This is a genomic window from Nocardia sp. NRRL WC-3656 (assembly GCF_000720265.1).
Lineage (GTDB): Bacteria > Actinomycetota > Actinomycetes > Mycobacteriales > Mycobacteriaceae > Nocardia > Nocardia nova.
In genome coordinates this window covers 56,280-106,451 of record NZ_JOJF01000022.1, presented here as the reverse complement: position 1 = coordinate 106,451, position 50,172 = coordinate 56,280, and the positions used below count along the sequence as shown (strand labels likewise).

41 protein-coding genes and 4 tRNA genes (1 of these 45 cut by a window edge) are annotated in these 50,172 nt (G+C 67.3%); 23 read left to right on the top strand and 22 right to left on the bottom strand.

Annotation, left to right across the window (positions count from 1 at the left end; genetic code table 11):
• Window positions 1–206 precede the first annotated feature (206 nt).
• A complete protein-coding gene (locus tag IG65_RS0125470) occupies window positions 207–1,088 on the bottom strand; it encodes an oxidoreductase (protein WP_030517480.1) in 882 nt (293 codons plus the stop codon).
• Window positions 1,089–1,251: 163 nt separating this feature from the next.
• Here IG65_RS0125470 and IG65_RS0125465 point away from each other — a divergent pair, with 163 nt between their 5' ends.
• A complete protein-coding gene (locus IG65_RS0125465) occupies window positions 1,252–2,904 on the top strand; it encodes a (2,3-dihydroxybenzoyl)adenylate synthase (RefSeq protein WP_051756844.1) in 1,653 nt (550 codons plus the stop codon).
• Window positions 2,905–2,979: 75 nt separating this feature from the next.
• Here the strand turns inward: IG65_RS0125465 and IG65_RS0125460 are convergent, their stop codons facing one another.
• Complete coding sequence (locus IG65_RS0125460) at window positions 2,980–4,359, bottom strand: salicylate synthase (RefSeq protein ID WP_369801588.1); 1,380 nt, start codon at window positions 4,357–4,359, stop codon at window positions 2,980–2,982.
• Window positions 4,360–4,535: 176 nt separating this feature from the next.
• Between IG65_RS0125460 and IG65_RS0125455 the strand changes: the two genes are divergently transcribed.
• Together IG65_RS0125455 and IG65_RS0125450 are read left to right on the top strand one after the other, a co-directional pair.
• Complete coding sequence (locus tag IG65_RS0125455; RefSeq protein ID WP_030517477.1) at window positions 4,536–6,914, top strand: glycerol-3-phosphate 1-O-acyltransferase; 2,379 nt, start codon at window positions 4,536–4,538, stop codon at window positions 6,912–6,914.
• Window positions 6,911–8,359, top strand: coding sequence for an HAD-IB family hydrolase (locus tag IG65_RS0125450; protein WP_030517476.1), 1,449 nt, complete (start codon window positions 6,911–6,913; stop codon window positions 8,357–8,359). Before IG65_RS0125455 ends, IG65_RS0125450 begins: the two co-directional genes overlap by 4 nt.
• Before the next feature lie 36 nt (window positions 8,360–8,395).
• On the opposite strand, the gene IG65_RS0125445 is transcribed toward IG65_RS0125450, so the two are convergent.
• Together IG65_RS0125445 and IG65_RS0125440 are read right to left on the bottom strand one after the other, a co-directional pair.
• Window positions 8,396–9,097 (bottom strand): polyprenol monophosphomannose synthase, encoded by a 702-nt coding sequence (locus IG65_RS0125445; RefSeq protein WP_036525684.1) that lies wholly within the window; start codon window positions 9,095–9,097, stop codon window positions 8,396–8,398.
• A 120-nt stretch (window positions 9,098–9,217) separates the two neighbouring features.
• Entirely contained in the window at window positions 9,218–9,397 is a 180-nt protein-coding gene (locus IG65_RS0125440) for a hypothetical protein (RefSeq protein WP_030517474.1), read from the bottom strand.
• A 198-nt stretch (window positions 9,398–9,595) separates the two neighbouring features.
• On the opposite strand from IG65_RS0125440, the gene IG65_RS0125435 reads away from it, so the two are divergent.
• The 9 genes from IG65_RS0125435 (at window position 9,596) to IG65_RS0125395 (ending at window position 18,442) form a co-directional block, all read left to right on the top strand.
• A complete protein-coding gene (locus tag IG65_RS0125435; protein ID WP_030517473.1) occupies window positions 9,596–10,408 on the top strand; it encodes an enoyl-CoA hydratase/isomerase family protein in 813 nt (270 codons plus the stop codon).
• 13 nt (window positions 10,409–10,421) lie between these two features.
• Window positions 10,422–11,156, top strand: a complete 735-nt coding sequence (locus tag IG65_RS0125430) for an SDR family NAD(P)-dependent oxidoreductase (protein WP_030517472.1) — start codon at window positions 10,422–10,424, stop codon at window positions 11,154–11,156.
• A gap of 26 nt (window positions 11,157–11,182) precedes the next feature.
• Window positions 11,183–12,826: a class I adenylate-forming enzyme family protein gene (locus tag IG65_RS0125425; protein ID WP_030517471.1), complete on the top strand. Its 1,644-nt coding sequence runs from the start codon at window positions 11,183–11,185 to the stop codon at window positions 12,824–12,826.
• Window positions 12,823–14,010 (top strand): acyl-CoA dehydrogenase, encoded by a 1,188-nt coding sequence (locus IG65_RS0125420; RefSeq protein WP_030517470.1) that lies wholly within the window; start codon window positions 12,823–12,825, stop codon window positions 14,008–14,010. The genes IG65_RS0125425 and IG65_RS0125420 overlap by 4 nt, the downstream gene beginning before the upstream one ends.
• A gap of 11 nt (window positions 14,011–14,021) precedes the next feature.
• A complete protein-coding gene (locus IG65_RS0125415; RefSeq protein WP_030517469.1) occupies window positions 14,022–15,170 on the top strand; it encodes an acyl-CoA dehydrogenase family protein in 1,149 nt (382 codons plus the stop codon).
• A gap of 73 nt (window positions 15,171–15,243) precedes the next feature.
• Entirely contained in the window at window positions 15,244–15,906 is a 663-nt protein-coding gene (locus tag IG65_RS0125410) for a TetR/AcrR family transcriptional regulator (protein WP_030517468.1), read from the top strand.
• A 6-nt stretch (window positions 15,907–15,912) separates the two neighbouring features.
• Window positions 15,913–16,656 carry an enoyl-CoA hydratase/isomerase family protein gene (locus IG65_RS0125405; RefSeq protein WP_030517467.1) on the top strand — a complete coding sequence of 248 codons (744 nt, stop codon included), beginning with the start codon at window positions 15,913–15,915 and terminating at the stop codon, window positions 16,654–16,656.
• Window positions 16,657–16,747: 91 nt separating this feature from the next.
• The gene (locus IG65_RS0125400; RefSeq protein WP_030517466.1) at window positions 16,748–17,626 is read left to right on the top strand and encodes a DUF1295 domain-containing protein; all 879 of its coding nucleotides are present in this window, start codon (window positions 16,748–16,750) and stop codon (window positions 17,624–17,626) included.
• Between the two features lie 129 nt (window positions 17,627–17,755).
• Window positions 17,756–18,442, top strand: a complete 687-nt coding sequence (locus IG65_RS0125395) for a DUF1345 domain-containing protein (RefSeq protein WP_030517465.1) — start codon at window positions 17,756–17,758, stop codon at window positions 18,440–18,442.
• Between the two features lie 38 nt (window positions 18,443–18,480).
• Here IG65_RS0125395 and IG65_RS0125390 read toward each other — a convergent pair whose 3' ends face one another.
• The 9 genes from IG65_RS0125390 to IG65_RS0125340 form a co-directional block, all read right to left on the bottom strand.
• Window positions 18,481–19,899, bottom strand: coding sequence for an NAD(P)/FAD-dependent oxidoreductase (locus tag IG65_RS0125390; protein WP_030517464.1), 1,419 nt, complete (start codon window positions 19,897–19,899; stop codon window positions 18,481–18,483).
• A complete protein-coding gene (locus IG65_RS0125385) occupies window positions 19,896–21,692 on the bottom strand; it encodes a DUF3556 domain-containing protein (RefSeq protein ID WP_036525658.1) in 1,797 nt (598 codons plus the stop codon). Before IG65_RS0125385 ends, IG65_RS0125390 begins: the two co-directional genes overlap by 4 nt.
• Before the next feature lie 27 nt (window positions 21,693–21,719).
• On the bottom strand, window positions 21,720–23,165 hold the full coding sequence (locus IG65_RS0125380) for a class I adenylate-forming enzyme family protein (RefSeq protein WP_030517462.1): 1,446 nt from the start codon (window positions 23,163–23,165) through the stop codon (window positions 21,720–21,722).
• Window positions 23,166–23,317: 152 nt separating this feature from the next.
• Window positions 23,318–24,589 (bottom strand): CdaR family transcriptional regulator, encoded by a 1,272-nt coding sequence (locus tag IG65_RS0125375; protein ID WP_030517461.1) that lies wholly within the window; start codon window positions 24,587–24,589, stop codon window positions 23,318–23,320.
• A 1,057-nt stretch (window positions 24,590–25,646) separates the two neighbouring features.
• The gene (locus tag IG65_RS0125365) at window positions 25,647–26,093 is read right to left on the bottom strand and encodes an SRPBCC family protein (RefSeq protein WP_231509412.1); all 447 of its coding nucleotides are present in this window, start codon (window positions 26,091–26,093) and stop codon (window positions 25,647–25,649) included.
• 981 nt (window positions 26,094–27,074) lie between these two features.
• Window positions 27,075–27,148 (bottom strand) — tRNA-Phe (locus IG65_RS0125355).
• Between the two features lie 32 nt (window positions 27,149–27,180).
• Window positions 27,181–27,254 (bottom strand) — tRNA-Asp (locus IG65_RS0125350).
• 28 nt (window positions 27,255–27,282) lie between these two features.
• Window positions 27,283–27,355 (bottom strand) — tRNA-Glu (locus IG65_RS0125345).
• A 91-nt stretch (window positions 27,356–27,446) separates the two neighbouring features.
• On the bottom strand, window positions 27,447–28,112 hold the full coding sequence (locus IG65_RS0125340; RefSeq protein WP_030517458.1) for a TetR/AcrR family transcriptional regulator: 666 nt from the start codon (window positions 28,110–28,112) through the stop codon (window positions 27,447–27,449).
• Window positions 28,113–29,019: 907 nt separating this feature from the next.
• On the opposite strand from IG65_RS0125340, the gene IG65_RS0125335 reads away from it, so the two are divergent.
• From IG65_RS0125335 to phoU, 5 genes are all read left to right on the top strand, one after another.
• A tRNA-Lys gene (locus IG65_RS0125335) sits at window positions 29,020–29,092 on the top strand.
• Between the two features lie 336 nt (window positions 29,093–29,428).
• Window positions 29,429–30,394, top strand: a complete 966-nt coding sequence (locus IG65_RS0125330; RefSeq protein WP_030517457.1) for an acyl-ACP desaturase — start codon at window positions 29,429–29,431, stop codon at window positions 30,392–30,394.
• A 142-nt stretch (window positions 30,395–30,536) separates the two neighbouring features.
• A complete protein-coding gene (gene dusB / locus IG65_RS0125325) occupies window positions 30,537–31,658 on the top strand; it encodes a tRNA dihydrouridine synthase DusB (RefSeq protein ID WP_197039913.1) in 1,122 nt (373 codons plus the stop codon).
• Window positions 31,659–31,834: 176 nt separating this feature from the next.
• The gene (locus IG65_RS35105; RefSeq protein WP_369801587.1) at window positions 31,835–34,384 is read left to right on the top strand and encodes an LCP family protein; all 2,550 of its coding nucleotides are present in this window, start codon (window positions 31,835–31,837) and stop codon (window positions 34,382–34,384) included.
• 98 nt (window positions 34,385–34,482) lie between these two features.
• Window positions 34,483–35,154 carry a phosphate signaling complex protein PhoU gene (gene phoU, locus IG65_RS0125315; protein WP_030517454.1) on the top strand — a complete coding sequence of 224 codons (672 nt, stop codon included), beginning with the start codon at window positions 34,483–34,485 and terminating at the stop codon, window positions 35,152–35,154.
• Between the two features lie 196 nt (window positions 35,155–35,350).
• Here the strand turns inward: phoU and IG65_RS0125310 are convergent, their stop codons facing one another.
• The 7 genes from IG65_RS0125310 to IG65_RS0125280 all read right to left on the bottom strand — a co-directional run bounded on the left by IG65_RS0125310 (window position 35,351) and on the right by IG65_RS0125280 (window position 43,348).
• Window positions 35,351–37,024 carry an MFS transporter gene (locus tag IG65_RS0125310; protein WP_081879755.1) on the bottom strand — a complete coding sequence of 558 codons (1,674 nt, stop codon included), beginning with the start codon at window positions 37,022–37,024 and terminating at the stop codon, window positions 35,351–35,353.
• Window positions 37,025–37,246: 222 nt separating this feature from the next.
• The gene (gene pstB / locus IG65_RS0125305) at window positions 37,247–38,023 is read right to left on the bottom strand and encodes a phosphate ABC transporter ATP-binding protein PstB (RefSeq protein WP_030517452.1); all 777 of its coding nucleotides are present in this window, start codon (window positions 38,021–38,023) and stop codon (window positions 37,247–37,249) included.
• A 19-nt stretch (window positions 38,024–38,042) separates the two neighbouring features.
• A complete protein-coding gene (pstA, locus tag IG65_RS0125300) occupies window positions 38,043–38,942 on the bottom strand; it encodes a phosphate ABC transporter permease PstA (RefSeq protein ID WP_030517451.1) in 900 nt (299 codons plus the stop codon).
• Window positions 38,942–39,913 carry a phosphate ABC transporter permease subunit PstC gene (gene pstC / locus IG65_RS0125295; protein WP_030517450.1) on the bottom strand — a complete coding sequence of 324 codons (972 nt, stop codon included), beginning with the start codon at window positions 39,911–39,913 and terminating at the stop codon, window positions 38,942–38,944. The genes pstA and pstC overlap by 1 nt, the downstream gene beginning before the upstream one ends.
• Window positions 39,914–40,019: 106 nt before the next feature.
• Window positions 40,020–41,132 carry a phosphate ABC transporter substrate-binding protein PstS gene (gene pstS / locus IG65_RS0125290; protein WP_030517449.1) on the bottom strand — a complete coding sequence of 371 codons (1,113 nt, stop codon included), beginning with the start codon at window positions 41,130–41,132 and terminating at the stop codon, window positions 40,020–40,022.
• 228 nt (window positions 41,133–41,360) lie between these two features.
• On the bottom strand, window positions 41,361–42,344 hold the full coding sequence (gene mshD / locus IG65_RS0125285) for a mycothiol synthase (protein WP_030517448.1): 984 nt from the start codon (window positions 42,342–42,344) through the stop codon (window positions 41,361–41,363).
• A 230-nt stretch (window positions 42,345–42,574) separates the two neighbouring features.
• Window positions 42,575–43,348, bottom strand: coding sequence for a response regulator transcription factor (locus tag IG65_RS0125280; RefSeq protein ID WP_030517447.1), 774 nt, complete (start codon window positions 43,346–43,348; stop codon window positions 42,575–42,577).
• A gap of 310 nt (window positions 43,349–43,658) precedes the next feature.
• Here IG65_RS0125280 and IG65_RS0125275 point away from each other — a divergent pair, with 310 nt between their 5' ends.
• The 6 genes from IG65_RS0125275 (at window position 43,659) to IG65_RS0125245 (ending at window position 47,897) form a co-directional block, all read left to right on the top strand.
• Window positions 43,659–44,465: an LmeA family phospholipid-binding protein gene (locus IG65_RS0125275; protein WP_030517446.1), complete on the top strand. Its 807-nt coding sequence runs from the start codon at window positions 43,659–43,661 to the stop codon at window positions 44,463–44,465.
• Window positions 44,462–44,908: a thioredoxin family protein gene (locus IG65_RS0125270; RefSeq protein ID WP_030517445.1), complete on the top strand. Its 447-nt coding sequence runs from the start codon at window positions 44,462–44,464 to the stop codon at window positions 44,906–44,908. The genes IG65_RS0125275 and IG65_RS0125270 overlap by 4 nt, the downstream gene beginning before the upstream one ends.
• Window positions 44,909–45,267: 359 nt before the next feature.
• On the top strand, window positions 45,268–45,753 hold the full coding sequence (locus IG65_RS0125265; RefSeq protein ID WP_030517444.1) for a DUF4395 domain-containing protein: 486 nt from the start codon (window positions 45,268–45,270) through the stop codon (window positions 45,751–45,753).
• Between the two features lie 64 nt (window positions 45,754–45,817).
• Window positions 45,818–46,651: a sulfurtransferase gene (locus tag IG65_RS0125260; protein ID WP_030517443.1), complete on the top strand. Its 834-nt coding sequence runs from the start codon at window positions 45,818–45,820 to the stop codon at window positions 46,649–46,651.
• A 6-nt stretch (window positions 46,652–46,657) separates the two neighbouring features.
• Window positions 46,658–46,963, top strand: coding sequence for a DUF1416 domain-containing protein (locus IG65_RS0125255; protein ID WP_030517442.1), 306 nt, complete (start codon window positions 46,658–46,660; stop codon window positions 46,961–46,963).
• Window positions 46,964–47,177: 214 nt separating this feature from the next.
• Window positions 47,178–47,897 carry an FABP family protein gene (locus IG65_RS0125245; protein ID WP_030517440.1) on the top strand — a complete coding sequence of 240 codons (720 nt, stop codon included), beginning with the start codon at window positions 47,178–47,180 and terminating at the stop codon, window positions 47,895–47,897.
• Window positions 47,898–48,253: 356 nt separating this feature from the next.
• Here IG65_RS0125245 and cydC read toward each other — a convergent pair whose 3' ends face one another.
• Window positions 48,254–49,972, bottom strand: a complete 1,719-nt coding sequence (cydC, locus tag IG65_RS0125240; RefSeq protein ID WP_197039914.1) for a thiol reductant ABC exporter subunit CydC — start codon at window positions 49,970–49,972, stop codon at window positions 48,254–48,256.
• A protein-coding gene (gene cydD, locus IG65_RS35100; RefSeq protein WP_063833766.1) for a thiol reductant ABC exporter subunit CydD crosses the window boundary here: on the bottom strand, window positions 49,969–50,172 show its end. 1,806 nt of this gene lie beyond the right edge of the window; 204 of the gene's 2,010 nt are visible here — the last part of the coding sequence; its start codon lies beyond the right edge, outside the window; the stop codon is at window positions 49,969–49,971. The genes cydC and cydD overlap by 4 nt, the downstream gene beginning before the upstream one ends.

Here is a 50,172-nt window from a genome sequence, read left to right as displayed (position 1 = left end):
CGACCACAAGACCTACCAGCCCGCCCCCGCAACCTGACCCCATCAGCAAACCCGGAAATCACCAGTAGGACTTGACAACCTCATTGAGATTCCTCCTGTACACAGTGAGCCGCACTTCGCGGCGTCGCTACACAGAGATGACGGCGCAGCACCCATCCGGTGTGACATCCGCGAAAGTGATGCCGGTCACATCGATTCGAAGTGGCTCAGCGGCGGGCGAACGAGTAGGTCACGTCGGTGAGTTGTTCGGACAGGTCCCAGAGGCGGCGGGCGGTGACCTCGTCGCGGGAGGCGGCCGAGGAGCCGCAGCGCTCGGGATAACCACGCAGGCCGCCGAGGTGGGTCGGGCCGTAGAACGCGCCGGGTTCGACCTTCGCGGTGGCGGCGTAAAGACTTGGTAGCGCGCCCATTTCGGCCGACTGAGCGAGAATCCGGTTGCCCAGGGCCATGATCGCGTCCAGGAACGACTCGGTATGCGATTGCAGTTCGGTGCTGGCGTAGCCGGGATGGGCCGCGACCGAGACCTTCGGCGAGCCGGCCGCGGACAGGCGGCGCTGGAGTTCGTAGGCAAACATCAGATTCGCCAGTTTCGACTGACCGTAGGCGCGCCAGCGCTCGTAGCGCCGATGCTGGTAGTTCGGATCGGCGAGGTCGATACGGCCGATCATATGGGCGCCGCTGGATACCGTGACGACGCGATCGGAGATCTTGTCGAGCAGCAGTCCGGTCAGCGCGAAATGGCCGAGATGGTTGGTGCCGAACTGCATTTCGAAGCCGTCGGCGGTGCGGCGCAGCGGCAGGGCCATCACGCCGGCGTTGTTGATCAGCACATCGGCGCCCTCGATCGTGCGCGCGAATTCGCGAATCGAGGACAGGTCGGCCAGGTCGAGCCTGCGCACCTGCACCCGTTCGCCGATGGTGTCGGCGACCGCCCGGGCCTTCACCTCGTCGCGGCAGGCCATGATCACCTGCGCACCGGCCTGCGCCAGGGCCCTGGTGGTGGCCGCGCCCAGTCCGCTGTTCGCGCCGGTCACGATGATCGTGCGACCGCTCTGGTCCGGAATATCGGAGATGTTCCAACCGCTCACCCGCACGAGTCTAGGCGGGCACCGGCCGCTCCGCGCTGTTGTCGCGAGCCGGGCCGTGGCGTTTCGGGCCGCCCGTGACGCGATACGACTCACCTAATATAGGGTTGCCTAACCTATCTAAGGCAGCTCGACACTGCGCAGCTCGACCCGTGAGGCGATACCCGTGACTTCGATATCCCCCGCCCAGCAGGACCTGCTCGACGGTTTCGTACCGTTTCCGGCCGAATTCGCCGAAAGTTATCGGGCCGCGGGCTACTGGCGCGGCGAACCGCTGGGCGAGTTGCTGCGCGACGCCGCCCGCGGCGGGCCCCGGCGTCCCGCCCTGCACACCGAGAGCGGACCGATCGACTATGCCGAACTCGATCGCCGCGCCGATCGCACGGCCCACGGGCTGCTCGCCTCCGGACTCGAGCCCGGCGACCGCGTGGTGGTTCAACTGCCCAATGTGACCGAATTCGTGGAGGTGCTGTTCGGGCTGCTGCGCGCCGGGATCGTGCCCGTACTGGCCCTGCCGGCGCATCGGCAGGCCGAGATCGAACATCTGACCCGGCTGTCGGGGGCCGCCGGCTACATCGTCGCCGACAAGGTCGGCGACTTCGACTACCGCGAACTGGCGGCCGCGGTGGCCGCGCGGGTGCCGTCGTTGCGCACGATCTTCGTACTCGGTGATGCAGGCGACTACGTCGATCTGAGAACGGTTGCGCGCGAAGGCGATTTGCTGCCGGAAGTCGATGCGTCCGGTATCGCGGTCATGCTCGTTTCCGGCGGCACTACCGGCCTGCCGAAACTCATCGCCCGCACCCACGACGACTACCACTACAACGCCCGCGCCGGCGCCGAGATCTGCGCACTGACCTCCGACGATGTGTACATGGCGACACTGCCCGCCGCACACAACTTTCCGCTCTCCTGCCCGGGCATTCTGGGCGCGGTCGCCGCGGGCGCGTCGGTCGTCATGCTGGCCGACCCGAGCCCGGAGAACGCGTTCGCGACCATCGAACGCCACGGCGTCACCGTGACGGCGGTGGTCCCGCCGTTGGCCCAATTGTGGTGTGCCGCGGTGGAATGGGAGGAGGCCGACCTGTCCAGCCTGCGGCTGCTGCAGGTCGGTGGCGCGAAATTGGCCGAGGTCAATGCCCGCGAGGTGACTCCGGCCCTGGGCGCGACCCTGCAGCAGGTGTTCGGCATGGCCGAGGGACTGATCAACTACACCCGCCTCGACGATGCCGAGGAAACGATTCTGATCTCCCAGGGCCGCCCAGTCTCCCCCGCCGACGAGGTCCGCGTGGTCGACGGCGAGGGTAACGACGTCACACCCGGTGAGGAGGGCGAACTGCTCACCCGTGGTCCGTACACCATTCGCGGCTATTACCGTGCGCCGGAACACAATTCCCGCGCCATCACCCCCGACGGCTACTACCGCAGCGGTGATCTGGTGCGGCAACTGCCGAGCGGGCATCTGATCGTCTCGGGCCGGATCAAGGATGTGATCAACCGCGGCGGCGAGAACGTCTCCTGCGACGAACTCGAGGAACACCTGCTGGCCCATCCCGCGGTCCGGCACGCGGCCGCGGTCGGACTGCCCGACGCGGCCCTCGGCGAAAAGGTCTGTGCCGTCCTGGTGATCGACGGCGAGATGCCGAGCCTGGTCGAGATCAAGGAATTCCTCACCGCTCGCGGCCTGGCGACCTACAAACTGCCCGACCTTCTCGAACAGGCCGACGCGCTGCCGTTCACCGCCGTCGGCAAGATCGACAAGAAGGTGCTGCGGGCCCGCTACGACACGCAGACCGCGACCGCACCGAACCGAACCTGACCGCCGTACCGAACTCTCGCCCCACGGCCCCTCCGGTACGAGAAAGCCCGGCGGGAAGTCACCGCCGGGCTCGTTCTATCGGGCTTCGACGACGTAAGGCGCTATGCTGCCCAGCTTTTCGCAGGTCTCGGTGAATTCGCGCTCCGGGCGCGACTGGGAGACGATGCCGGCTCCGGCACGCAGCCAGGCGCCCTCCGTGGTCTGGTAGATCGCCCGCAGCACCAGCGTGGCCTCCAGCGCACCGCCCGGCGAAACGGTCACCACCGCACCGGAATACAGGCCGCGGGCGTCGTGGTCGAGACGGAACACCGCGTCCACGCCGGTGCGCTTGGGGATACCGGAGGCGGTCACCGAGGGGAACAGCATTTCCAGCGCATCCCAGGCGCTCTTGCCCTCGGCGAGGGTGCCTCGCACGGTGGAGGCCAGATGTTGCACACTCCCGCGTTCGCGCACCGCCATGAAATCGGAGACGGCGGTGCTGCCCGGCTCGGCCACCGCGGCGATCTCGCCGAACGAGGTCTGCACCGAAATGGCGTGCTCGACGATTTCTTTCGGATCACCCACCAACTCTTCGCGCGCGGCCGCATCGGCCGTCTCGCCGCGTCCGAAGGCGCGGGTGCCGGCCAGCGGCTCGGTGGTCACGACCCGGTGGCGGTCGACCGAGGCCACCAGCTCGGGACTGAATCCGGCCGCCTCCAGGCCGCCCAGTCGCAACAGGAACGAGCGCGCGGGCGTGTTGCTGGCGCGCCCGAGCCGATAGGTCTGCGGAACGTCGACAGGGAAGGGCAGATCCACCTTTCGCGACAGGATCACCTTCTGATACCGCCCGGCCCCGATCTCGTCGACCGCCTCGGCGACCCGGCCGCGATAGTCGGTGGGATCGATGGTGACATCCACCGGCCGCGCCGACGCCGGAGGTGTCGCACTCGCCTGCGCGATCAGTTCGTGGATCTCCGCGGTCTCGCGGGGCGTCGCACCGGACACCCGCACGCCGGAGGCGTCGATGCGCACCTCGATGCGCGGAATCATCAGGTGCGCGAGGGTGGTTCGGGCCGGAACGTGCGCATCGGCGCCCAGCGCCCAGGCGCAGAATTCGAATCCGATCCAGCCATAGGCGTTGCGACCCCGCAGCGGCAGCGCGGCCAGCGCCGCGTCGATCACGGCGGCCGGGCGGCCCTGCCACGGCTCGACGGTGGCGCGGCCCTCCCATTCGACACGCAGTTCGCCGGAGTCCAATTCGATGCTGCCGATCGGATCGGCGGCGAACACCCAGCCGTCGGGCCCCTCGTAACCGACGTACTCGCCGAATCGGTCGGCCGCGGCGAGCGCCGCCATGGCGTCGGCGGGTGCGATCGCCGACGCCGTGCCCGTAACCTCCGTCCCCATTGCCAGCTGCCCCGTCGCCCCCGGATCGTCCCCGTAACCGTTTCGCACCCGCTCGTCCGTGGTCGACACCGTTCCTCCAAGGTTATGCTTACCTAACTACAAGAGGTGAGGTTAGCATTACCTGTCCTTTTCGGTATTGTGCCGGAGCACACATCGGAATCGCTTTGCGAGCGTCATGGTCAACTTCCTGCCGAATATGCCTCCGCGAGCTTGAATGGTGGAGCGCCGTCGAGGAGGGGCCCGCCATGATCGATCACGCTGCCGGCAATCCGGCTCCGAGTACTCCGAAGGATCTGCCGCGCTCGGCCGTCGCCCTGGTCGACGCGGTGTCGCCGGTGGAACGCGAATTGATCGGCGGCTGGCTCGCCGAGGGCGGGATCGCCGCCGAACTCGGAATCGACGCTCCCGTCACGCAGATCGACCTGGACGCCACCGCCATCGCCGCCCGGCTCGTCGGCCGCCGCGACGACCCGCTGGTGATCCCGATCCGGGTGCTGTGGCTGCCGCCCGAACGAGACGGCGTGCGGCGCATCACCTTCGCCGATCTGGCGCTGCTGAGCAATCCGCGCCGGCCGCACCGGCTGCTGCAGCGCCGGCTGGTGGACAAGGCGCCCGACCGGCATCTCATTCTCACCGGACAGCCCGCACGGCTCAGCGATCTGCGCGCGAACAACCCCGGGGCCGCCGAGAGTTCGGAACCGTTCGCGCGGGCGATCGTCCGTGCGGGCACGGTGGCGCTGGAACGCGCCGAACGATCGGTGATCGGCGACCGGTACAAGGTTCCGCGGATGGTGGTCGAGGAGATTCTCGACTCCCCAGACTTCCTGCGCCGCCTCGACACGATCGCCACCGAAACCGGAACCGAACCGCGCGAGGTGTACCGCCGGGCCGAGAAGGCGCTGCGCGAACTCGTGGCCGCGCAGAGCCGGCTGATCTCGGATCTGTTCACCCAGGCGATGCGGCCGGTGCACGCCTCGGCCTGGAAGATCGACTGCGACCGGTCGGGGCTCGCGGCGCTGCGGCGCCTCAATCGCAACTACCCGCTGGTGTTCCTGCCCTCGCATCGCTCCTATGTCGATGCCTTCGTCCTCGGTGACGCGCTGGCGCGCAACGACTTTCCTCCCAACCACGTGATCGGCGGCGCCAATCTCAGCTTCTGGCCGATGGGGCCGATCGCGCGCCGCACCGGCACCGTCTTCATTCGCCGCAGCTTCGGCGACGACGAGATCTACAAGGCCGTGGTCGAGGAGTACTTCGCCTATCTGCTCGCCAAACGCTTCAATCTGGAGTGGTACTTCGAGGGTGGGCGCACCCGTACGGGAAAGTTGCGCCCGCCCCGGTTCGGACTCCTGAACTACCTGGCCTCGGCCATCCGTTCGCGGCGCATCGACGATGTGATGCTGGTGCCGGTGTCGATCACCTACGAGCGGCTCAACGAATTGGGATCCATTGCGACCGAACAGGTCGGCGGCGTCAAGAAGCCCGAGGGACTGACCTGGCTGGCCCGCTACATCCGCAGCCAGCAACATTCCGCCGGGCGCGTCTACGTCCGTTTCGGCGCACCGCTCTCGGCGCGCGACCGGCTGGCCGCCTACGGCGATCCGATGCAGCCGATCGCGGACTCGCTCGCCCCGGATCCGGAGGAGGTGTCCGATCGGCAGCGCAAAGCCGTACAGCGCTTGGCCTTCGAGGTGGCTGTCGGCATCAACGCGGTCACTCCGGTCACGGTCAACGCGCTGGTGACCCTGGCCCTGCTCGGCGTGCACGAGCGCGCACTCACCCTCGGCGAGGTGCGCCAGACGCTGGAGCCGGTCCGCGGTTACATCGAGCGGCGCGCGCTGCCGACCGGCGAGTTGGATACGCTGCGCGACGATCAGGGTTTGGCGGCGATCCTGGAACAGCTGTCGCTGGCCAGAGTGGTGACGGTGTACCGGGGCGGGCTGGAACCGGTGTATTCGATCGAGGCCGGCGCCCATCTGGAAGCGGCGTTCTATCGCAACAGCGCCGTGCACTGGTTCGTGAACCGGGCGATTCTGGAATTGGCGATTCTGGAGGTGGCCGATGAACAGGCCGGCGCCGCACCCGGCATAGAGGTCATCTGGGATGCCGCCTACCGGCTGCGCGATCTGCTCAAATTCGAATTCTTCTTCCCTGACCGGATCGAATTCGCCGCCGCGATGAGCGCGGAATTGCTTCTGCTGGACCGCGATTGGGAGCAGCGCGGCAGCGCCGCGGAACTGGTCTGCGCGCTGGCCGATTCGGGATTCATCATGGCGCACCGCGTGGTGCGCTCGTTCTTCGATGCCCAGCTCGTGGTGGCCGAGCGCCTGGCCGCCGCCGATCCGGCCGCACCGCTGGACCGCAAACAGTTCATCGACGAATGCCTGGCCGTCGGACGCCAGATGCTGCTGCAGCAGCGACTGCACAGCACCGAATCGGTATCGTCCGAATTGTTCTCCAGCGCGGTGAAACTCGCCGAGAACTACGGTCTGCTCGATCCCGGCACCCCGGATCTCGCGCGGCGTCGCCGCGAGCTGGCCGACGAACTGCGCACCATCGGCGCTCGCATCTCCCGTGCGGCCGCTCTCGATCCGTCCAACCGCGCACCGCAGGGGACAGTGTGAACCTTTCCGAAGCGATTTCCGCCATCCGGACCGGGCCACAGGGCCCGCGAGTGGCGGCCGTATTCGACTTCGGCGGAACGGTGGTCGCGGGCTTCGCCCCCGCCGCCGCACCGCTGCGCCTGCTGCGCGGACGCGACTCGCGCCGAGCGCTGACCGACACGCTGCTGTACAGCATTCGCGGTTCGCGGACCGAGGGTGAGTACGAGCGCTTCCTGCAGCGCCTCGCCCGGGTGTGGGCGGGCCGCACCGAGGAAGAGCTCACCGAACTCGGCGAACAACTGTTCCGCAGCACCGTCTACGGGCACGTGTATCCCGAAGCGTGGCAACTCGTCCGGGAGCACGAGGCGGCCGGGCACACGGTGGTGATGGTCACCAGCCTCACCCGTTTCCAGGTGCTACCGGTGGCCCGGGAACTCGGGGTGAACCACGTGCTCTACACCGCGATGGCCACCGCCGACGGCGTCCTCACCGGCTTCACCGAGGGAAAACCGCTGTGGCGCAACGAGAAGGCCGCGGCGGTGCGGCGCTTCGCCGCCGAACACGATATCGATCCCGCCGACAGCTACGCCTATGCCGACGCGGCCCCCGATATCCCACTGATGGAAACCGTCGGCCATCCGGTCGCGGTCAATCCGGGACCGCGCATGTCCATGACCGCCGGTGAACGCGACTGGCCGACCCTCACCTTCAAGCCGCGGGAACCGGCCCGCGTCACCGACTTCGCCCGTACCGCAGTCGGTTTCACCGGGCTGCTCAGCGGCGCCGCCTTCGGGGTCGCCTCCCGCGCTGCCACCCGCCGCCACCGGGTGATGGCCGACGCCATGATCGCCACCGCCGCCGACACCACCCTGCGCACCACGGGCGTACGGGTGCGGGTGGTGGGCGCCGAGCATGCCCGGCAGCCGCGTCCGGCCGTCTTCCTGTTCAATCACCAGAGCCAGTTCGACATGGTGGTGCTGGCCGCGGTGCTGCGTTCGGGATTCACCGCTGTGGTGAAGAAGGAGGTCACCACCAACCCGGTCTTCGGCCCGCTGTTGCGATTCGCCGAGGCCACCTTCATCGATCGCTCCGACACCACGAGTGCGAAGGCGGCGCTGGAACCGGTCGTCGACACCCTGCGTGGCGGGCTCTCGCTCGTGGTGGCGCCGGAGGGCACACGCTCGATGACGCCGCGGATCGGCCCCTTCAAGAAGGGCGCCTTCCATATCGCGATCGAGGCCGGGGTGCCGATCATTCCGCTCGTCATCCGCAACTCCGGCGAAATCGCCTGGCGGAATTCGGCGATCGTGCGCAAGGGCACGGTGGATGTGGCGGTCCTGGCACCGATCGATGTGAGCGGCTGGGATCCGCAGCACATGGACGCCGACATCGCGCGCGTGCGGCAGCTGTTCATCGACACGCTGCTGGACTGGCCGGTCGATGCGGCCGTGGAGGCAGTGCCCTAGATCCCGGACGCCCCCAGCCCCCTAACGCCCCAGCCGCTAGACGCGACGGCCGAACAGCAGCTTCCACGGCATCAGGGCCGATTCCAGCTGCACCTTCAGGCTCATCTTCGACGCGCCCTTGGTGCGCTCCTCGAAGCGGATCGGCACCTCGGCGATCGAAATACCCTGCTTGATCGTGCGGTAGTTCATCTCGACCTGGAACGAATAACCGTTGCTGTGGATCGAGGCCACATCGATGGCCCGCAGCGTCTCCGCCTTCCACGCCTTGAATCCGGCGGTCGCGTCCTTGACGCCGAGCCGCAGGATCGCGTTGACGTAGAAGTTCGCCCAGGCCGACAGGGCTTTGCGATACCACTTCCACTCCGCCGCGGTCGAGCCGCCCTCGACGTAGCGTGATCCCAGGACCACACCGGCATCGGAGGTCTCGAGCTTCTCCAACATGGCCGGAATCACCTCGGCCGGGTGGGAGAGGTCGGCGTCCATCTGGATGACCACGTCGGCGCCCTGGTCGAGCGCCGCGGTGATGCCGGCGATGTAGGCACGGCCGAGGCCGTCCTTCTCGGTCCGGTGCAGCACACCCACCACGGACGGCAGCTCGGCGGCCAGTTTGTCCGCGACCTCACCGGTACCGTCCGGGGAGTTGTCGTCGACCACCAGAACGTGCAGATCGGCGACCGGTAGTGCGGTCAGCCGCTCCACCGCCACCGGCAGGTTCTCCCGCTCGTTGTAGGTCGGCACCACCACGGTCACCTTCACAAGTCGCCCTCCACTCGATTCGACCTGACTGCGCGCGCCCGGATCCGGGCACGACGTGCTCTGGAGAACCGTAGCCCACCCACCTGAGAGGGCACGAGCGGCTCAGTCTCTCCCGTCGCGGGCATCCTCGCGGGCATTGCGTTCGCGCACGATCTCGAGCGCCCGCTCGGCGGTGGCACGGTCCGGATACGGCCCCATCCGGTCGGCGAACCAGCACCGCTTGCTCTGTTCGGCGCGGTGATGCTTGAGGCAGTAGTACCACTGATCGTCGGAATCGCCCATGCCGATCATCGTCGCACCCGGCGCCCGCCCTGTCAGGCAACCGGTGAATCCGCACGTCGGGCCGCCCGGCGGGCATCCGCCGACGGGTGTGTCCCTTGACACACTCGCGTAGTGAATGTACGTTCATTCACAACAAATGTTAGTTCACTCATTCGGCGGTGGTCCGCTCGCCGACTCGTCGGAGCAGAAGGAAGCGCAATGGATTTCTCGACCTACTCCCAGCTCACGTTCAAACGCCTGGACGACGGCGTCCTGCTGATCACCATCGACCGGCCGGAGAAATACAACGCCGCCGACGAGCAGATGCACGCCGAGCTGGCCCGGGTCTGGACGGATGTCTCCGCCGATCCCGAAACCCGGGTCGCGGTCATCACCGGCGCCGGCAAAGCGTTCTCCGCGGGCGGTGACCTGGCGATGGTCGAGCGCATGGCCGGTAACCACGAGCGGGTGGCGAACATGCTGCAGGAGATGAGCGACCTGGTCTACAACATGATCAACTGCGAGAAGCCGGTCGTCGCCGCGATCAACGGCGTCGCGGTCGGCGCCGGGCTGGTGGTGGCGCTGCTCTCCGATATCTCGATCTGCGCCGAGGACGCCAAACTGGGCGACGGGCACGTGAAGCTCGGCGTGGCCGCGGGCGATCACGCGGCGATCCTGTGGCCGCTGCTGTCCGGTATGGCCAAGGCCAAGTACTACCTGCTGACCGGCGAGATGGTCGTCGGCGCCGAGGCCGAGCGCATCGGCATGGTCACCAGCGCGGTGCCGCGCGAACAGGTGCTCGACGACGCGCTCGCGGTCGCGGGCAAGCTCGCCGGCGGTTCCCAGCTGGCCATCCGGTGGACGAAGAAGGCGCTCAACAACTGGCTCAAGCAGGCCGGTCCCATCTTCGACCAGTCCGCCGCCTACGAAATGCTCTGCTTCATGGGCCCGGATGTCACCGAGGGCTATACCGCCCTGCGCGAGAAGCGCGCCCCCAACTTCCCCTCCGCCCGCGCGGTCACCGGTAACTGAGGAGCCGAACACGATGAGCGACAACACCATTGCGGTAGTCACCGGGGCCGGTTCGGGTATCGGCCGGGCGATCACCCTGGCCCTGGCCGCCCGCGGCGACCGGGTCGTGGCCGCCGATCTGGATCTCGACGCCGCCAAGCGCACCGCCGAACAGCAGTCCGACCGCATCTTCGCCATGCAGGTCGACATCGCCGACGCCGCGCAGGTGCAGGCCCTGCGCGATCGGGTGCACGCCGAGGTCGGGGTGCCGAACATCCTGGTCAATGCCGCCGGCTGGGACCGCACCGACAAATTCCTCAACGCCACACCGGAATTCGCGCAGAAGGTGGTCGCGATCAACTACCTGGGGCCGGTGCACATGTGCAGCGCGTTCCTGCCGGGCATGGTGGAGGCCGGCGGCGGTCGGGTGGTCAACCTGGCCAGCGACGCCGGGCGCGTCGGCAGCTCCGGGGAAACCATCTACGCCGGCGCCAAGGGCGGAGTGATCGCCCTGACCAAATCGCTGGCGCGCGAGATGGCCCGCTACTCGATCACCGTCAACTGCGTCTGCCCCGGACCGACCGACACCCCGCTGTTCCAGGCCCAGGACGAGAAGCTGAAAGAGGCGCTGATCAAGGCGATTCCGTTCCGCCGCCTCGCCCGGCCGGAGGAGGTCGCCGCCCCGGCTCTGTTCTTCGCCTCCTCCGACGCGTCGTTCATCACCGGTCAGGTGCTCAGCGTCAGCGGCGGACTCACCATGGCCGGCTGAGCGCCGCGCCGACTTCGGAGGACCAGATGTACGACGCCCATGCCTACCGGCAGTACTTCGAACACGATTTCACCTACCTCAACGGTTTCCGGCGCAACGTCCACCGCTACGCCCACCACCCGGCGATCGAGGATCCGGCGACCGGGACGACCGTCACCTACGCCGAACTGGGCGACCGCGTCGACCGGCTGGCCACCGGCCTCGCCGACGCCGGTGTCGAGCCGGGTGACGTCGTGGCATATCAGCTGTTCAACGGGGTCGAGTTCGCCGAGCTCTATCTGGCGACGCAGGCCGCCGGAGCGGTCGGCTCGCCGATGAACTTCCGCCTTGCCGCCGGTGAGACGTCCTACATCCTCGTTTCGAACCGTCCGCGGGTCTTCGTCTACGACACCGACCTCACGCCGATGGTGCGAGACGCGTTGGAGCGCAGCGAGTTCCGGCCCGGCCTCCTGGTGGCGGTGGGGCCGGGTGAGCCGCTACCCGGCGCGGTCCGCTTCGACGACCTGGTCGCGGCGACGGCGCGGTCGCTCCAGCCGGATCGCACGGTGTGGGACGAGACCACCCGCCTGTACACCTCCGGCACCACCGGGATGCCGAAGGGCGTGCCGCTCAACAGCCTGGTGGAGATCTTCAGCGCACACGACGTCATCATGCATTTCCCGATGTCGCCCGAGGACAAGACGCTGAACATGACCCCGTGGTTCCATCGCGGCGGATTGTATTGCGCCGGACCGAATCCCACGTTCTATCTGGGCTCGTCCCTGGTACCGATGCGCGCCTTCGACGCCGACACCACCCTGGATCACGTGCAGCGCTACGGCCTGACCTTCCTCATCGGCGCGCCGACCAATCTGGCCATGCTCGCCCATGCACAGGAGGCCCGGCGCCGCGACCTGTCGAGCCTGCGCGGCATCGTGACGATGGGCGCTCCGCTGGAACGCGAGGCGGCGCTGCGCTATCAGAAGGTGTTGAATCCCAACATCTTCAACGGATACGGCAGTACCGAGGGATTCTGGAACACCTTCCTGCGCCCGTCCGATCTGCCGGCCATGGCCGGAACCGCCGGGCGCGCGTGCATCGACGACGATGTGGCGGTGGTGCGGGTACTCGACGACCGGCTGGCCGAGCCGGAGGAGACCGTCGCCAAGGACGGCACGGAAGTGGGCGAGGTCATCGTCCGCTCACCGAAGGGCGCCAATGCCTACGTCGACTCGCCCGATCAGGAGGCCCGCAAGTTCCATCGCGGCTGGTTGTATATCGGTGACCTCGCCACCTGGGACGAGCAGGAATTCGTCACCATCGTCGGACGTAAGGACGACATGCTGCTGTCCGGCGGCGAGAACGTCCATCCCGTCCAGGTCGAGGAGGCCCTCAACGAACATCCCGGCGTAGACGATTGCCTGGTGGTGGGCATTCCCGACGAGCGCTGGGGGCAGGTGGTGGTGGCCTATGTGGTCGCCGCCGAGCCCGGAGTGGGCGTGGCCGAGCTGGACCGGCACTGCCGCACCCATCCCATGCTCTCGGCATTCAAACGCCCGCGCGCCTACCGCTTCGTGGATTCGCTGCCGGTGTCGGCCACCGGCAAGAAATTGCATTACAAACTCACCGAGCAGGCCCGCGACGATGCCGCGGCCGGCCTGTTCACCTATCCGGACAAGGAAAACGCATGAGCGCGAAACGTCCCCCCGCCTTCGACGCACTCGACCCGCTGGCCATCGATTCGCTGCTGTCCGAGGACGAACGGGCCGTGCGCGACAGCGTGCGCGGCTTCTGCGCCGAGCACATCACCCCGCACATCGCCGACTGGTTCGAAGCGGGCGATCTGCCCGGCGCGCGCGATCTGGCCCGCGAATTCGGCAGGCTCGGTGTACTCGGCATGCATCTCGAGGGTTACGGATGCAGCGGCGCCTCGGCCGTGCACTACGGCCTGGCCTGCCTGGAACTCGAGGCCTGCGATTCCGGTATCCGCTCGCTGGTCTCGGTCCAGGGCTCGCTGGCCATGTTCTCCATCTGGAACAACGGTTCGGAGGAACAGAAGCAGCGGTGGTTGCCGGGTATGGCTACGGGCGAGATCATCGGCTGCTTCGGCCTCACCGAACCGGATGTGGGAAGCGATCCGGCGGCCATGCAGACCCGCGCCAAGCGCGACGGTGACGACTGGATTCTCAACGGACGCAAGATGTGGATCACCAACGGCTCGATCGCCGATGTCGCGGTGGTGTGGGCCAACACCGACGAGGGCATCCGCGGTTTCATCGTCCCCACCGACACCCAGGGATTCAGCGCACACACCATCAAACACAAACTGTCGCTGCGCGCCTCGATCACCAGCGAACTGGTTCTCGACGACGTGCGCCTGCCCGCCGAGGCGATGATGCCCGAGGGCCGCGGCGTGAAGGCGCCGCTGTCGAGTCTGTCCGAGGCGCGCTACGGCATCATCTGGGGTTCGATGGGCGCGGCGCGCTCGGCCTGGCAGGCGGCTCGCGATTATTCGATGCAGCGCAATCAGTTCGGACGTCCGATCGCCGGATTTCAGCTGACCCAGGCCAAACTCACCGATATGGCCGTCGAACTGCACAAGGGCCAACTGCTTTCGCTGCATCTGGGCCGGCTCAAGGATTCGGTGGGACTGCGTCCCGAACAGGTGAGCTTCGGCAAACTCAACAACACCCGCGAGGCGATCGAGATCTGCCGCACCGCGCGAACCATCCTGGGCGGCAACGGTATTTCGCTCGAATATCCGATCATCCGGCACATGGTGAATCTCGAATCCGTCCTCACCTACGAGGGGACGCCGGAGATGCATCAACTCGTGCTCGGCCAGGCCTTCACCGGCCAGAACGCCTTCCGCTGACAAGAGGTCCCATGAACGCACGACTGGAGTACGACTCCGAACACCGCCAATTCCGTTCCGTGGTCCGCGATTTCGTCCGGCAGACGGTCGCGCCCGCCCACGAGGACTGGGAACACGCCGGCCGGCTGGACCGATCGCTGTTCACCGAGGCGGGCAAGCTGGGACTGCTCGGCTTCCCGGTCCCGGAGCGTTTCGGCGGGCCGGGAGTCGAGGATTTCCGCTACCACGCCATCGTGATCGAGGAGATCACGCGGGCGGGTGCGGCCGCGGCGGGTATCGCGTTCTCCCTGCAGAACGATGTGGTGCTGCCCTATCTGACCGATCTCACCGACGAGGAGCAGAAGGCCCGCTGGCTGCCCGGCGTCGTCACCGGTGAGACCGTCCTGGGGATCGCCATGACCGAACCGGGTACGGGCAGCGATCTCACCGGCATTCGCACCACCGCCGTACGCGACGGCGAGTACTACGTGGTCGACGGCAGCAAGACCTTCATCTCGAACGGGCAGAACGGCGATCTGTTCGTGGTCGCGGTCCGCACCGGCGAGGACAAGCACAAGGGGCTGACGCTGCTGGTCGTCGAGGCCGACACACCGGGATTCGGCCGCGGCCGCAACCTGGAGAAGATCGGCCTGCACGCCCAGGACACCAGCGAACTCACCTTCACCGAGATGCGGGTGCCGGAGGCGAATCGGCTCGGCGCGGAGGGCGAGGGCTTCTATCAGCTGGTGCGGAATCTGCCGCAGGAGCGGCTGTCGCTCTCGGTCGGCGCGGTCGCGGCGGCCGAGGGAGTGCTCGCGCACACCCTGGACTACGTGCGTGAACGCAAGGCCTTCGGCACCTCGATCGCGAGCTTCCAGAACACGCAATTCGTGCTGGCGGAATTGGCGACCGAACTCGATATCGCTCGGACCTTCCTCGACGACTGCCTCGCCGAGCACATTTCCGGCGGCCTCACCGCGGCCCGCGCCGCCCGGCTGAAATGGTGGACCACCGAATTACAGATGCGAGTGGCCGACCGCTGCCTGCAGTTGCACGGCGGCTACGGCTATATGCGCGAATACGCGGTCTCGCGGGCCTTCGTCGACGCGCGTATCCAGAGCATCTACGGCGGCACCACCGAGATCATGAAGACGATCATCGCGAAGGAGCTGGGCATCTGATTTTCGGTGGACCACTCTAGAGTTGAGTGAACCGTCGTTCATTCGACTGCGCAGATACGGAAGGGTATGCCCGATGGCGAAGCGATCCGCACCGATGGAACTCGAGGAGGCGGTGCGCGCGGTGCGAACCAGCTCGCGCCGGCGCCAACTCCTCAACGCGGCCGTCGCCGTCATGCAGACCACGGGCTTTCATCAGATGTCGATGCAGGCGCTCGCGGATCAGGCCGATGTGAGCGTCGGACTCATCTACAAGTATTTCGGCGGTAAGGAAGACCTGCTGCTCGCGGCGATCGTCGATATTCTCGACGCCTTCCGGGACGAATTGGCTCCGGCCATGGACGCGGTCGGCGACGATCCGGTGGAGCGGCTCGTCGCCGGTTTCCGGCACTACGTGGAAATCGTCGACGAGAACCTCGACGCCGTGGTCCTGACCTACCGGGAGAGCCGGACCCTCGATCCGGAGGGCCGGGAACGGATCAAGGAGCTCGAGGTCGAAACCTCCGCCCCGCTGCGGGCCGCCGTCGAGGCGGGTATCGCGGCGGGTCTGATGAACGACCTCGATCCGGACCTCGTCGTCTTCAACCTGATGATGCTCGCCCACGCCTGGGCCCTCAAACATTGGCATTTCGCGCCGCGCTACACCGTCGAGCAGTACATCCGGGCACAGGTGCGTTTCGTGCTGCCCACCGTGCTCGCCCCCGGAGTCGCCGAGCGCTATCGACATCTCATGGAGTGAAATATCGTGTCGGTCACGCTGTCTCGTACCGGCGCCGTCGGCGTCCTCACCCTCGACCGCCCGCCGGTCAATGCCTTCGACGAGGGGCAGGCCGGTGAATTCGCCACCGCGGTAGCCGAATTCGGCGCCGATCCGGCGGTGCGTGCGGTCGTGGTGCGCAGTGCGGCGAAGGTGTTCTGCGCGGGTGCCGATATCGCCATGATGGATTCCTGGCGGGAACTGCCCGACCGGGGCGTGCGGCTGGAGAAGTTCTGTCTGCTGCTGCAGAATGCGTTCGCGGCCCTGGCGGCGCTGGGAAAACCCACGATCGCCGAGATCGGCGGTGCGGCCACCGGCGGCGGATTCGAACTCGCCCTCGCCTGCGATTTCCGGGTCGCGCGCGCGACCGCCAAGATCGGGTTGCCCGAGGTCGGAATCGGTTTGCTGCCGGGAGCCGGTGGCACTCAGCGGCTTACCCGCCTGGTCGGACCGGCCACCGCATACCGGCTGATTCTCGGCGCGGAGCTGATCGACGCGACGAGGGCCGAACGGCTCGGCCTCGTGCACTGGGCCGTCGACGATGCGGCGGCCACGGCGATGACGCTCGCCGAACGCCTGGCCGATCTTCCCGCGGATGCCTACACCGCCGCCAAACGGTGTATCGATGCGGCGGGCACCGGAGACGGGTACGGCTTGGAGCGCACCGAAATCGGGGCACTGATCCACACCGAGGAAACCGGGCGCCGCTTGGATCGATTCGTTTCCCGCTAGGGCGAATTTCTCGTGCGGCGTCGATTCGGCGCAGCTGCGGCTGTCGTCCGAATCCGGCTCCGCTCGGCCGCGCAATGCCTAGAGTGCGCTCATGAGCAGAGTGGGCGCCCTGGTTCGAGTCACGCTGGCCTATGTCGTAGCCGTCGTCGTGGGGCTCGCCTGGCTGCTGTGGGGTCCGGATACCGGGCAGCTGTGGTTGAACGGCCTGATCGCCGACTTGATCGCCACGGTTGTGGTCTTCGTATTCAGCCGGATCTACCAGAATTCCAGTTTCTACGACCCGTACTGGAGCGTGATCCCGCCGCTGCTGGCCTTCTACTGGTGGATTCGCAGCGACGAGCCGTCGAATACGACCCGCTGGTGGCTGATGATGGCCGTCATGCTGGTGTGGGCGGTGCGGCTCACCGCCAACTGGGTGACGACCTTTCCCGGTATGCACCATGAGGATTGGCGCTATCCGATGGTGCGCGAACGAGCGGGCAGGTTCGCCTTCGTCGCGGATCTGTTCGGAATCCACGTCTTTCCTACGCTGCAGGTTTTCGCCGGGCTGATTCCGGTGTACGTGGTGGCGACGCGCGCCGGCGAACCGTTCGGTGCGCTCGACATCGTCGCCGTCGTGATCGGTGCGGGTGCGGTTACCTTGGAAACCGTCGCCGACCTGCAGATGCATCGCTTCGCCGCCACCACATCGCCTGGCCAGGTCATGGACCGCGGGGTGTGGGCGTGGTCGCGGCATCCGAACTATTTCGGCGAGTGCGGCGTCTGGCTCTCGTTCGGCCTGTTCGGACTCGCGGCCGCCCCGGGCAGCTGGTGGGTTCTCGCGGGGGTGGTGACCATGGTGGCGATGTTCGTGGGCGTCAGCATTCCGATGATGGAACAGCGCAGCCTGCAGCGACGGCCGGCGTATCGGGATGTGATGCACAGAGTTTCGGTATTCGTTCCCCTGCCGCCGCGGAAACGAGCGGCATGACCGGACCTCGGGTCGTCATCGGGGGTGCTGCCGACCCTGCGCGCCGTGGGTTTCTACGATGTCTTCCCGGTAGCGACCCGAGCGCGTGCCATGCTGCCGCCAGGTCGCGGCGCGGGCAATACTGCACGGGTGAGCGGTTCCGAGAACGACACCGACGACGTTCCGGCGTGGGCACGCCGCACGGCCGGCGAATCACGCTGGGCGGCAACCGCCGCGATGGTGGGCATCATCGTCCTGCAAGTGCTGCTACCCGATCACTTTCAGCTGCGCCCGGTCTGGCTGCTGCCGATGCTGGAAACCGTGCTGCTGATCGTGCTGGTGGCGAGTAGCCCGGTGCGCTTGGACCGTGAGGAGATCTGGCTGCGTTGGTGCAGCCTGGGGTTGTCGGCGCTGCTCGGCATCGCCACCGCCTGGTCGGTGTTCCGGCTGGTGGCCGGCCTGATCAACGGCACGCTCAGCAACGATCCGCCGGTCCTGCTCGGATCCGGCGCGGCGATCTGGCTGACCAATGTCACCGTATTCGCGCTCTGGTTCTGGGAACTCGATCGCGGCGGCCCGGCCGCACGGGCACACGCCCGCGAACAACTACCCGATTTCCTGTTCGTCCAGATGCAGAATCCCGAGCTCTCCCCTGCCGACTGGGAGCCGGAATTCCTCGACTACCTCTACCTGTCGTTCACCAATGCCACCGCGTTCAGCCCCACCGATGTGATGCCGATGACGCGCTGGGCCAAGACGCTGATGATGGCCGAATCCGCGTTGTCACTGATCACCGCGGCACTGGTCATCGCGCGGGCGGTCAACGTCTTGAAGTGAAGACGGCGCATGTTTTCCGAGCCGCCGGAGCGGCTCGCCTACCGGTTCACCAGTTCGGCCACCGCGAGCCGGGCGGCATTGGCGCCGCACATGCCGTGGGCGCCCGGTCCGGGCGGGGTCGCTGCCGAGCAGATGTACATGCCGCGAACGCCGAGGCTGTAGGGGGACAACGTGGTTCGCGGTCCGAACATCAGCTGGCGAATGTCCTTGGCGCCGGTCATGATGTCGCCGCCGACATAGTTCGGGTTGTAGACGGCCATCTCGGTGGTCGAGCGAACCGCCTGTCCCACAATGCGCTCCCGGAAGCCGGGGGCGAACCGCTCGATCTGCGCGATGATCGCCTCGGTCGCATCGCCCGAATAGCCGTTGGGCACATGGGCGTAACTCCACACCGGGTGAATGTCACCGGCCGAACGCTGTGGATCGGCCAGATACTGCTGCCCGACCAGCACGAAGGGACGCTCGGGCATCCGGCCCGCGTGGATCTCGCGCTCACCGGCGGCCAGCTCCGCGTAGGTCCCGCCGAGGTGCACGGTCCCCGCCCGGTGCGCGTGCGGAGCGGTCCACGGCACCCCACCGGCGACCGCGAAGTCGACCTTGTAGGCCCCGGGCCCGCGCCGGAAACGGGCGAACGCGTGCCGAACTCGTCGCGGTAACCGATCACCGAGAATACGAACGACGGCATCGGGCGCCAGATCGAACATGGTGATGTCGGCCGGTGGCAACTGTGCTGCCGACTCGACCCGCACCCCGTTCTCGATCTTTCCGCCCAGCTCCGCCAGCAGTGCCGCCAGCGCATTCGCAATCGCCTGTGATCCGCCTTCGGCCACCGCCCAGCCGTGCCGATGACCGGCGGTGAGGATGCCGAGGCCAACGGCCGATGTGAGCGGATGGTGCAGCGGCCGGAAGGCATGGACCGCAACGCCTCCGAACAGTGCCCGCGCCTGCTCGGTGCGGAACACCCGGGCGAAGGCCGAACCGGGCAGCAGCGTCGGCATCCCGAAGCGAGCCAACGTCAGCGGATGATGCGGTACGCGCAGCAGCGGGCGCATGATGTCCTCGCTCAGCGCGTCGTAGCGGCGCACCGGGCGGTCGAATGCCAGTCGCCAGCGCGAGCCGTCGCGACCGAGCCCGGCCGCGGTCTGCTCGACCGAGCGGTACAGCACCCCGGCGCTGCCGTCGTCGAGTGGATGCACACAGTCGATCTCGGGCAACCGCCAGATGAGTCCGTAGCGGTCGAGCCCCAGGCCCGCGAGGAACGGCGACCCGACGGCCATCGGGTGGATAGCCGAGCAGTGATCGTGCAGCAGACCGGGAACGATGGCCTCGCTGCTGCGCGTACCGCCGCCGATCTGCTCGGCCGCCTCGAGCACGGTGACCTCGACACCTTCGGAGGCGAGGGCGACGGCGGCGGCGAGCCCGTTGGGCCCGCCGCCGACCACCAGTGCGGTTGTCACGCCACCACTCCGAAATCGTCCTGGCTGGGCTCGGTCTGCACCGGGCGAACCCAGGTGGGCCGCAACGGAATCGGACCGTTCGGCAGCCACGGCTGCTCGGCGACGGCATCGGCGACATTCCAGGTGCCGCGTTCGATCACGCCCAGCGCGGCGTCGATCAGCTTGTAGTGCTGCACGCCGCTGCCGAACGCCTCCGACTCCACCCAGGCGATCACACATTCGCCGGGTTCGAAGCGAGCCTCGTCCTGCACCGCGCGGATCATCTCCTCGTCGTGGAAGTGGCCGTCACCGAAATTGAACCCCACGATCGAGTTGCAGAGAAACTCCCCCTCCCGGACCGTGCGCGAATCGATATCGGGCAGCCGCGAGATCAGCAGCGAGAACAGGCCGCGGCCCTGGCTGTGCAGGGTGCGCCAGGCAATAGTCTTCTGCAAGGTGATCTCCGCCCACTGCGGTTCGTAACCGAATTCGATGAACTGATCGATCTGATTGCGGGCCGAGCGGGTCACCCGGTTCAGCTTCTCCTCGGCGCCCGGGGTGAACGTCCACACCGCCGAGGCCCAGTTGCCCGCGTACTGCCGCATCGACGGCAGGAACGAGACCTTGTCGGGCCGCAGATTGCCGAGCACCGGGAAGAACAGCAGCGCGGCGACCACCGGAACGACCAGCCACACCGGCGACATGTTCCACACGGCGTATCCGTTCCAGGCGGGGAAGCCCAGGAACAGGAAGACGGTGGCGTAGGCGAACAGCACGTTCCATTCCAGCGGCACCGCCAGCGGGAAGGTGGACACGATGAAGAGGTGGAAGATCACCATGATCAGCACCGCGACCAGGGTCACCCACTTGTTCGTGGAGAACAGCAGCACCAGCGGAACCAGCATCTCCACGCAGGTGCCGTTGACGTGGGCCATGAAATGCGCGAGGCCGGAGGGACGCATATCGCGCGGGAAATCCTTGTAGTGCGCGCGTTTCACCGATTTGAACGGCACCGACGGGCTGTTGGACACCATCGGCGGCACCACGTTGGAGAAATGCTTGCCGAGTTTGGAGAAGCCGGCGCACACCCAGACGACCACGATCAGCAGTTTCAACGCGACGATCATGTTCACGAACGGGAACACCGTGAACGCGATCAACGCCGGCAGATATTGCTCGCCGCGGGCGCCGAGGAAGACGACCTTGTCGCGCAGGCCGTTGAGGATCAGCAGCACGATCGGCGCCGTCAGCACGGCGGGAGCGATGAGCCCGGAGGTGTTGTCCGGCAGCACCGCCGCGAGCGAATCACTGTGCGCGCCGGGCAGAATCAGCGCGATCACCAAACTCGCGAGCAGGGCCAGATACAGGGTGACGTCGAACCAGGTGCGGCGATTACCGCCGGTGCCGGGCATCCACGCCCACGGGCGTTGCCGGATCGTGCCGGGCCGGGCCCAGAAGAGGATGCCGCCGGTCATCGGTTTGACCTTGCCGGCCAACGGCCCCCAGGAACCGGCGAGGCCGAGAACCTCCAGCAGCACCGTCCAGACGACGGCCTTCTGATAGACGATCGGCTGATTCCACCATTCGGCGACATGCCAGAACGCCGGTAGGCCGGAAGTCATTGTGGCCACGGTGATTCCGCCGATCGCATAGAGCACGATCAGCTTGAGGATGTAGACGCAATGCACCATTTTCGGTGAGCCGAAGCCGTTTTCGGCCCAGTCGGCGCCGAGGATGCGCATGCGCTCCATCAGCGGTTGCTGCAGGAATGTGTCCGGATCGACGGCCGGCAGATCCGGCTTGGTGAATCCCATCGGAATATCTCCTTCTCGTGGGGCGGATCAGGCGGTCGGCACGCGGCGCAGCGACGGTTTGTCGAGTTTGCCGACGGCGTTCTTGGGCAGGTCGTCGAGGAAAGTGATCGCCACGGGCAGTTTGTATTTCGACAAATTGCGCCGGGTATGGGCGAGCACCTGTTCGGCGGTGAGAGTGGCGCCGGAATTCAGGGCGAGGAACAGCACGGGCTCCTCGCCGTAGAGCTCGCTGGCCCGGCCGACCACCGCGGCCTCGGCGACCTCGGGCAGCTGGTAGACGACGCTCTCGATCTCCTTGGGATAGATGTTCTCGCCGCCGCGGATGATCATGTCCTTGGCGCGATCCACCAGGACGAGATAGCCGTCCTCGTCGATCCGGCCGATATCGCCGGTGCGCAGCCAGCCGTCGACAACTGTGCGAGCCGTGTCCTCCGGCCGATTCAGGTAGCCACGCATGACATTCGGGCCCTGGATCAGGACCTCACCCGCGGCGCCGTCGGCGACCGGTGTGCCTTCCGGGTCGGCGATGCGGATGGTCTGGCCGGGCAGCGGGAGACCGACCGTGCCCGGCTTGCGGCGGCCACGCAGCGGGTTGACGACGCTCGCACAGGTGCCCTCGGACAATCCGTAGCCTTCGACGATCGGTATGCCGTAGCGGCTTTCGAACTTCGTCAGCAGTTCGGCACTGGCCGGCGCCGCGCCACACACCGCGAAACGCACCGCCGAGGTATCGGAGGAGACCTCCGGCGGCAGGTCGGCCAGCATCGTGTAGATGGTCGGCACCGCCGAGAAGTAGGTGGCGCCACTGCGCTCGAGCCGGGCGAAGAACGTGCCGGGGGCGAACCGGCCCGCGATCGTGGTGCGCCCACCGGCGAGCAGCGGGGCGAGGGTGCTCACCACGATCCCGTTGACGTGGAACAGCGGCAGGATCAGCAGGCTGTGGTCGGCGGCCGTGAGTTCGAAGGCGCCGATCACCATGGCGCACATGGCGTTCAGATTCGCGTGGTCGAGCATCACGCCCTTGGGCCGCCCGGTGGTCCCGCTGGTATAGACCAGCAGGGCCAGTGCGTCGTCGCGGATTTCGGCGGTGGTATCGGTGGGCGGGGTCGCGGTGAGCTCGGCCGGGGTGAGCACGGTGATCCCGATATCCATCGGCCGATCGGTCACCAGGACTTTGGCGCCGGCGTCGGCACCCTGAAAGCCGACCTCGGCCGGAACAAGCGACGGATTGATCGGCGTCACCGCGGCGCCCAGACGCCATGCGGCGAACAGGGATACCACCAGCGTCACGGTGTTCGGCAGCATCACCGCGACCACATCACCGGGCGAAACTCCCTGTGCGGCAAACGCGGTGGCGGCCCGCCGCACCGCGTCGGCGAATTCGGCGTTGGTCAACTCGACCTGATCGTCGGCCACACAGGGTGCGCCGGGATCGTGGCGGCTTCGAAGGTCGGGCAACTCGGAAAGGTGCATGGACGGGTCCTGAATCCTCGGTGTCGAACGGATACGTCAACGCTAGGAATCAGTGAGCTGGACCACACCGTCGTCCGTGGACGAATTACTGCCGAAGTCTTGTCTCTGCGAGACAAAGATCACGCGCCGAGACCTCGGAACGCGTTCGATGGTCAGCGAGTGAGGACCGCCTTGCCGTACCAGTGGCACACCAGCAGCGCGAGTTCCACGTCGAGCCGGTCGTCGGCGATGGGCCGGCCACGCCGCGACACGGCGCGGCCCACCCGGTATTTCACCGAGTTGTAGTGCAGATCCAGTTCCTGCGCGGCCGCCTTGTAACTGGACCCGGTCCGGAGAAACACCCGCAGGGTGTCGCGCAGCCGCGCATCGCTCGCGGTGTCGGTGGCCAGTGGACCGAGAACGTCGGCCACCCAGTCCCGGACCGCGGCGGGATTCCCGCCGAGTAGGGCGGCCGCCATCAATCCGGGATCGGTGGACGCCACGATCTTCTCCTCGGGCCCGCGTCGTGCCGCCACGGCGCGGGCCTGCTGGGCCTGGCGGTGAGACCGGCGGAACCCGTCGACTCCCACCCCCACCGCCCCGATCGCGATGTGTGGAGTATCGGGCCGGCCGAGGGCGAACCGGCGAATCTGCTCGGCCGGATCGCCGGGATCCGAGGTGAACGGCAACCAGACCCACCCACTGGTGCGGTCGGCCGCGGCGAACAGCGGAGCGGCGGCGGCATCGACGGCACCGGCCAGTTCACGGACGAACCGCTGCAACCGGGCCAGATCGTCGCTGTCGGAGTCGGCGTCCGGGTACCAGAGCACCATCGCCACGTGATGCCGGCGCAACGGATACCGGATCGCGGCGGTGGCGTCGTCCACGTCGACGGCCGTGTCCTGGGCCAGCATCTCGCGGACTCGCATGGCGCGCACGCTGTTCCGGTTCTCCAGCCACCGTTCGCGTTCCTCCTCGTAGACCGCGACGACCTGCTGTGAGATCCAGTCGATGTAAGCGAACAGCACGTCGGTGATCTCCTCGATCACCGCGATCCGGGTGGTGGGCTCCATATCTATGGCGTGCAGCTCCGCGAAGACCAGCTCGGTCAACCGCCGCTGTCCCAGCCGATACGCCCGCACCAGCGCGTTCACCGGCACCCCGTGCTGCGCGAGCCGCCGGGCGTATTCCAGCGCGGCGGTCGGCGCGGTGATCCGCTCCACCGCGATGCCGTGCCGCAGCGCATGCAGAATCGTGTCGACATTCCCCTCGACACTCGCCCCCAGCAACTCCACCGTCCGCGCATCCCCCCGCAACTCCGGTATGAGCTGTTCGAGCGCATCCTTGATGAGCGAGCTGACCCCGGTCACCTGCTCGTTCATCCGCGCGGCAATCCGGGCCACATATTCGCCGGAACCGACCTCACCGTCGTGCGCCTTCGTCACACCACGGACGGTAGGCCCCGAACACCCACCCCGACCGGCGTTCCGCCCGAAATTCGTCCTCCCGGAACAATGGCGGATGTGGAATCTGTCTCGTCGCGATCAGCGACCGGTCCGAGACGAGAAGATCCGGTGCCCCGCCGGGCTGTCACTACCGGATACGACGCGTACCCGGACGTATGCTGTGAACCCACAGTCGGTCACCCGCTGCGCTCCTGACCTGCTATTACAGGCTCACGGTCGGGTCGGGAGGGGTTTGCTACCGGCCGCGTATGCGTCGCTCCACACAACCTGGAGGAACATCGCATGAAGAAACTCGTATCGGGACGAGCTCCGTGGATGGCCCGCCGTACGACCCGCATCGGGTCGATCGCTGCCGCAGCGATCACGGCGTCCTTCATCGCGCTGACACTCGCGTTCTCCGCACCCCCCGGCCAGCCGCAGACATCCGCTCCCTCCCCGACCTTTCCCCCTCCCCTCCCGACCTTCCCTCCTCCCCTCCCGACCTTTCCTCCTCCTCTCCCGACGTTCCCCCCTCCTGGTGGAAGCGGTTCGGCCGGGTGTGCGACGTGGAGCGGCTCGGCTGGTTCGAGCGGTTCGGGTAGCTGTTGAGAGCAGCGGCGCGCAAAGGGTTACGCGGGGCGCCCCGTTCATCCGGAGGTGCTCACGGCCGTCGAAGACAAAAAATCCCCCCGACCACAGGTCGAGGGGATTGAAGTGGCCAAGGCCGGGATCGAACCGGCGACCTTCCGCTTTTCAGGCGTGAGAAAAACGGCACAGTGCGGACTGTTATCCGCCCCCAGGCATCCGCCCCTGCAGCCTGCCGAGGGGGCGATTGACCTCCGCCGTACAGGCATGAGTAACAACCGATCCAAGCCGGTGGCTTGCGCTTTCCGGAGTACAACCAGAACCGATCACTCCAGCGCCAGCTCACGGAACCAGCTTGACGTCGACCGCGAGCTTGTGCGTGAATTCGGTGGCGGTAGGGACGCATCCCAGCAGCTGAATGAGGTCTTCCGCCAACGCGTTTATACCGCGGCGACTGGGGCAGTCCGCCGATTCAAGCTTCGACTCGCTTCCGCAACCCGTTGAGAGTGCTGTTCACCAGCCCTTTGATCACCCGCTTGCGAATGAAGCCAGGTAGCGGCAGGTTGTGGTGGATGGTCAACTGGTACGTGACCGAGGTGGTGTCCGGGCCGGCATCTTCGAGCTGGTACCGGCCCTCCTGACCGGTCTGCATGCGGCCTTCCACCATCGACCAGCTCATGCCGTCGCCACGATGCCGGTAGGTCAACGTGTAGGTATCGGTGCCGACCGTTGCCGACGCCTTGAAGCGGGCGGTTACCGGCAGGCCGGTCTGCTCGTCCACCTCGAGCACGTCGGCTTCGAGGATCTCGGGAATCCACTCCGGCTGACTTTTCAGGTCACGGATGGTCTCGAGCACCCGCGCCACCGGCGCGTGCAGGCGCACGGTTTCGGTGGCGCTGTCAGTGGGCATGGCGGCCATCCCTGGCGTCGTTCACTGCTCTGGATCCGGTATCGATGTCGGTCATGAGATCGATCTCTCCTCGCGGTGGAGATGTCGGTGCTGCTCTGGCCGAGGGTGTCTATTCGTGACAGTACTCTCACAACGTAGCGTCGCCCGGGGTCGTGTCAGGAACGACAAGGCGGCACCTTGTCGCACCAACAGTTGCCCAATTGGGCAAATGCCCCGTGATCTTCGTTCGCATCGAGAAGGTCGAGTGATCACCGAGGCGGCGCCAATCTCGCCAACGTGTCTAAGGAGAGAAACGCCTGGTCAGCCCACGCCGTCCACACTCACCACCAATAGCTGGGACTCACCAAACGTCGAGACCGACGACCCTGAAAACCGTTGCCGCACAGGTATGCACGCACCGCGATTAGCGCCCCGCCGACCGCAGCGCCTTCGCTGGACACCACTGCCTCACCGGGAGCGTTCCCTGCTGATTCCCCGTAGTCAGCACGAACTCGACCAGCCCAAGCCATGTTCCATCGGTTGCGCGTGCCCACGCGCGCAAGCGCCCGAGTGTCTGGCCGGTGAGAACCAGGCCGCCAGCCTTGATTCGCATGGCGATCCGGTTGCGACCGAATGGTCCGTCGGCGCCGGTGGGTATAGCGGTAGCGAGGTCGACGAGGACCGGCGCTGGCGGATCCACAACTCGTCGCAGAGGCGGGTCGAACGGGTCCCGCCAATCCTCGAACATACTTTCGGATACTAGACGGTCTCTATTCCCTGAAGTGACGAACCGACGCCCCCGACTCCTTGTCGAAATTGATGGCGCCGGCGACCAGCATCCGCGCCCGTCGGTCGAGGTTCCGTAAGTCCGCGCCTGAGGATCCCGTGCGACATACGTGCAACAGGCATAGGCAAAACACGGTGATTCGCGGTCGATCAGGGACAACCACCCGGACTGCGCTTGGGCATGAAAAATCCCCCCGACCAGGTGATATGTCGAGGGGATTGAAGTGGCCAAGGCCGGGATCGAACCGGCGACCTTCCGCTTTTCAGGCGGACGCTCGTACCAACTGAGCTACCTGGCCGGGGCACCCGAACCGAATGCCGTACAACAAAGCGACCCTGACGGGACTCGAACCCGCGACCTCCGCCGTGACAGGGCGGCGCGCTAACCAACTGCGCCACAGGGCCTTGCATGCTCTCAACGGTGTTGCCACCGTACCCCCTACGGGATTCGAACCCGCGCTACCGCCTTGAAAGGGCGGCGTCCTAGGCCGCTAGACGAAGGGGGCCCGCCGGATCTCTCCGGTCCGTACCTCAACGGCTTCCGTTGGGAGCTCGCATAGCTTATGACAGGCTTTGCGCTATTCCCAAATCGGCTGGTCAGAGGCCCAGATTCAGATCTTCCAGGCGTGCCGAGGCCTTCCAGCCGTGCCGGCGGAACTCCTCGAGCCAATCCTGAGTCGCCATCGCCTCGATGATCACCTCCAGCGCCTCGGTGAACCGGGTGCGCAGATCGACCCCGCCGCCGAGCAGATCGATGATGTAGCGCTGACCGGCCAGCGCGGCCGCCAGGGTGCGGGTGAATCGGTCCGGGTCGGTGTCCAGGCGCAGCTGCTTGCGGTCGACGGCACGCACCGCGAGCAGTCGCGCCGACCGGCTGACGATCCGGCTGCCGCCCGCCCGCGCGTCCTGATAGAACTCGGGTTCGATCACGAGCCGGAACTCCGCCTGGGCGATGATGTCGTTCTCCAGGCGCAGCGCGACCTCGTCGATCATCCCGTGCATGATGTCCAGCGGCTCGAGATCCGTTCTGGCCAGCCACCTTTCGGTGGTCGCCCGATATCGTTCGACGGCAGCGTCCAGCACCGCCCGGGCCAGATCCTCCTTGGAATCGAAATGGAAGTACATCGCGCCCTTGGTCGCGCGCGATCCCTCCAATATGCGATTCAGCGATGCCGCGGCGTAGCCGCTCTTCCCGAATTCAACGGCGGCGGACCTGATGATCGCCGCCCGTGTCCGGCGGGCCCGCTCTTGCTGCCGTGCCATGCTCGAAACGCCTCCGAAGCTGCTTGCCGCCGGAGGAACCGATAGGGGACGGTCCTCGACGAGAAGTTATTAGATTTTCAAATACTTAATTCCGGGCTACCGCCCGGTTTTCAGACTTTTGGTACGAAAATTCGCAGGGATACCTGAAACACACCAGCTGGTATAGTTTCGACGTCCGGGTGCGCCGCAGGGGGTGCGCACCCGGGCGTTTTGTTCGTCTCGGATCCGCCTCCTGCGACGTCGTCTCCTCCGACCTCGCGACCGGCCCGGCCGATCGCGACATGTGCCGGCACAACAACCTTCGGCCGAATCCCAACCGCCGGAAGATCTCCCGGTTCCGCCGGAATTCACCAAGCGATCACCGTACCCCGAATCCCGAGACGACGCGCCACGTACCGAGGAGTCACTTCACCGGAAACCGGGACCGCTCGTGGCAAATGCCCGGTTAGCGCCCGCGTATGCGAATTCCGGCGCGCCCCAGCAATGTTCACCACCATGGCCGGCACCGTGGATACCCGGGACTCATCCCGGCCGCTGCGGTCGGCCACCGGGCGGATCCACCGACACGATCACCTCCCGTACCAAATATGTTGTCACGCACTACGTTTGGACAATGTTTCCACACTTCCGCGCTGAAACAAATTGCTGAGCAAGGAGATTGCCCGAGAATCGGCCGGGTATACGGGAACGCCGGGCCGGCGGGCCCGGGCACAGGTCCACCGGACCGGGTCGGGCGGACGCCGCCCGGCGTTCGGAGGGCGCCCCGGGCCCCGCCGGCGGCGATCCCGCTCCCGGCAGCGCCACTTCGCCCGGAGGGCCGCGCCACCAGGGCAGATACCCACCGCTACAGCGTCACACGGATACCGGTTACCACTTCCGCGCGCGAAACATTAGACTTGCGGACCGCGCCCCTATAGCTCAGTTGGTAGAGCTACGGACTTTTAATCCGCAGGTCCCAGGTTCGAGCCCTGGTGGGGGCACACCGATGGGCCGGAGCGAGAGTTCCGGCCCATCGTCGTCTCGGGCTCTGTTTCGTGCCGCGACCAGCGGCGCGGGCACCCGGGACCCGGAAATCCGATGCTCGGCTAACGTTCACGACTCCCAGGCGATACACCGTTGGCGCACAGGTCCCCCACCTACACTCGCACCGGTTGGGGCATGTGCCGAACACCCGTATGAGTTCCGTCACCGATGCTGTGAACTCATACAGGTGCGCTTCGCATCACACCTACGGTGCCGTAAGGTATGGGCGGCGGCGGCACGGCCAGCAGGGGGGCGACCAGCAATATCGCAGGACAACACCGAAGGGCGTATGTATGGCAAGGGATCTGACTCAACTCGAGCTGCTGACGGAGTTGGAGCCGGTTGCCGAAGAAAACGTCAACCGGCACCTTTCGATGGCCAAGGAATGGCACCCGCACGACTACGTGCCGTGGGACGAGGGGCGCAACTTCGCCGCGCTGGGCGGCGTCGACTGGGATCCGGAGCAGTCGAAGCTCAGTGAAGTGGCGAAGGCCGCGATGATCACCAACCTCCTCACCGAGGACAATCTGCCCTCCTACCACCGCGAAATCGCCGAGAACTTCTCCCAGGACGGCGCCTGGGGAACCTGGGTCGGTCGCTGGACCGCCGAGGAGAACCGCCACGGCATCGTGATGCGCGACTACCTCGTGGTCACCCGCGGCGTGGACCCGGTGGCGCTGGAACAGGCCCGCATGGTCCACATGACCAACGGCTTCGCCTCCCCCGCCGAGGCCGACGCCGGCTTCCTGCACTCGGTCGCCTACGTGACCTTCCAGGAGCTGGCCACCCGCGTCAGCCACCGCAACACCGGCAAGGTGTGCGACGACGCGATCGCCGACCGCATGCTGCAGCGCGTCGCCGCCGACGAGAACCTGCACATGATCTTCTACCGCAACATGTGCGGTGCGGCGCTGGATCTGACGCCCGACCAGGCCCTCGACGCGATCACCCTGATCCTCGAGAACTTCCAGATGCCCGGCGCCGGAATGCCGAACTTCCGCCGCAACGGTGTGCTGATGGCCAAGCACGGCATCTACGACCTGCGCCAGCACCTCGAAGAGGTCGTCCAGCCGGTGCTGAAGAAGTGGCGCATCTTCGAGCGCGACGACTTCACCGCGCGCGGCGAGGCGACCCGCGAGCGGCTCGGCCTGTTCCTCGACCAGCTGGGCAAGGACGTCCTGAAGTTCGAGGAGCAGCGCGACCGCATGCTGGCCCGCGAGGCCGCCAAGCGCGAACGCGACCTCACCGCGGCGAGCTGAGCTCACCGCACGACTACGACCGGGACCGGTGCCGCACGGCACCGGTCCCGTCGCACGCACAGGGCACCCCTGTGATCTCTCGCACTGTCATTCGGATGGGACACTGGAACTCGTGACCGCGGCACTCGACACCAGAACCGGATTGCGAATCGGCCCCTACCCCGTCGATCCGCCGGTGGTGCTCGCGCCGATGGCCGGGATCACCAATGTCGCGTTCCGCAAGCTGTGCCGCGAATTCGGCAGCCGCACCTCGATCTACGTCTGCGAGATGATCACCGCCCGCGCGGTGGTCGAGCGGCACGAGAAGACGCTGCACATGATGGCCTTCGACGAGGACGAACATCCCCGCTCGATGCAGCTCTACGGCGTGGACCCGAAGACGCTCGGCGAGGCGGTGCGCATCATCGTCGGCGAGGGGTGGGCCGACCACATCGATATGAACCTCGGCTGTCCCGTGAAGAAGGTCACCCGGCTCGGCGGGGGTGCGGCGCTGCCCTACAAGCGGCGGCTGTTCGCCGAGATCGTGCGGGAGATGGTCGCGGCGGCCGAACCCGCCGGTGTCCCGGTGACATTCAAATTCCGCATCGGCATCGACGACGACCATCAGACCTATCTCGACACCGGGCGCATCGCCGAGGCCGAGGGCGCCGCCGCGGTGTCGCTGCACGCCCGTACCGCCGCGCAGCTGTATTCCGGCACGGCCGACTGGTCGGCCATCGCGCGGCTCAAGGAAGCCGTCACCACGATTCCGGTACTCGGCAACGGCGATATCTTCAGCGCCGCAGACGCACTCGCGATGATCGCCGAAACCGGTTGTGACGGTGTGGTCGTCGGACGCGGCTGCCTGGGCAGACCGTGGCTGTTCGCCGAGCTGAGCGCCGCGCTGCGCGGGGAGCCGATTCCGGAGGGACCGCGACTTGGCCGGGTCGGCGAGATCCTGTACCGGCACGCGACGCTGCTCGTCGACCACGACGGCGAGGACAAGGCCATGCGTGATATCCGCAAACATATGGCCTGGTACTTCATGGGCTTCCCGCTCGGTTCGCAGCTGCGCCGCAGCTTCGCGACCGTGGGCAGCCTGGCCCAGTTGCGCGAGCTGATCGACCAGCTGCCGCCGGATGTGCCGTTCCCCACGGATGCGCAGGGACCGCGCGGGCGACAGGGCTCACCTGCGGCGAAGGTGGTGCTGCCGGAGGGCTGGCTCGACGATCCCGAGGATCCCACCGTGCCCGCGGCCGCCGATGTGATGCACAGCGGAGGCTGACGCGCAGATACTCTCCGACCTGCGCCGACAGTGATGGCTGGTTTAGAAGTGGCCAACTGTGGCGTAATCGTTATCATGACTGGGGCCGATTCGGCCGGATGTGACTGCGCGTGCCGCCACCGGAGTGATGGAATCGACAGCTCCGGTCGCGACGAAGAGTGAAGTGAGGTTCGTTGGTGGGTGACGACGATCGGCGCGGGCGTTCGTCCCGGCCCGGAGGTCGCGCCCCGTGGGAGCGATACCCTGCGCCGGATTCCGACGACGCCCCTCGCAACCGGCGTGCGGACGAACCGCAGACCTCCAAGCCGATCACCGTCCACGACCTCGTTCAGCGGGTCGACAGTGAACGTATCGAGCGTCGCCGCAAGGACGAGGCCGCGGACAAGCGCCGCAATGCGGGCGAGAGCGGCTCCGGCCGCGGTCGTAACCCGCAGCCGGAGAACGCCGGCCGTCAGGCCGGAAACCGCGGGCGCACAGCGGATAACACCGCCCGGCCCGCCACCGGTGCGAACCGGACGGCCGGTCGCGGCAACCCGCGAGCCGCCCAGCCTCCGAACCCGCCCGGCCGGGGCGGCAGCGAACGCCGGGTCGATCCCCGCGACCTCGCCCCCGGCGCCGCGCCACGTCCCGCCGCACCCGGGCCCGCGGCCCGCGGGCAGGCGCCGACCGGCGCATCGGGCGCCATTCCGAACGCACGCGGCCGCACACCGGCCGACGGCAACGCCCCGGGCGGCAAACCCGGCCCCGACCCGCGCACCCGCCGGCCGCGCCCCGAGCAGTCGGCCACGCCTGCGGCACCGGGTCGGCGAGGTCCCGATCCGAAGGCCGCGCCGCCGCAGCCCGGACCGGCCGCCGCGCAGCGCGACCCCGCGGCGGGCCCACGCCCGTCGGCCGCGGCCGCTCCGGTCGTGCCGGGTACCGCCGCCGACCCGCGTCGTATCGGCGGCGCATCCGATCCGCGCGCGGCATCCAAACCGGGATCGCGACCGGAAGCCGCCGCAACGCGAAGTGGCGCACCGGTTTCCGCCGATGCCCAGGCCACCGCGGTCCACCGCGCCCCGGCCGCCGACAGTCCGGTCGATCGGCCGGTCGCCGGTAAGGCGCCCGTCGCCGAGCAGGTCACCGACCAGCTGCCCATGCCCGACGACGAATCCGGCACGGAGGCAAAGGCTTCCGCGGCACCCGAGGCGGTGGGCAAGCCGCCGTTGTCGCGACTGGCGGCGAGCAGGCAGCGCCGGCGGCGGCGCGCTCGGCTCGCGGCCCGGGTGACCACCTCGATGTGTGCGGTACTGGCCCTCGTCATGACCGGTGTCGGCTGGAACTATCTGCGCGCCACCGACAACGGTTTCACCCAGGTGTCGGCGTTGGACGAGAATTCCACCGACATCGTCGATCCCGGCGGCCAGACCGGTGACGAGAACTTCCTCATCGTGGGCACCGACACCCGCGCCGGCGTGGACAGCCAGCTCGGCGCCGGCACCACCGAGGATGCCGAGGGTTCACGGTCGGACACGGTGATGCTGGTACACATTCCGGCAGACCGCTCCCGCGTGGTCGCCGTCTCGTTCCCGCGCGACCTCGACGTCAGTCGCCCCGAATGCGAGGGCTGGGACAACGACAAGGCCAAATACACCGACGCGAAATTCCCCTCCGCGATCGGCGACAAGCTCAACGCCACCTATGCCCTGGGTGGTCCGAAATGCCTGACCAAGGTGATCCAGAAGCTGTCCGGTCTGAAGATCAGCCACTTCGTCGGCATCGACTTCAGCGGTTTCCAGTCGATGGTCGACACCATCGGCGGTGTCGAGGTGTGCACCAACCGGCCTCTGGTCGACGAGGAGCTCGGCACGGTGCTGCCGAATCCGGGCCGCCAGATCCTCAACGGCCCGACCGCGCTGGACTATGTCCGCGCTCGTCACGTGCAGGGTGAGGAACGCAGCGACTACGACCGCATCCACCGCCAGCAGCTGTTCCTGTCCTCGCTGCTGCGCAGTGCCCTGTCGTCGAAGGTGCTCTTCGACATCGGCAAACTCAACGGCTTCATCGGCGCGTTCAGCAGCCATGCCTTCATGGACAACGTCAACACCAAGGATCTGCTGATGCTGGGCCGCTCACTGCAGAAGGTGAGCGCGGGCGCGATCACGTTCCTGACCGTGCCGACCGCGGGCACCACCTCCTACGGCAACGAGATCCCGCGCGAATCGGATATCAAGGCGATCTTCCAGGCGATCATCGACGACCAGCCGCTGCCGGGTGAGAAGAAGGCGCCGGAGCCGTCCAAACCCGCTCAGGCCCCGGCCCCGCCGCAGCTGACCGCCGTGGATCCGAGCACGGTGTCGGTGCAGGTCTCCAACGGTTCCGGAGTGACCGGCGTGGCGAGTACCGCGGCGACGAAATTCGCGGCCGACGGCTTCCAGATCTACAACGTCGGCAACTATTCCGGCGGCACGATCGACACCACCACCGTCCGCTATTCGGCCGGTCACGAGGCCGAGGCCGCGACGGTCGCCTCGGCGTTGCCCGGCGCGAAGCTGGCCGTGGCCTCGGGTCTGGGCAGCATCGTGGAGGTGGCGCTCGGCGCGGACTTCGCCGGCACCGTCGGCACGCCGACCGCGTTCGGGTCGCCGGTTCCCGCCCCGGCCGGAGCCACCGATACCGCCGCGACGCCGGTCACACTCCCCTCCGACCTGGAACACGTCAACGCGGGCGACGACCTCTGCAAGTGAGCCGCGCTCACCTGCGGCGACATCGCCGATCGCACCGGCACCGACGATTCACCCACCGTTCGTGACTTGGTCAGAGCCGGGAACTAGTCTTTGGTTTCATGCGTGTCATCTACAACGAACAAATGGCCGAACTCGCCGATCTTCTGGGTGAGATGGCCGGACTGGCCGGCTCGGCCATGGAGCGGGCGACCCAGTCGCTGCTGCAGGCCGACATCGTGTTGGCCGAACAGGTGATCACCGAGTACGACCGGATCGCCGAGATGATCGCGCAGGCCGAGGAGAAGGCGTTCGCACTGCTGGCGCTGCAGGCGCCGGTGGCCGGTGACCTGCGGCAGGTGGTGAGCGCCATCCAGATCGTCTCCGATGTGAATCGGATGGGTGTGCTGGCGCTGCACGTGGCCAAGGTGGCCCGCCGCCGGCACCCGAACCACGCGCTCCCGGAATCGGTGAACGGCTACTTCGCCGAGATGGGCCGCATCGCGGTGAATATGGGCGCCGCCGCCAAGGAGGTCCTGGAGACGCGCGATCCGGAGCGGGCCGCGCAGCTCAACGAGGACGACGAGGCGATGGACGATCTGCATCGCCACCTGTTCTCCCTGCTGATGGACCGGGAATGGAAGTACGGCGTGGCCGCCGCCGTCGATGTCACGCTGCTGGGCCGCTACTACGAGCGCTTCGCCGACCACGCCGTCGAGATCGGCCGCCGGGTCGTCTTCCTCGTGACCGGTGTGCTGCCGCCCGACCCGGATGCCGAAACCGAGAAGATCTGAACCGGTTCCGCCTCTCCGGGTCTTTGCGTGTCGTCGGGTGGGTGTGGGCTTCGGCATCGGGGCGGCGGTCGGGTGAGCGGTGCGTTCTGGACGTCCCCGGTGAGTTACCCATGTACTCGCTAAATCAGTTGGCCCGTTGACACACTGTCCGGGCAGAGGCCGCTGCCCGTCCAGCACGCGGACGGGCAGCGAGCTGTTATGTGCGGCTGACGGTTTCGGCTTTCGCCGGGGTGTCCTCCGCACGGAGGCCCACCGTCACCGGCTCCTCCTCCGAGGTTCGGCCCAGCAGTGGCGACGCGCCGCGCTCGGACTTCCACGGCAACAGCACCGCGACGAGCACCGCGCAGACCAGCAGGGCCCCGACCGCCGCCCAGGATGCGGCCGTCGAGCCGGCCAGGGCGGCCACCTTCATGGCATGCACCAGATCGGCTTTCGCACCGGCGAAGAACGGGCTGATCGGCGACTTGACGATTTCCAGCACGCTGATGGGGGTGTCGCGGGCCAGGCTCTTCTGCGTCGGATTCATGATCGCGTCCGGGATCGCGTCGATGCGGGCGCCGACTCGACCGGTGTAGACCGAGGTCATGATCGAGCCGAGGACGGCGACGCCGAGGGTGCCGCCCACCTCGCGGGTGGTGTCGTTGACCGCCGATCCGGCGCCCGCCTCCTCGATCGGCACCGCGCCCATGATGGATTCGGTGGCCGGTCCCTGCACGACGCCGAAGCCGACACCCATCAGGACCATCGAGACCAGAACCGTTCCCAGATAGGGCGTTTCGACGGTCACCCGGCCCGCGAAGAACATGCCGGCGGCCAGCAGGAGCAGGCCGCACACGACGGTGGCGGTGGTGCCGATGCGCTGCGCGGCCAGCGTCGCCACGGGCGCGCCGAAGCCCACCGCGGCCGCGAAAGGCAATGAGTGGATGCCGAATTCGAGCGCGCTCAATTCCTTCACACCCTGGAAGTATTGGGTGATCAGGAACAGGAATCCGAAGGCGCAGAAGTAGGAGACGGTGATCGCCAGGGCCGGGATCGAGAAGCGCCGGATCCGGAACAGCCGCATGTTCAGCACCGGTGATTCCACCCGCAACTCCCAGATCACATACAGCGCAAGCAGAATCAGCGAGAGCGCGTACCCGCCGACGCTGCGCCCGGACAGCCACCCGTGCTTCGGCGCCTCGATGATCGTCCACACCAGCGTCGTGACCGCCACCAGCGAGAGGCCGATCCCGAGCACGTCGAGCCGGCCGCTGTGATCGGCCCGCGATTCCGGGACGACGACGAGCACTGCCGCGATCGTGATCGCGGCGATCGGCACATTGATCCAGAACACGGCGTGCCAGCTGAAGTATTCGAGCAGCCAGCCGCCGGTCACCGGTCCGATCGCCACCGCGATACCGGCCATGGCGGTCCACAGCGCGATGGCCGCAGCCCGGGCGCGTGTCTCCGGGAACAGGTTGATGATCAGGGCCAGCGTCGCCGGGAACACCGCGGCGGCGAAGACGCCCATGCCGGCCCGCGCGGCGATCACCTGGCCGAGGCCCGAGGACATCGCACCGGCGGCCGACATGACGGCCACACCCGCCAGGCCGATGATCATCAGCCGGCGGCGGCCGTAGCGGTCACCGAGATGGCCGAGCGGCAACAGCAGCCCGGCGAAGGCCAAGGTGAACGCGTCCACGATCCACTGCAGCCCGCTCATCCGGGCCTGCAGTTGCACCGCCATCGACGGCAGGGCCACATTGACCAGCGTGTTGTCCAGTACGACCAGCAGTTCGGCCAGACAGATCGCGACCAACGCGAAAATCCGCATGCGCGTCGCGATCGGAATCCCCTGCTGGGCTACAGGTCTCGCCGTTGACACCGACATCCCGCCTCCTGACTATAACGATCGGTTTAGTTCAGGAGCAAGGTAACTGTTACCACGAGTGTCAGACAACCGACTACGGTATGAGATGAGCGAGCACACATCTCGGCCGAACATGTGATAGGCGCCACGCCCGCCTCTCCGCGCATGAGAAAACCCCGTCCACCAGGGACGGGGTTTCGAAACGCGGAGGGACTCAGCCCGCGATCACAAGGTTCGGAGAACCTATCCGAAGCGGCCGGAGATGTAGTCCTCGGTCGCCTTCTGTGTGGGGTTGGAGAAGATCCGCTCGGTCTCGTCGATTTCGACGAGCTTGCCGGGCTTGCCCTGGGCTTCCAGGTTGAAGAACGCCGTCTGGTCACTCACACGTGCGGCCTGCTGCATGTTGTGGGTGACGATGACGATCGTGTACTCCTTCTTCAGCTCCGAGATCAGGTCCTCGATCGCGAGCGTGGAGATGGGGTCCAGCGCCGAACACGGCTCGTCCATCAGCAGCACATCGGGCGAGACCGCGATCGCGCGGGCGATGCACAGACGCTGCTGCTGACCGCCGGACAGGCCACCACCGGGCTTGTCGAGGCGATCCTTCACCTCGTTCCACAGGTTGGCGCCACGCAGCGAGCGCTCGGCGACCTCGTCGAGCTCCTTGCGGTTGCGCACCCCCTGCAGCTTCAGCCCGGCCACCACATTGTCGCGAATCGACATGGTGGGGAACGGGTTCGGCCGCTGGAACACCATGCCGATGGTGCGCCGCACGCCGACCGGGTCGACCGCGGAGCCGTAGATGTCCTCACCGTCGAGCAGCACCGCGCCCTCGACGCGGGCGTTCGGAGTCACCTCGTGCATGCGGTTGAGCGAACGCAGTACCGTCGACTTACCGCAACCGGACGGGCCGATGAAAGCGGTGACGCTGCGCGGCAACACGGTCAGCGACACATCGGATACGGCGTGAAATTTGCCGTAGTAGATGTTGAGATCTTTGACGTCGATCCGCTTGGCCATTGTCGTATTCCGTTCGCTTCTATCGATTCCGCGTGAGCAGTTTGTTGACCACGGCCGCGCCGATGTACAGCAGGGCGATGATCAGGATCAGCGTCAGCGACGCGCCCCACACTCGCATCCGGCCGGCCGCTTCCGGGTTGGCCAGTTCCTGGTAGATCATCAGCGGCAGCGACGCCATATTTCCGTTGAAGATGTTGGAGTTGATCGACTTCGAGTAGCCGACGAGGACCAGCACCGGCGCGGTCTCACCCATGACGCGGGCGACTGCCAGCAACATACCGCTGATCATGCCGGGCAGAGCGGTCGGCACGACGATCCGCAGGATCGTCTTCCATTTCGGGATGCCCAGCGCGTAGGAGGCCTCGCGTAATTCGTCGGGCACGAGTTTGAGCATTTCCTCGGTACTGCGCACCACCACCGGCAACATCAGCAGCACCAGTGCCAGCGACACCGCGAAGGCCGACTGCGGGAACCCGAAGGTGGCGATCCACAGCGCGAAGACGAACAGCGCGGCCACGATCGAGGGCACACCGGCGAGGATGTCGACCATGAAGGTGGTCGTCTTCGCCAGCCAGCCGCGGCCGTATTCGACCAGATACACGGCGGCCATGATGCCCAGCGGCACCGCGATCACCGCGGCCACCGCCGATTGCACGATCGTCCCGTAGATCGCGTGGTACACACCGCCGGCGAACTGGTCGGGCAGCACGCCCTTCTGCGACTTGGACCACCAGCCACTGCTGACGATCGCGTGGAAACCCTTGCTCAGCACCAGGATCAGTACCCAGCTCAGCGGGACCAGCGCGATGCCGAAGCACAGCCACATGACCGAGGTGGCGAGGTTGTTGCGGACCTTGCGGCCCATGCTCACGTGGCGGAACGTGGGCGCCTTGATCGGCTTGTCCAATGTGGTGGTCATCACCCGTTCACCTTCCCGCCGGCGGCGATCCGAGCCAGGGCATTGACGACGAAGGTCAACGCGAACAGTACGAAGCCCGCCGCGATATAGGCGCCGGTCGGCAACGCCTGGCTGAATTCCGAAGCCGCCGAGGCGATTTTGGAGGCGAAGGTGTAGCCACCGTCGAACAGCGACCAGTGGCCGGCCGAGGCGGCGGTGCGCAGCACGATCAGCACCGCGATGGTTTCACCCAGCGCGCGGCCGAGCCCCAGCATGGAACCGGCGATCACACCGCTGCGGCCGTACGGCAGCACGGTCATCCGCACCACCTCCCACTTGGTGGCGCCCAGGGCCTGTGCGGCCTCGATGTGCGCGCGGGGAGTCAGGTGGAAGACCTCGCGGCTGACCGAGGTGATGATCGGCAGGATCATCACCGCGAGCACGACTCCTGCGGTGAAGATCGTGCCACCGCCGCTGATGGAGACGTTGCCTTCCTTGAACAGGAAGAACCAGCCCAATTTGTCGTTGAGGAATTGTTCGAAGGGCGCCAGCTTCTCGGCCAGCACCAGGAAACCCCACAGACCGAACACGATCGAAGGCACCGCCGCGAGCAGATCGACCAGCATCGCGAACGGACGCGACAACACCTTCGGCGCGTACTGCGTCAGGAACAACGCGATACCGACGCCGAGCGGCACGGCGATCAGCAACGCCAGCAGCGAACTCAGCACCGTGACCATGAACAGGTCGCGGATGCCGAAGTGCATGTTGTCGGCATTGGTGACGTTGAACTCGGCACTGGTGAAGAAGTTCGCCTTGTTCGCCGCTACCGACGGCACCGCGCGAATCAGCAGAAACAGCGCGATGAGCGCGATCGCCGCGACGATCGTCGCCCCGGCGGCCGTGGCCAGGGAACGGAAAACGGTCTCCCCCCGGCGGCTGTGGCCGCCGGCGATGCGACCGGCCGGCTTGTTGCTCGACTCACTCGGCATGGAGGAAGTATCTCCCGGCGGGACTTCGTTGCCCGTCCGCGGGCCGGTCGAATCCGACTGGCCCGCGGCGGTGACTTCGTCGTGGACGGTCATCAGGGTTTCGCAATCAGGAGATGGCGTTGATCGCGGTGGTCAGCTTGGTCTTGAACGCATCCGGGATCGGCACGTAGCCGGAGTCCTCGAGTCCGTTCTGACCGTTGGTGATCGCCGAGGTCAGGAACGCCTTCACGGCTTTGCCGGTGTCGGCGTCGGCGTACTTCGAGCACACGATCTCGTAGGTGGCCAGCATGATCGGGTAGGCACCCGGATCGGTCGGCTTGTAGAACGAGTTGGTGTCGATGATCAGGTCGTTGCCCTGACCGACGATCTTCGCGGCGGCGATGGCCTTACCGGCCGACTCGGTGTTGAGCGCCACCGGCTTCACGGCGGCATCGGTGATGATCTGCGCGGTGGACAGGTTCTGCGACCGCGCGAAGGACCACTCGTTGTACGTGATGGAGCCCTTGGTGCTCTTGATGGCGGCCGAGGTGCCCTCGTTGCCCTTCGCACCCTCGCCCACACCGCCGGCGAACGACTTACCCGCGCCCTTGCCCCACGCGCCGTTGGAGGCGGCGTCCAGGTAGCGCTGGAAATTGTCGGTGGTGCCCGACTCGTCACTGCGGAAGAGCACGTGGATCTCGTCCGACGGCAGGTTCACGCCCTGGTTCAGGCCCTTGATCGCCGGGTCGTCCCACTTGGTGATGGTGCCGTTGAAGATCTTCGCCGCCGTCGGGCCGTCGAGGGTCAGGTTGGTGACACCGTCGAGGTTGTAGGTGATGGCGATCGGACCGAAGACCGTCGGCAGGTTCCAGGCCGGCGCGCCACAACGATCGGCGGCCTTCTTCGGCTCGTCCTTCTTCGGGTCCAGAGCGGAGTCCGAACCACCGAAATCGGTCTGGCCGCCGACGAACTCGTTCACGCCGGCGCCGGAGCCGCTGGAGGTGTAGTCCAGCTTGGCGCCGTCGCAGTTCTGCTCGTAGGCGGCGATGAAGCGGTCCATCGCGTTCTTCTGAGCGGAGGATCCGCTGGCCTTGAGAGCCTTCTTGCCACCGCAGGCCACATCGACCTTGGTGGTGTTACCGGTCGCGGCCGAGTTGTCGTCGCTACCACAGGCAGTCAGTGTCAGAGTGCCGGCAGCCGCCAGCACACCGAGGAGAGCGCCGCTGCGCTTGAAATTCACCTGTTCCTCCGGGAAACGCTTCGTACACGCCCGATCCCTCAACGACCGGACGGGTCCTGTGGGTGGCCGTTCGCAGAGAACTTGCGCACCGAGCAGCGAATGCCGCCCACGATCAAAGTAGATTCGTCCGGTTGACAGTGGGACCTGGGCAAGTGAACGCAGGGTGAACAACCCGGCGCGATTGCGGTTCGAACCTGTGAGATTTGCCGCAGTGTTACTGCGAGGGTATCAACGCGCGGTGTAGGCGACGTCGATATGGGCCGTCTCGAACCCGAGACGAGTATAGGTGTGCACGGCCGCGGTGTTGTCGGCCTCGGTGTAGAGGATCACCGCGCCGAGTCCCCGATCGCGCAGGTAGTGCAGGCCCGCGAGGGTCAGCACGCGTCCCAGTCCGCGGCCCTGCGCGGCCGGGTCGATGGCCACCACGTAGACCTCGCCGACCGCGTCCGAGGTCTCGTCCGGCTCGTGCACCTTGGTCCAGTGAAAGCCCAGGATATGGCCGGGATCCGCGGGATCGGCGGCGATGAACAGGCCCTTCGGGTCGAACCAGGGCGCCGCCCGCCGGACCGCGATCTCGGCCTCGGTCCAGCCGCCCTGCTCGGGATGCCAGTGGAAGGCGGCGTTGTCGACCCGCAGGATCTCCGCGTCGTCGGCGGGCCCGGCATAGGTCCGCAGCACGATGTCGGCAGGAACCTCCAGCTTCGGTAGCTCAACGGTTGCTTGATCGCCCTCCGGAGCCTGTGTCAGGGGCCGCCGCATCTGCCACAACTCGCGTGCGATCGTCAGCCCGAGCCGGCCGGCGACCGCCCGCGCCGGCGCCAGATTGCCGTGCGCCCAGATCCGCGCACCCGGACCACCCGCTTGCAGGGCCGCCGCGACGAGCGTCGCGCCGATACCGCGCCCGCGCGCCCGCGGATCCACCACGGCCTCGGCCATCGCCGGGTGATCACCGTGTGCCGGAACGAGATTCGCGTACGCGACGAGTTCGCCGTCACGCTCGACGACCAGATGCCGCGTCCGGCCGGTCGCCGCATCGGCGTCGGCATCGTCGTGCGCAGCCGACGCGGATGCGGTCACCGAGAGCACCGCTTGTTCGGAGATCGGCGCGACCGCGTCGGCGGCACCCGCGCGTTCCACCAGCTCCACGATCTGCGCCGCGGTCGCTGGGGCCAATCCGGTGGTCCAGTCCGGCACCTGCACGCTCACACCCATCCCTCGCTCATTCGTTCACGTCCGCCGGCAGCCGGCACTTGCGGCAATCGGCCCCTCCCAGAACCTGCTCGGCTACCGCCCTGATTCCCGCCGGCGGCGGCCGGCTGACCCAGCGGCCGGTTTCGTTTCGGCGCAACCGTTTTCGCGGGCCGATCGTTCGCGCCGCGGCCAACCACACCGGCCTCCCGCTCGTCCATCGCACCGCGGCCCACTCAGGCCCGTCACCGACCTCAGGACGGGCTGCCGTTGACCTGTGTCAGATGCGAGTCGTCGGCGCCGTCGTCGCCCTCGTCCGGGAGGCCGGCCGGCTGCTCGCCGCCCTTGTTGTTGGCCGAGCGCGCCGGGCGAACCGCCTTGTAACCGACGTTACGAACGGTGCCGATCAGGGATTCGTACTCACTGCCCAGTTTGGCTCGCAGCCGCCGCACGTGCACGTCGACCGTGCGGGTGCCGCCGAAGAAGTCGTAACCCCAGACCTCCTGCAGCAACTGGGCGCGGGTGAAGACCCGGCCGGCGTGCTGGGCGAGATATTTCAGCAGCTCGAATTCCTTGTAGGTCAGATCGAGCGGGCGGCCGCGCAACCGCGCGGTGTAGGTGCCCTCGTCGATGACCAGTTCGCCGAGCGTGATCTTGCCGGTGTTCTCCGGGCTGGCCGCGCCGCCGTTGCGGGCGACCAGCAGGCGCAGCCGGGCATCGAGTTCGGCTGGGCCGGTTCCCGGCAGCAGGATGTCGTCCAGTCCCCAATCGGCATTGACCGCGACCAGACCGCCCTCGGTCAGCACCGCCACCACCGGCACCGAGGAGCCGGTGCTGCCGAGCAGTCTGCACAGTCCGCGCGCGGCGGCCAGATCGGTGCGGGCATCGACCAGAGCCACATCCGCGGTACCCGCCTCGAGCAGCGATGCCACCTCGGTGGGCGCGGGCCGCACATTGTGCGGGAGCAGCGCCAGGGACGGCAGCACGGCTTCCGGGTTCGGATCGGAGGTCAGCAGGAGCAGCTCCACCGGCTCTCCTCCCAATCTGGCATGTCCGCGGGCAACCTCGACGTCAATCGCGAATCCATGCGCGTCGGCACAGGTAATTCGTGCCTACATTAGCGCGTGCGGGGCGCCGATCATGTATTGCGCACTCCGCCGCACCCGCGCGGAGACCAGCGGTGATGGCCGCCGCCGCGCCCACACCCGCGCGCCCGCGTGGTCCGGGCAGATATCTTCGTACCGGGTAGCCTCTCCTCGAGACGCCCACGCCTCGTACCCCTCCGCGCGCGACCGCAGCGTTCCGCGCGCACGGACGGCCTGAACTCGGAGCATGTGGATGAGAAAACTGATCGTCGGACTGCTGCTGGTGGTCGCGATCGCCGTAGTGGTCGATTTCACTGCGGCGGCCTACTCGGAGTACCGGGTATCGCGGTCGCTGCGGGCCGGCGGTGAACTCAGCGCCGACCCCGAAGTGACCATTCACGGCTTCCCGTTCCTGGCCCAGACCGCGCGCGGCGACTACCGCAACCTCGAGATCCGGGCACGCGCCAACCGTCCCGACATTCCCGGCGAGATCCTTGTCGAAGCCACCCTGAACGGTGTCCATCTGTCGATGCACGATCTGGTGGACAACGACATGCGCTCGGTGATGGTCGATCAGGTGGCAGGCCGGATGCGTATCGAACCGGTCGAGCTCGGGCGGCTGTTCAACATTCCGGACCTCGAAGTGGTCACCCGCCCGGCCGACAAATCCGACGGCACCGGGGGTTCCGGCGGCTCGGGCATGACCACCCAGGGCGCCCTGGTCCTCACCGGCACCATCCAGCTCGGCCCGGAGACCCGCAGTACCGACCGGGTGAGCGTGAAGGCCGATCTGTTCCTCGACGGAGATCAGATCAAACTGGTCGCCACCGACCTCTATCACGGCGGCGTCGACACCACCGCGCCCACCACCACCGCCGCAGAACTGGGTCCCGACCTGGACAAGGCCGCGGTACTGGCCCGCTTCACCCGCACCATCGACACCAAGGATCTGCCGTTCGGGGTGCCCCCGAAGAAGGTGCAGGCCATCGGCGGCAATATCGTGGTAGAGGGGGAAGGGGAGAATATTCGCATTGATATGGACAGGTTTGCCCGACCATGATTGAACTCACGATTCTGGCCGTCGTCCTGCTGGCCGGGGTGGCCGCGGGTATTGCCCTGCGCTACCGCGAGGGCCGCGTGCGGACGGCCAAGGCCACCGAGATCGCGGGTTCGCGCACCGAACTGCTCAGCGCCGTCGGTGTCACCGAGGCGGTGCCGACCGTCCTGCACTTCTCCGCCGAATGGTGCGGTCCGTGCGCAGCGGTCCGGCGGGTGGTGGCCGGGGTCGTCGCCGATCTGGCCGATACCGTGCAGCCGCCCCGCGACGTCGAGATCGATATCGACGCCGAGGCGGACCTGGCGCGCGAGCTCAATGTCCTGTCGCTGCCCACCACGTTCGTCTTCGACGCCCACGGGCGCGAGCGGTTCCGGATCTCCGGTGTGCCCAAGGCCACCGACCTGCGTAGCGCACTGGCTCCGCTGACGGTTCCCGAAGCGGCCTGAACTTCCTGCTCACACGGGCTTTTCGGCCGTTGCTCGAACCGCCCCCCGCGCCGTCTGCGCGCCCGGCGCCCGCCCGAGTTTCGTACCCCGGGTCCAATTCCCTCCCGAAACCGGGTAAACTGCTTGGCGTGCAAACCCGCCGAGAGCTGATGCTCACCCGACGCCGCACAGTTGATCTGTGCCGCCTCGGCGGTTGTTGCTGCCTGTGCATGTAGCCGGTCGGCCTTTCGTATCCCCTGCCGCCGACCGGTTTCTCCACCGCGTGTGAGATCTCGTCGATCCCCCGGTGATCCGACCTATCTGACGGATAACCCGCAACCGGATAAGCCAGATAAGCCTTCTTCAGCGCAGGAGTTCCCGTGCCTCAGAACACCAACTCACCCACCGGTCAGGTGGACGTCCGCGGACCGCGGTTCGCGGCGTGGATCACCACCGGTGTCCTCGTGCTGGTCCTGATCGTCTCCGCCTTGTCGACCGCCGCCGCCGCGGTGCTGATCGCCCTGCAAGCGATCGTGTTCGCCCTCGGCGCGCTGTACGGTCCGCGGCGCAGCCCCTACGGCTGGGTCTTCGCCACCTTCGCCGCGCCGCGCATCGGCCCGGCGACCGAAACCGAGCCGGTGCCGCCGCTGCGGTTCGCACAGCTGGTCGGTTTCGTCTTCGCGATCGTCGGTTTCATCGGCTTCGCGGCCGGGGCCGGCGTGGTGGGCGCGATCTTCACCGCCTTCGCACTGTTCGCGGCGTTCCTCAACGCGGCGTTCGGAATCTGCTTGGGCTGCAAGATCTATCCGCTCACCCAGCGGCTCGGCGCGCGCACCCCGGTCACGACGAGCAACTCGGCGAACTGACCGCCCCCACGAACCACAACTCATCTCTCCACATACCCCGGCAAGTCACATCGAAAGGAACAACATGGCTCGCTCCGATGTCCTGGTCTCCGCAGACTGGGTCGAAGAGAACCTCAACACCCCCGGCGTCGTGATCGTCGAGGTCGACGAGGACACCTCCGCCTACGACACGGGCCACATCGAGGGTGCCGTCAAGATCGACTGGAAGAAGGATCTGCAGGATCCGGTTCGGCGTGACTTCGTCAACCGGGAGCAGTTCTCGGATCTGCTGTCGGCCCGCGGTATCGGCAACGACGACACCGTCGTTCTCTACGGTGGCAACAACAACTGGTTCGCGGCCTACGCGTACTGGTACTTCAAGCTCTACGGCCACCAGGACGTGAAGCTGCTCGACGGCGGCCGCAAGAAGTGGGAGCTCGACGCCCGCCCGCTGTCGACCGATGCGGTGACCCGTCCGGCGACCACCTACAAGGCCTCCGAGCAGGACCTGTCGATCCGCGCCTTCCGCGACGACGCCATCCAGGCAATCGGCGTCAAGAACCTCGTCGACGTGCGTTCGCCCGATGAGTTCTCCGGCAAGATTCTCGCTCCCGCGCACCTGCCGCAGGAGCAGAGCCAGCGTCCCGGCCACATCCCCGGCGCCATCAACGTGCCGTGGAGCAAGGCCGCGAACGAGGACGGCACCTTCAAGTCCGACGAGGAACTGGCTTCCATCTACAAGGAAGCGGGCCTCGACGGCGAGAAGGAGACCATCGCCTACTGCCGCATCGGTGAGCGCTCGTCGCACACCTGGTTCGTGCTGCAGGAGCTGCTGGGCCACAAGAACGTCAAGAACTACGACGGGAGCTGGACCGAATACGGCTCCCTCGTCGGTGCACCGATCGAGTTGGGAGCGTAAATAGATATGTGTGCAGCACCTACCCAGGGTCAGGCCCTTCCGGCCAACGTCGACACCGAGAAGGAGACCGTCCTCACCGGACGCGTCCTCGATGCGGACGGTAACGCGGTAGGCGGCGCCTTCGTCCGCCTGCTGGACTCGAGCGACGAGTTCACCGCCGAGGTCGTGGCCTCCGGCACCGGTGATTTCCGCTTCTTCGCCGCGCCCGGCACCTGGACCATCCGGGCCCTGTCGTCGGCCGGCAACGGATCGGCCAAGGTCAGCCCCGAAGGGGCGGGCGTCCACAACATCGACGTGAGCGTCGCCAAGTAACACCGACGCCGAGCGTCGACGGCACGCGCCGAAAACTGCGCTCATCGCACGCGAACGGCCCCGGGATTCGTTTTCCCGGGGCCGTTTTCGTCTTCGCCGAGCGGGTCGTTAAACTCCGATATGTGGTCTTAACCTTCGAGATTCTGCTGGTCATCTGCTCCGTGCTGATCGCCTGGTTCGGGCTGTACGTCCTCTACCGGCTCTTCACCGAGTCGTGACCGATTCGGCGAGCGAGAACGTCGAAAACGCAGCGACCAACGGTCACGCCTCACAGGCGCACGCCGAGGGGCGCGAAAGCGATGACGCGGCTCGCCGCAGTGGCGACGAGGCGGTAGCCGAGGCTGCCGAGCGCGCCAAATCCACCGGCGGCCGCAACATTCCGCAGCTGCCGGGTCTGCCGCTGCCCGAGGACACCGCGAATCTGCGGCTGGGTCCCGATCTGAGTGCCTCCATGCTCGCGCTGCTGCCGCTGGTGGGCGTCTGGCGCGGTGAGGGCGAGGGCAACGATCCCGAGCGCGGCGGCGACTACCACTTCGGCCAGCAGATCATCGTCTCCCACGACGGTGGCGACTATCTGTCCTGGGATTCTCGTTCCTGGGTCATCGACGCCGAAGGCAACTACTCCGGCCCCGATCTGCGCGAGAGCGGCTTCTGGCGGGTCGGCATCGACGGCGACGACGAGGTCATCGAACTCCTGCTGACCCACAGTTCCGGCATCGTCGAACTCTTCTACGGCCAGGCCCTCACCCAGTCGTCCTGGGAACTGGCCACCGACGTCGTGATCCGCAGCCAGTCCGGCGCGGTGGTCGGCGGCGCCAAACGCCTCTACGGCATCGTCGAAGGCGGCGACCTCGGCTACGTCGAGGAACGTGTGGAAGCCGACGGCGCTCTGAAACCCCGCCTCTCCGCCCGCCTCCAGCGCTACATCGGCTGAGCCGAGCCCGGGCAACGTCGGCCCTGATCTCAGGCGGAAAGAGCACGGCCCCCGAGCCGTACCGCGGAGATCTGATCTCTCGCGGTCCCGGTCGGACAAACCGGGGGCTCGGGGGCCGGGTGACTGCCTTGGATTAGTTCAGCGCTCGCGCGGGGACCGAATCCACTGCAGCGGGCCGCGGTACGGGGACCGCGGCTGTGGCGCTCAACCGGCAGCCACCTCACGCGTCCTCTGAATATCCATTCTTCGAACCACCTCCTTTCCCGTGTACAGACGAAACTACCGGCCGCGGCCGAGGAGCTGCAACGGATTTTTCGCAGAGCCGAATTCCGGTGCCGACCTGGGTTTTCGCCGGGTCAGGCGGCGACGCGGCGAGTGATCGATATCTCGCCGCCGGGTGCGACCGCGACCACGGTGTCGGCGCGGTGATCGGGGGGCAGCTGGTGGGTCACGACGACCACCGTGCGATCCGGGTCGACGAGACCGCTGGTTTCGTCGAGCAGTGCGCGCAGCAGTTCGGCGCCCGCCGCCGCCTCCATATGTTCGGTGGGTTCGTCCAGGAGCAGGGTGTCGGCGGGGGCGACGAGAGCGCGCGCCAGCAGCAGACGCCGGCGCTGCCCGCCCGAGAGTGCGGCCGCGCCGCCGACCAGATCCGTTTCCAGCCCCTCCGGCAGAGTATCGAGCCACGGCCCGGAACCGACCGCGCGCAGGGCGCTTTCGGCCTCCGCATCGGTCACGTCGCCGCGGGCCACCCGGAGGTTCTCCACGACCGAGGTGCCGAATACGTGGGCGTCCTCGGCGAAGAAGGTGCGGCCGGGGCGCGGAATGTCGAACAGTCCGGCCCAGCTCATCAGCAACGTGGTCTTACCCGCCCCGCTCGGGCCCACCACCGCGATCCGGCGGCCCGGCGGAAGGTCGGGCAACGCGTGGATCAGGCGGGCACGCAGGTCGCCGCTGTCGGCCGGCACGACACGGTTGCCCGGATCGCCGGCCCGCGACGGCGGCTCGACCGGGTCGAGGGCACGGATGCGGCGCAGGGCGGCTCGGCCCTTGGTGAGGGCCTGCGCCGCGGCGGGCAGCACCCCCACGGCCTCGAACGCCGACAACGGCAGCAGCACCAGGATCGCGAAGGCCATCGGGCTGATCCCGCCGGCCGGCGCAGGCTGCAACGGTTCGGCCGGCGCGCCGAAGCCGTTGCCGTACAACACGATTCCGATCAGCAAGGCGCCCACAACGCTGGCACCGATCGACAGCGGAGTCGCCGCGGCCGCCCACGCGCTGCGCGAGGCCGCCCGATCCTCGGCACGCACCGCACGCTCTGCGGCGGTTGCGGCGGCCGTCATCGCCGTGTCGAGCCGACCGGCGACCCGCAGTTCGGGAGCGTGATCGAGCACCGTCACGGCCGCGGCCCGGAATTCGGCACGATCGGATTGCACCGCCAGTTCGGCGTCGCGCGCCGCGCGCGCGGACAGCCAGGGCGCGAACCCGCCGGAGACCAGCAGAGCCACGGCCAGAACCACCCCGGCGGGCACGGAAATGGTGGCGAGCAGGGCTACGGCGGCGAGCGAGAGCAGGATCGCGACCGCGATGGGGACGACCGCGCGCACGATCACGGCGCCCAGGTCATCGATATCCGCGCCGATCCGGGTGAGCAGATCGCCCCGGCGCAGCAGCGCGGTCTCCCGCCCGGCGCCGCGTTCTGTCGAACCGGTGACGTCGCCCTCGGACCGGCCGGCGCGTCGCAGGGACCGGATATCGGTACGCGCCAACGCCGTATACACCGCCGTGCGGGCGGTCGTCATGGCGCGCAGCGCGACGTCGTGGGTCGACAACCGCTCGATATAGCGGAACAGTCCGCGCGAGATGCCCAGTGCCCGGACGGCGACCACCGCGACGCTCAGGTCCAGCACCGGCGGCATCTGCCATGCCCGTGCGATCAGCCACGCCGCCAGCGCGGCCAACCCCAGCCCACTGCCGAGCGCGACGGTCCCCCAGCAGATCGATACGACCACGCGCCACGGGGAGATCTCCGAAACCCGCCGCAGCTCCCGCAGTTCGGCCCACAGAGATTTCACGGCGTCCACCCCCTGGTCATCACCCGGCCGACTCCGATCGGCGCCACAGACGTGCCCGATGCACGCGCATCGCCACGCCGAACCTCGTCCGCCGGCTCCACCTCCGCAGGGGCGGCGTGCTTTAACCCATCCGATTCTCGGCCGGCCGACGCCCATTGCTCGGCATCAGGTTCCGCCGGGTCCGACTCCGCCCGCGCGTG

Coding starts and splice junctions, on each gene's coding strand:
- IG65_RS0125330 (WP_030517457.1), top strand. CDS start 29,429: ATGGCAAGGGATCTGACTCAACTCGAGCTGCTGACGGAGTTGGAGCCG.
- IG65_RS0125420 (WP_030517470.1), top strand. CDS start 12,823: ATGAGCGCGAAACGTCCCCCCGCCTTCGACGCACTCGACCCGCTGGCC.
- phoU (WP_030517454.1), top strand. CDS start 34,483: ATGCGTGTCATCTACAACGAACAAATGGCCGAACTCGCCGATCTTCTG.
- mshD (WP_030517448.1), bottom strand. CDS start 42,344: ATGGGTGTGAGCGTGCAGGTGCCGGACTGGACCACCGGATTGGCCCCA.
- IG65_RS0125365 (WP_231509412.1), bottom strand. CDS start 26,093: ATGGCCGCCATGCCCACTGACAGCGCCACCGAAACCGTGCGCCTGCAC.
- IG65_RS0125430 (WP_030517472.1), top strand. CDS start 10,422: ATGAGCGACAACACCATTGCGGTAGTCACCGGGGCCGGTTCGGGTATC.
- IG65_RS0125410 (WP_030517468.1), top strand. CDS start 15,244: ATGGCGAAGCGATCCGCACCGATGGAACTCGAGGAGGCGGTGCGCGCG.
- pstA (WP_030517451.1), bottom strand. CDS start 38,942: ATGACCACCACATTGGACAAGCCGATCAAGGCGCCCACGTTCCGCCAC.
- IG65_RS0125400 (WP_030517466.1), top strand. CDS start 16,748: ATGAGCAGAGTGGGCGCCCTGGTTCGAGTCACGCTGGCCTATGTCGTA.
- IG65_RS0125415 (WP_030517469.1), top strand. CDS start 14,022: ATGAACGCACGACTGGAGTACGACTCCGAACACCGCCAATTCCGTTCC.
- IG65_RS0125340 (WP_030517458.1), bottom strand. CDS start 28,112: ATGGCACGGCAGCAAGAGCGGGCCCGCCGGACACGGGCGGCGATCATC.
- IG65_RS0125255 (WP_030517442.1), top strand. CDS start 46,658: ATGTGTGCAGCACCTACCCAGGGTCAGGCCCTTCCGGCCAACGTCGAC.
- IG65_RS0125380 (WP_030517462.1), bottom strand. CDS start 23,165: ATGCACCTTTCCGAGTTGCCCGACCTTCGAAGCCGCCACGATCCCGGC.
- IG65_RS0125435 (WP_030517473.1), top strand. CDS start 9,596: ATGGATTTCTCGACCTACTCCCAGCTCACGTTCAAACGCCTGGACGAC.
- IG65_RS0125385 (WP_036525658.1), bottom strand. CDS start 21,692: ATGGGATTCACCAAGCCGGATCTGCCGGCCGTCGATCCGGACACATTC.
- IG65_RS0125310 (WP_081879755.1), bottom strand. CDS start 37,024: ATGTCGGTGTCAACGGCGAGACCTGTAGCCCAGCAGGGGATTCCGATC.
- IG65_RS0125425 (WP_030517471.1), top strand. CDS start 11,183: ATGTACGACGCCCATGCCTACCGGCAGTACTTCGAACACGATTTCACC.
- pstB (WP_030517452.1), bottom strand. CDS start 38,023: ATGGCCAAGCGGATCGACGTCAAAGATCTCAACATCTACTACGGCAAA.
- IG65_RS0125270 (WP_030517445.1), top strand. CDS start 44,462: ATGATTGAACTCACGATTCTGGCCGTCGTCCTGCTGGCCGGGGTGGCC.
- IG65_RS0125440 (WP_030517474.1), bottom strand. CDS start 9,397: ATGGGCGATTCCGACGATCAGTGGTACTACTGCCTCAAGCATCACCGC.
- IG65_RS0125275 (WP_030517446.1), top strand. CDS start 43,659: ATGAGAAAACTGATCGTCGGACTGCTGCTGGTGGTCGCGATCGCCGTA.
- IG65_RS0125455 (WP_030517477.1), top strand. CDS start 4,536: ATGATCGATCACGCTGCCGGCAATCCGGCTCCGAGTACTCCGAAGGAT.
- IG65_RS0125260 (WP_030517443.1), top strand. CDS start 45,818: ATGGCTCGCTCCGATGTCCTGGTCTCCGCAGACTGGGTCGAAGAGAAC.
- pstC (WP_030517450.1), bottom strand. CDS start 39,913: ATGCCGAGTGAGTCGAGCAACAAGCCGGCCGGTCGCATCGCCGGCGGC.